Annotated in this window: 56 protein-coding genes (2 of these 56 cut by a window edge); 33 read left to right on the top strand and 23 right to left on the bottom strand. The window is 30.7% G+C overall.

Going from position 1 to position 57,671, the window contains the following annotated elements:
• The 11 genes from G4D72_RS08150 to tsaD all read right to left on the bottom strand — a co-directional run.
• On the bottom strand, nucleotides 1–140 hold the start of the coding sequence (locus tag G4D72_RS08150; protein WP_166077174.1) for a DUF3575 domain-containing protein. 430 nt of this gene lie to the left of the window's left edge; only the first 140 of its 570 coding nucleotides appear in the window; the start codon lies at nucleotides 138–140; its stop codon lies off the left edge, out of view.
• Between the two features lie 55 nt (nucleotides 141–195).
• Nucleotides 196–1,131 (bottom strand): transglutaminase, encoded by a 936-nt coding sequence (locus G4D72_RS08145; RefSeq protein ID WP_166077173.1) that lies wholly within the window; start codon nucleotides 1,129–1,131, stop codon nucleotides 196–198.
• Nucleotides 1,132–1,210: 79 nt separating this feature from the next.
• On the bottom strand, nucleotides 1,211–2,062 hold the full coding sequence (locus G4D72_RS08140) for a substrate-binding domain-containing protein (protein WP_166077172.1): 852 nt from the start codon (nucleotides 2,060–2,062) through the stop codon (nucleotides 1,211–1,213).
• Between the two features lie 49 nt (nucleotides 2,063–2,111).
• Nucleotides 2,112–2,663 (bottom strand): GNAT family N-acetyltransferase, encoded by a 552-nt coding sequence (locus G4D72_RS08135; protein ID WP_166077171.1) that lies wholly within the window; start codon nucleotides 2,661–2,663, stop codon nucleotides 2,112–2,114.
• Between the two features lie 405 nt (nucleotides 2,664–3,068).
• Complete coding sequence (locus G4D72_RS08130; RefSeq protein WP_166077170.1) at nucleotides 3,069–3,935, bottom strand: nucleoside phosphorylase; 867 nt, start codon at nucleotides 3,933–3,935, stop codon at nucleotides 3,069–3,071.
• A gap of 104 nt (nucleotides 3,936–4,039) precedes the next feature.
• A complete protein-coding gene (locus tag G4D72_RS08125; protein ID WP_166077169.1) occupies nucleotides 4,040–4,372 on the bottom strand; it encodes a translation initiation factor in 333 nt (110 codons plus the stop codon).
• A gap of 59 nt (nucleotides 4,373–4,431) precedes the next feature.
• Nucleotides 4,432–4,821, bottom strand: coding sequence for a GxxExxY protein (locus G4D72_RS08120; protein WP_166077168.1), 390 nt, complete (start codon nucleotides 4,819–4,821; stop codon nucleotides 4,432–4,434).
• A gap of 222 nt (nucleotides 4,822–5,043) precedes the next feature.
• Nucleotides 5,044–5,997: an isopenicillin N synthase family dioxygenase gene (locus tag G4D72_RS08115; RefSeq protein ID WP_166077167.1), complete on the bottom strand. Its 954-nt coding sequence runs from the start codon at nucleotides 5,995–5,997 to the stop codon at nucleotides 5,044–5,046.
• A 118-nt stretch (nucleotides 5,998–6,115) separates the two neighbouring features.
• Nucleotides 6,116–6,757, bottom strand: coding sequence for a DUF4159 domain-containing protein (locus tag G4D72_RS08110; RefSeq protein ID WP_166077166.1), 642 nt, complete (start codon nucleotides 6,755–6,757; stop codon nucleotides 6,116–6,118).
• The gene (locus G4D72_RS08105) at nucleotides 6,750–7,454 is read right to left on the bottom strand and encodes a 16S rRNA (uracil(1498)-N(3))-methyltransferase (protein WP_166077165.1); all 705 of its coding nucleotides are present in this window, start codon (nucleotides 7,452–7,454) and stop codon (nucleotides 6,750–6,752) included. Before G4D72_RS08105 ends, G4D72_RS08110 begins: the two co-directional genes overlap by 8 nt.
• A 4-nt stretch (nucleotides 7,455–7,458) precedes the next feature.
• On the bottom strand, nucleotides 7,459–8,493 hold the full coding sequence (tsaD, locus tag G4D72_RS08100; protein ID WP_166077164.1) for a tRNA (adenosine(37)-N6)-threonylcarbamoyltransferase complex transferase subunit TsaD: 1,035 nt from the start codon (nucleotides 8,491–8,493) through the stop codon (nucleotides 7,459–7,461).
• 74 nt (nucleotides 8,494–8,567) lie between these two features.
• On the opposite strand from tsaD, the gene G4D72_RS08095 reads away from it, so the two are divergent.
• From G4D72_RS08095 to G4D72_RS08065, 7 genes are all read left to right on the top strand, one after another.
• Nucleotides 8,568–13,109 carry a translocation/assembly module TamB domain-containing protein gene (locus tag G4D72_RS08095; RefSeq protein ID WP_449528519.1) on the top strand — a complete coding sequence of 1,514 codons (4,542 nt, stop codon included), beginning with the start codon at nucleotides 8,568–8,570 and terminating at the stop codon, nucleotides 13,107–13,109.
• Nucleotides 13,110–13,307: 198 nt separating this feature from the next.
• Complete coding sequence (gene pfkA, locus G4D72_RS08090) at nucleotides 13,308–14,294, top strand: 6-phosphofructokinase (protein WP_166077163.1); 987 nt, start codon at nucleotides 13,308–13,310, stop codon at nucleotides 14,292–14,294.
• Nucleotides 14,295–14,617: 323 nt separating this feature from the next.
• On the top strand, nucleotides 14,618–15,628 hold the full coding sequence (gap, locus tag G4D72_RS08085; RefSeq protein WP_166077162.1) for a type I glyceraldehyde-3-phosphate dehydrogenase: 1,011 nt from the start codon (nucleotides 14,618–14,620) through the stop codon (nucleotides 15,626–15,628).
• 73 nt (nucleotides 15,629–15,701) lie between these two features.
• Nucleotides 15,702–16,553 (top strand): BadF/BadG/BcrA/BcrD ATPase family protein, encoded by an 852-nt coding sequence (locus G4D72_RS08080; protein WP_166077161.1) that lies wholly within the window; start codon nucleotides 15,702–15,704, stop codon nucleotides 16,551–16,553.
• Between the two features lie 100 nt (nucleotides 16,554–16,653).
• The gene (locus G4D72_RS08075) at nucleotides 16,654–17,928 is read left to right on the top strand and encodes a TIGR00341 family protein (RefSeq protein ID WP_235922477.1); all 1,275 of its coding nucleotides are present in this window, start codon (nucleotides 16,654–16,656) and stop codon (nucleotides 17,926–17,928) included.
• A 486-nt stretch (nucleotides 17,929–18,414) separates the two neighbouring features.
• Nucleotides 18,415–19,566 carry a Na+/H+ antiporter NhaA gene (gene nhaA, locus G4D72_RS08070; protein ID WP_166077159.1) on the top strand — a complete coding sequence of 384 codons (1,152 nt, stop codon included), beginning with the start codon at nucleotides 18,415–18,417 and terminating at the stop codon, nucleotides 19,564–19,566.
• 258 nt (nucleotides 19,567–19,824) lie between these two features.
• Complete coding sequence (locus tag G4D72_RS08065) at nucleotides 19,825–20,196, top strand: methylglyoxal synthase (RefSeq protein WP_166077325.1); 372 nt, start codon at nucleotides 19,825–19,827, stop codon at nucleotides 20,194–20,196.
• A 110-nt stretch (nucleotides 20,197–20,306) separates the two neighbouring features.
• Here the strand turns inward: G4D72_RS08065 and G4D72_RS08060 are convergent, their stop codons facing one another.
• Together G4D72_RS08060 and G4D72_RS08055 are read right to left on the bottom strand one after the other, a co-directional pair.
• Entirely contained in the window at nucleotides 20,307–20,687 is a 381-nt protein-coding gene (locus G4D72_RS08060; protein ID WP_166077158.1) for a RidA family protein, read from the bottom strand.
• A gap of 60 nt (nucleotides 20,688–20,747) precedes the next feature.
• On the bottom strand, nucleotides 20,748–23,387 hold the full coding sequence (locus G4D72_RS08055; protein WP_207784885.1) for a putative LPS assembly protein LptD: 2,640 nt from the start codon (nucleotides 23,385–23,387) through the stop codon (nucleotides 20,748–20,750).
• A gap of 108 nt (nucleotides 23,388–23,495) precedes the next feature.
• On the opposite strand from G4D72_RS08055, the gene G4D72_RS08050 reads away from it, so the two are divergent.
• The 13 genes from G4D72_RS08050 (at nucleotide 23,496) to G4D72_RS07990 (ending at nucleotide 35,758) form a co-directional block, all read left to right on the top strand.
• Nucleotides 23,496–24,581 carry an N-acetylmuramoyl-L-alanine amidase family protein gene (locus tag G4D72_RS08050; protein WP_166077156.1) on the top strand — a complete coding sequence of 362 codons (1,086 nt, stop codon included), beginning with the start codon at nucleotides 23,496–23,498 and terminating at the stop codon, nucleotides 24,579–24,581.
• A gap of 4 nt (nucleotides 24,582–24,585) precedes the next feature.
• A complete protein-coding gene (locus tag G4D72_RS08045) occupies nucleotides 24,586–25,704 on the top strand; it encodes an N-acetylmuramoyl-L-alanine amidase family protein (RefSeq protein WP_166077155.1) in 1,119 nt (372 codons plus the stop codon).
• Between the two features lie 35 nt (nucleotides 25,705–25,739).
• Nucleotides 25,740–26,705 carry an MlaD family protein gene (locus tag G4D72_RS08040; protein ID WP_166077154.1) on the top strand — a complete coding sequence of 322 codons (966 nt, stop codon included), beginning with the start codon at nucleotides 25,740–25,742 and terminating at the stop codon, nucleotides 26,703–26,705.
• 4 nt (nucleotides 26,706–26,709) lie between these two features.
• The gene (locus G4D72_RS08035) at nucleotides 26,710–28,050 is read left to right on the top strand and encodes a (Fe-S)-binding protein (RefSeq protein WP_166077153.1); all 1,341 of its coding nucleotides are present in this window, start codon (nucleotides 26,710–26,712) and stop codon (nucleotides 28,048–28,050) included.
• A 2-nt stretch (nucleotides 28,051–28,052) separates the two neighbouring features.
• Nucleotides 28,053–28,253, top strand: coding sequence for a hypothetical protein (locus tag G4D72_RS08030; RefSeq protein WP_166077152.1), 201 nt, complete (start codon nucleotides 28,053–28,055; stop codon nucleotides 28,251–28,253).
• 1 nt (nucleotide 28,254) lies between these two features.
• Nucleotides 28,255–28,713, top strand: a complete 459-nt coding sequence (locus tag G4D72_RS08025; protein ID WP_166077151.1) for an LNS2 domain-containing protein — start codon at nucleotides 28,255–28,257, stop codon at nucleotides 28,711–28,713.
• A 33-nt stretch (nucleotides 28,714–28,746) separates the two neighbouring features.
• Nucleotides 28,747–29,538 carry a (Fe-S)-binding protein gene (locus tag G4D72_RS08020; RefSeq protein ID WP_166077150.1) on the top strand — a complete coding sequence of 264 codons (792 nt, stop codon included), beginning with the start codon at nucleotides 28,747–28,749 and terminating at the stop codon, nucleotides 29,536–29,538.
• A 1-nt stretch (nucleotide 29,539) separates the two neighbouring features.
• Nucleotides 29,540–30,253, top strand: a complete 714-nt coding sequence (locus tag G4D72_RS08015) for a hypothetical protein (RefSeq protein WP_166077149.1) — start codon at nucleotides 29,540–29,542, stop codon at nucleotides 30,251–30,253.
• A gap of 1 nt (nucleotide 30,254) precedes the next feature.
• Nucleotides 30,255–30,737: an ABC transporter ATPase gene (locus tag G4D72_RS08010; protein ID WP_166077148.1), complete on the top strand. Its 483-nt coding sequence runs from the start codon at nucleotides 30,255–30,257 to the stop codon at nucleotides 30,735–30,737.
• Nucleotides 30,738–30,807: 70 nt separating this feature from the next.
• On the top strand, nucleotides 30,808–33,696 hold the full coding sequence (locus tag G4D72_RS08005) for a glycoside hydrolase family 3 N-terminal domain-containing protein (protein WP_166077147.1): 2,889 nt from the start codon (nucleotides 30,808–30,810) through the stop codon (nucleotides 33,694–33,696).
• Between the two features lie 2 nt (nucleotides 33,697–33,698).
• Complete coding sequence (locus G4D72_RS08000) at nucleotides 33,699–34,163, top strand: DUF1801 domain-containing protein (protein ID WP_166077146.1); 465 nt, start codon at nucleotides 33,699–33,701, stop codon at nucleotides 34,161–34,163.
• Between the two features lie 3 nt (nucleotides 34,164–34,166).
• Nucleotides 34,167–35,300 (top strand): N-acetyl-alpha-D-glucosaminyl L-malate synthase BshA, encoded by a 1,134-nt coding sequence (gene bshA / locus G4D72_RS07995; protein ID WP_166077145.1) that lies wholly within the window; start codon nucleotides 34,167–34,169, stop codon nucleotides 35,298–35,300.
• A gap of 2 nt (nucleotides 35,301–35,302) precedes the next feature.
• Nucleotides 35,303–35,758: a protease complex subunit PrcB family protein gene (locus tag G4D72_RS07990; RefSeq protein WP_166077144.1), complete on the top strand. Its 456-nt coding sequence runs from the start codon at nucleotides 35,303–35,305 to the stop codon at nucleotides 35,756–35,758.
• Between the two features lie 50 nt (nucleotides 35,759–35,808).
• On the opposite strand, the gene G4D72_RS07985 is transcribed toward G4D72_RS07990, so the two are convergent.
• Nucleotides 35,809–37,116 (bottom strand): hypothetical protein, encoded by a 1,308-nt coding sequence (locus tag G4D72_RS07985; protein WP_166077143.1) that lies wholly within the window; start codon nucleotides 37,114–37,116, stop codon nucleotides 35,809–35,811.
• Nucleotides 37,117–37,236: 120 nt separating this feature from the next.
• Here G4D72_RS07985 and G4D72_RS07980 point away from each other — a divergent pair, with 120 nt between their 5' ends.
• Entirely contained in the window at nucleotides 37,237–38,259 is a 1,023-nt protein-coding gene (locus G4D72_RS07980; protein WP_166077142.1) for a WD40/YVTN/BNR-like repeat-containing protein, read from the top strand.
• A 63-nt stretch (nucleotides 38,260–38,322) separates the two neighbouring features.
• On the opposite strand, the gene G4D72_RS07975 is transcribed toward G4D72_RS07980, so the two are convergent.
• Genes G4D72_RS07975 through G4D72_RS07965 form a run of 3 tightly spaced genes read right to left on the bottom strand, consistent with a single transcriptional unit; the run spans nucleotide 38,323 to nucleotide 39,825 of the window.
• Nucleotides 38,323–38,775, bottom strand: a complete 453-nt coding sequence (locus G4D72_RS07975) for a sensor of ECF-type sigma factor (RefSeq protein WP_166077141.1) — start codon at nucleotides 38,773–38,775, stop codon at nucleotides 38,323–38,325.
• 24 nt (nucleotides 38,776–38,799) lie between these two features.
• On the bottom strand, nucleotides 38,800–39,252 hold the full coding sequence (locus G4D72_RS07970) for a hypothetical protein (protein WP_166077140.1): 453 nt from the start codon (nucleotides 39,250–39,252) through the stop codon (nucleotides 38,800–38,802).
• A 30-nt stretch (nucleotides 39,253–39,282) separates the two neighbouring features.
• Complete coding sequence (locus G4D72_RS07965; protein WP_166077139.1) at nucleotides 39,283–39,825, bottom strand: RNA polymerase sigma factor; 543 nt, start codon at nucleotides 39,823–39,825, stop codon at nucleotides 39,283–39,285.
• 86 nt (nucleotides 39,826–39,911) lie between these two features.
• On the opposite strand from G4D72_RS07965, the gene G4D72_RS07960 reads away from it, so the two are divergent.
• Nucleotides 39,912–40,562, top strand: coding sequence for an HAD family hydrolase (locus G4D72_RS07960; protein ID WP_166077137.1), 651 nt, complete (start codon nucleotides 39,912–39,914; stop codon nucleotides 40,560–40,562).
• Nucleotide 40,563: 1 nt separating this feature from the next.
• Here the strand turns inward: G4D72_RS07960 and G4D72_RS07955 are convergent, their stop codons facing one another.
• Together G4D72_RS07955 and G4D72_RS07950 are read right to left on the bottom strand one after the other, a co-directional pair.
• Nucleotides 40,564–41,853, bottom strand: coding sequence for a cryptochrome/photolyase family protein (locus tag G4D72_RS07955; protein ID WP_166077136.1), 1,290 nt, complete (start codon nucleotides 41,851–41,853; stop codon nucleotides 40,564–40,566).
• 1 nt (nucleotide 41,854) lies between these two features.
• Nucleotides 41,855–42,319: an SRPBCC family protein gene (locus tag G4D72_RS07950; RefSeq protein ID WP_166077135.1), complete on the bottom strand. Its 465-nt coding sequence runs from the start codon at nucleotides 42,317–42,319 to the stop codon at nucleotides 41,855–41,857.
• 138 nt (nucleotides 42,320–42,457) lie between these two features.
• On the opposite strand from G4D72_RS07950, the gene G4D72_RS07945 reads away from it, so the two are divergent.
• Nucleotides 42,458–43,303, top strand: a complete 846-nt coding sequence (locus tag G4D72_RS07945) for a DUF2911 domain-containing protein (RefSeq protein ID WP_166077134.1) — start codon at nucleotides 42,458–42,460, stop codon at nucleotides 43,301–43,303.
• 49 nt (nucleotides 43,304–43,352) lie between these two features.
• Here G4D72_RS07945 and G4D72_RS07940 read toward each other — a convergent pair whose 3' ends face one another.
• Together G4D72_RS07940 and G4D72_RS07935 are read right to left on the bottom strand one after the other, a co-directional pair.
• Entirely contained in the window at nucleotides 43,353–44,474 is a 1,122-nt protein-coding gene (locus G4D72_RS07940; protein WP_166077133.1) for a cysteine desulfurase family protein, read from the bottom strand.
• A 140-nt stretch (nucleotides 44,475–44,614) separates the two neighbouring features.
• Nucleotides 44,615–45,157 carry a Smr/MutS family protein gene (locus tag G4D72_RS07935; protein ID WP_207784884.1) on the bottom strand — a complete coding sequence of 181 codons (543 nt, stop codon included), beginning with the start codon at nucleotides 45,155–45,157 and terminating at the stop codon, nucleotides 44,615–44,617.
• A gap of 262 nt (nucleotides 45,158–45,419) precedes the next feature.
• On the opposite strand from G4D72_RS07935, the gene G4D72_RS07930 reads away from it, so the two are divergent.
• The 8 genes from G4D72_RS07930 (at nucleotide 45,420) to G4D72_RS07895 (ending at nucleotide 55,428) form a co-directional block, all read left to right on the top strand.
• On the top strand, nucleotides 45,420–46,817 hold the full coding sequence (locus G4D72_RS07930) for an anthranilate synthase component I family protein (RefSeq protein WP_166077132.1): 1,398 nt from the start codon (nucleotides 45,420–45,422) through the stop codon (nucleotides 46,815–46,817).
• A 36-nt stretch (nucleotides 46,818–46,853) separates the two neighbouring features.
• The gene (locus G4D72_RS07925) at nucleotides 46,854–47,417 is read left to right on the top strand and encodes an anthranilate synthase component II (RefSeq protein WP_166077131.1); all 564 of its coding nucleotides are present in this window, start codon (nucleotides 46,854–46,856) and stop codon (nucleotides 47,415–47,417) included.
• Between the two features lie 188 nt (nucleotides 47,418–47,605).
• Entirely contained in the window at nucleotides 47,606–48,601 is a 996-nt protein-coding gene (trpD, locus tag G4D72_RS07920; RefSeq protein ID WP_166077129.1) for an anthranilate phosphoribosyltransferase, read from the top strand.
• Complete coding sequence (gene trpC, locus G4D72_RS07915; RefSeq protein WP_166077128.1) at nucleotides 48,598–49,377, top strand: indole-3-glycerol phosphate synthase TrpC; 780 nt, start codon at nucleotides 48,598–48,600, stop codon at nucleotides 49,375–49,377. The genes trpD and trpC overlap by 4 nt, the downstream gene beginning before the upstream one ends.
• A gap of 173 nt (nucleotides 49,378–49,550) precedes the next feature.
• A complete protein-coding gene (locus tag G4D72_RS07910) occupies nucleotides 49,551–50,174 on the top strand; it encodes a phosphoribosylanthranilate isomerase (RefSeq protein ID WP_235922476.1) in 624 nt (207 codons plus the stop codon).
• Entirely contained in the window at nucleotides 50,161–51,345 is a 1,185-nt protein-coding gene (trpB, locus tag G4D72_RS07905; RefSeq protein ID WP_166077126.1) for a tryptophan synthase subunit beta, read from the top strand. Before G4D72_RS07910 ends, trpB begins: the two co-directional genes overlap by 14 nt.
• Before the next feature lie 109 nt (nucleotides 51,346–51,454).
• Nucleotides 51,455–52,219 carry a tryptophan synthase subunit alpha gene (gene trpA / locus G4D72_RS07900; protein ID WP_166077125.1) on the top strand — a complete coding sequence of 255 codons (765 nt, stop codon included), beginning with the start codon at nucleotides 51,455–51,457 and terminating at the stop codon, nucleotides 52,217–52,219.
• Between the two features lie 140 nt (nucleotides 52,220–52,359).
• Complete coding sequence (locus tag G4D72_RS07895) at nucleotides 52,360–55,428, top strand: choice-of-anchor I family protein (protein ID WP_235922475.1); 3,069 nt, start codon at nucleotides 52,360–52,362, stop codon at nucleotides 55,426–55,428.
• 57 nt (nucleotides 55,429–55,485) lie between these two features.
• Here the strand turns inward: G4D72_RS07895 and G4D72_RS07890 are convergent, their stop codons facing one another.
• Together G4D72_RS07890 and yaaA are read right to left on the bottom strand one after the other, a co-directional pair.
• Nucleotides 55,486–55,833, bottom strand: coding sequence for a hypothetical protein (locus G4D72_RS07890; RefSeq protein WP_166077124.1), 348 nt, complete (start codon nucleotides 55,831–55,833; stop codon nucleotides 55,486–55,488).
• Nucleotides 55,834–55,877: 44 nt separating this feature from the next.
• Nucleotides 55,878–56,636 carry a peroxide stress protein YaaA gene (gene yaaA / locus G4D72_RS07885; protein WP_166077123.1) on the bottom strand — a complete coding sequence of 253 codons (759 nt, stop codon included), beginning with the start codon at nucleotides 56,634–56,636 and terminating at the stop codon, nucleotides 55,878–55,880.
• Between the two features lie 164 nt (nucleotides 56,637–56,800).
• Here yaaA and G4D72_RS07880 point away from each other — a divergent pair, with 164 nt between their 5' ends.
• A complete protein-coding gene (locus G4D72_RS07880; RefSeq protein WP_166077122.1) occupies nucleotides 56,801–57,550 on the top strand; it encodes a Rossmann-like and DUF2520 domain-containing protein in 750 nt (249 codons plus the stop codon).
• On the top strand, nucleotides 57,534–57,671 hold the 5' end (the start) of the coding sequence (locus G4D72_RS07875) for a KdsC family phosphatase (protein WP_166077121.1). The gene runs 390 nt beyond the window's last position; only the first 138 of its 528 coding nucleotides appear in the window; it begins with the start codon at nucleotides 57,534–57,536; its stop codon lies beyond the right edge, outside the window. The genes G4D72_RS07880 and G4D72_RS07875 overlap by 17 nt, the downstream gene beginning before the upstream one ends.

Raw genomic sequence — 57,671 nt, 5'->3', positions numbered from 1 at the left:
AAAATAGTATTAGCTGATAATAAGGCGATAGGAGTAAATTTAATCTCATGTTTTTTGTTTTCGATGATGGAATCGTTTGTGGAATTTTGACTAAAAGTTTGCAATGAAAACAAAAGAATGATACATTTTATATATTTCATATGAATGGTTTTTAAGTAGATGCTAAAGTATTAAAAAAGTTGCGTTAAGAAATAATTATTTTTGTAAATCTAATATACTTAGAACTTCTTCACCTAAAAATGGACCACCAGGATAACGAGCTGTATAATCTAAATTCAGCCAAATTTTTCCATTTTCATCTCGATGAAAGTAGATGGTTTTATTTTTGGATTCTTTAATAAATAACTCACTGCTAATTAGATAGGTTGCAATTTCTAAGTCTTTTTCTTTTCCAATTAATAATTCTGGATACATGTGTTTTCCAGTGTGAATTAATCGCATACTTCCACCAATAGATTTTATTGCTGCGCACATTAAAATGGCATGATCATCGCAATCGCCTGAAAAATATAGTAAACTTTCACTTCCACTTGCGAAATATTCTTGTCCTTTCGGATCATTTACATAATTCCATCGGGCATTAATTTCTTTAAAAACAGCAAAATATTGTATAAATTTTCTATTCAATACATAATTAGGGGTTTTCGTAAAATGCTTATTTACAGCATATAAAGCAAAGTTTCTAACTTTAGAATTTAAAAAATCTACACTTTCATAAACTCTTGTTTTGTTTGGAAAAGGTTTTAATGTTTTTTGTTCCAACAGCGCCTCTTCTTGTTGCATTTGGTCACTTAAAAAAATGATTTTATAAGCATTGAAGACTTGAAAGAAATTGTAATTTCCTTGTATTGAAACCATCACGAATACTAAAACATAAAGTGAAATGCAATAAGCTAATTTTTTTCTGAATAATTTGATAACAAAAAAAAATAAAATTAACAATCCTAAGAAAATAAGTATTTTATCAATAGGCACTTTTGCATCGAAGTAAAAAATATTTTTTCTAAAATATATAAAAATAGGAATGCAAACTAAAAATGCTAAAATTAAAATACTGGCATGTTCTCTGAGCTTGTTTTTAATCAGCCAAAGCGAAAATCTATCGAAAAAAGTTTTCAGAGAAAATGTCATTTTTTATAACGGGAACTCGATTTTTAATTGAATTCAAAAGTAGTTAAAATTTTCGCTAGAACTTAATTGGAATAGTTTTTTATATTTTTTTTACGATTTGAGTAAAAGCCGCTTTTTTTGAAATAATAGCTAATTCTGAAAGTTTATTTTGTACTTTATCGAATGTTTTTTCGTCTAAATTATTCTGACTCCATTGCGTTTGTGATAACCATTGTTGAATATCTTCTAATTTTTGATGGTATCTTGTGGCTAAAGTTCTATCGATACTAGGAATTTGTTTAAATTCTTCTGTTGTGGTGTTGATGATTTCTAAAATCAGTGCTAAGGTGTTTTCATTTTCAGCTAAAAATTCATTACGAACTGCTATTACAAAACAAGGCCAAGGAGTAGGACATTCACCAACACGTTTAAATGTTCCATTATCTACCAAAGGTTTTGTGGTGAATTTTTCCCACATAAAATAATCTGATTTTCCTTCAGAAAGACTGGTTATTGCGCCATCTAAATTATTTACAATTTCGAATTGAATGTTGTTTATATTCCAATTGTTTTTCTCGGCATTTACAATACTCATCAAATGAGAACCAGAACCGAAGCGACTAATCGCAGCAATCTTATTTTCTAAATCTGAAATAGAATTGTATTTGGCTTTTCCATCTACGTGAATGCCCCAAATTAATGGCGATTTAACAAAAACTTGCACAATAGAACTGTGTGAATCTTCGGTTAAATCTTTAATGATTCCTTCAGTTAAAATTATGGCTATGTCTGTTGCTCCATCCCGAAGCATTTGACACATTTTTCCTGTACCTTCTGGAACATCTGTCCACTGTAAATCTATTCCAGCTTCATTAAATTCACCATTTTCAATACACATGTGCCAAGGCAAATTGAAATGTTCTGGAACGCCTGCTATTTTTACTGTTTTCATTTTTAGTTTTGAGTTTAGAAGTTTAAAAGGTTAAATGGTTTTGTGAAAATTACATTGATTTTCTGGTTTCATACATCTTATTTTCCAACTGCCACCATTTCCAATTGATTCCGTTTTCATCTGGATATTCTTCCATAAATTGCATGCCGTGTTTTTCTAGAATATGATTAGAAGCACCATTTTTGGCATGTGTGTAGGCGTTCATGGTTTCAATTTTCATTTCATTGAAACCATACTCTAACCAGGCTTTAGTCGCTTCAGATGCATACCCTTTATTCCAGAATTTTTCATTTAATCGATACCCATAATCATAAAAATTAGTATTCCCATTTTCTATATGATCATTTACAAATTTAATTCCTGTCCAACCAATTAATTCACCAGTCTCTTTTAAAATGGTTGAAAACCTTCCTATTCCTCTTTCTTCATATTGTTTTTGAACCATTTCGATGTAGGCGTATACTTCGTCAATATGTTTAACAGGCTTTAACCACAAGTATTTATGAACATTAGGGTTTTTGTCCATATCAAATAATTCTTCTGCATCTGATTTTTCAAATGGACGAAGGATGAGTCGTGGTGTTTCAATGGTTAAATTCATATTTTATATTTAAACACAGATTTGAGAAATTTTAAAAATTAGTATAATTTCTTTAATCCGTGTTGTTGGCAAAGCTAAATTTCATATTTTTTTTAAACACAGATTTGAGAAATTTTAAAAAATTAGTATAATTTCTTTAATCCGTGTTGTTGGCAAAGCGAAATTTCATATTTTTTTTAAACACAGATTTGAGAAATTTTAAAAATTAGTATAATTTCTTTAATCCGTGTTGTTGGCAAAGCTAAATTTCATATTTTTTTTAAACACAGATTTGAGAAACTTTAAAAATTAGTATAATTTCTTTAATCCGTGTTGTTGGCAAAGCGAAATTTCATAATTATATTTTAAACAAAGATTTGAGAAATTTTAATAATTAATATAATTTCTTTAATCTGTGTACCAATTTTATCCAACCAATTTATCAAGTGTGTAAGCAATCAATTCGTTAACTGTTTTTTCTGGATTCGAACTAAATTCACCAACTGCTCTGTTTGCAATAATTGCGTTTAAAGACAAACAGTTATGACCTAGTAATTTCCCTAAACCATAAATAGCAGATGTTTCCATTTCTAAATTTGTCATACGTGTTCCGTTGTAATTGAATGCATCCATTTTGCTATTTAATTGTGGATCTTGAATGTTTAAACGAACCACACGACCTTGAGGACCATAAAATCCACCAGCCGTTCCTGTAAAACCTTTGTGAAATTTATCTGAGAAGATTTTATTTTCTAATGCTTCTGCACATGGCACAACCGTTGGGCGTCCTTTTCTTACATCCCAATTGGTTTGAGCGATAAAAGCATCTTCTAGTTCTGCAACAGAATGTGCTTCGATTAAATAGGAGCGAAGCATGTTGTCTAAACCAATCGCATATTTGCTCATTACCCAACTATCTACTGGAATATCAGCTTGTAAAGAACCTGAAGTTCCAATACGAACAATATTTAAAGCCGTGTGATTTTCATTGATTTCTCTAGTGTTTAGATCAACATTAACTAAAGCATCTAATTCATTGAAAACGATGTCAATATTATCAGGGCCAATTCCTGTTGATTGAACCGTTAAACGTTTTCCTTTATACATTCCAGTTTCGGTTTTGAATTCTCTTTTTTGAGTCGAAAATTCAATACTGTCGAAATGTTGTGTGATTTTAGATACACGTTCCTGATCACCCACAAAAATGATATCGTGAGCGATATTTTCAGGTTTTAGATTTAAGTGATAGACACTTCCGTCTGGATTTAAGATTAATTCTGATGATTTTATCATGATTATTTTTTTAACTGCAAAGAGCGCAAAGTTTTTACGCCAAGTTCGCTATTATGTTTTATTATTTTTTATTGAACACTGAAAACAGTTCACTGAATACTCTTTTATCCTCCAACTCGTTTGGTTTTGAAACCTTTGTCTTGAAGTATTTTCATTATTTTATCTCTATAATCTCCTTGAAGAATAATAGCTCCGTCTTTAAAACTACCACCAACACTCAATTTGGTTTTGATTTCTTTGGCAAGAATTTTAAAGTCTTCGTCAGTTCCTTCATAGCCTTCTATGATAGTTGTGGCTTTTCCTTTTCTTTTTTCGTATTTGCAAATCATAGGTTCTTTTTGAACGTATAATTCGTGTGCTACTTCTTCAATTTCTTCGGGTTCGTTTGAAGGAACATGGTCGGGGAAAAGGTTTTTTAATTGGTCTTGTAAATCCATTTTTTTTAATTTTTAAACACAGATTAAAGAAATTTGAGAAATTATTAAAATTTTAAAATTTATTTTTTTTTGAAATTATTAGTGAATATTTTTCTAATAAATTGCGGATCTTTTCCAAAGTTTAGAAGAATTCCGACTTCACAACTAGTTGCTTTTAAGTAATTTAAAATTTGACTTTCGTGAACTTCCAAAAGATATTCTACTGTTTTTAATTCAATAATTACAGAATTATTTACAATAATGTCTGGAACATATGCTCCAACTAAATCATTTTTATAATAAACATTAATTTTTTTCTTGTTTTCAATCTCAAAACCATTCTTTTTTAGTTCAATAAGCATAGCATTATGATAGACTTTTTCGAGAAATCCATAACCTAATTCATTGTAAACATTATAATAAATCCCAATAATTTGTTTTGTTAATTCTTGATGAGGGAAATTTTTCATTTCGTTTATGGCGTTAAATTTTTAATAAAAACAAATCAAAGATTTCTCAAATTAATCAAATTTCTTAAATCCGAGTTTTAAATCTGTTTTAATCTGCGTTTTACGAAGTAAATCCGTTTTATCCGCTTTCTAATATGGCGTATAGTTCTAATCTTTTAAACAAAAAACCAAACCCCAACTTGACTTGGAATTTGGAATTTTATTTTGGAATTTTATAAAATGTTATTTCTTAATCAATCCTAATTCTACTAATCTTTCGTGAAGGAATTCACCCGCAGTGATGTCTTCGTATAATTTTGGATTGTTTTCATCGATACATTCTGGTAAGCAATTTAAATTCATATCACTTACTGGATGCATGAAGAATGGTATAGAAAAACGTGAAGTTCCCCATAATTCTCTAGGAGGATTTACCACTTGATGAATTGTAGATTTTAAACGGTTGTTAGTATGTCTAGATAACATATCTCCTACATTAATCATTAATTCATCTGGTTCTGCCATCGCATCAATCCATTGCCCATCATGATTTTGTACTTGTAAACCTTTACCTTGCGCACCCATTAATAGCGTAATTAGGTTGATGTCGCCATGAGCAGCTGCACGAACGGCACCATCTTTAGGTTCGTCTGTAATTGGTGGGTAGTGAATAGGTCTTAAAATACTATTTCCATCCTTAATGTATTTGTCAAAGTAAAATTCATCTAATCCGATAAATAAAGCTAATGCACGTAGTACATACACTCCTGTTTTTTCAAGCATTTGATACGCTTCTTTACCTGTACTGTTGAAAGTTGGTAATTCAGAAACAGTAACATTGTCTGGATATTCTCCAGCGTATTTTGAACCTTCTGAGACATATTGTCCGAAATGCCAAAACTCTTTTAAATCACCAGCTGAACGACCTTTTGCATGTTCTTTACCAAAAGAAACATATCCTCTTTGTCCTCCAATTCCTGGAATTTCATATTTTTCTTTAGTTTCAACTGGTAAATTGAAGAAATTTCTTACTTCACTATACAAGTTTTCAACCAAATTGTCATCTAAAAAATGACCTTTTAATGCTACGAAACCTATTTCTTCGTATGCTTTTCCGATTTCATTTACAAATTTTTGTTTACGTGCCGGATCATCCGACAGGAAATCACGTAAGTCTACACTTGGAATTTTTTGCATTATAAAAAATTATTTGTTTTCAACTCAGATATTGAGCCGAATTCTTACTAATACAAATATAAAAAAATATTTATTTTATTGAGAAATTTGTTGAAAAGATTGTGAAAATGACGTTTAATTAATTAGAAAACACATAGTTTAAGATGTTCGCACCCATTTTTAAGGCTTTTTCTCTAACAATTGCTGGATCGTTGTGTACTTCTTGGCTTTCCCAACCGTCACCTAAATCACATTCAAATGTATACAAAAGTGCCAATCTGTTTTCGATAAAAATTCCATAAGCCATGGGTTGTTTGTTATCGTGTTCATGGATTTTAGGTAATCCGTTAGGAAAAGAATACGGAGCTTGAAAAATAGGATGTGTTTTTGGAATTTCTATAAGTGGGTTATCTGGATATAATTTTTTAATTTCTTTTCTAACATATTCATCCATTCCATAATTATCATCAATGTGTAAGAATCCACCAGAATTTAAGTAATTTCTAAGATTTTGAACATCATTATTACTAAAAACAACATTTCCGTGACCTGTCATATGAATGAACGGATATAAGAACAATTCGGCGCTACCTACATCTACAGAATTAACCTTAGTATTTAATTTTGTATTGATATTCTGATTGCAAAACTTCACCAAATTAGGTAAAGAAGTCGGATTGGCATACCAGTCGCCACCGCCAGAATATTTTAAAACAGCAATTTCTTGAGAAAATCCCAAGTTCCAAATTAATACAATTCCAAAAGCTATAAATTTATTCATTTTTTAGTACGATTGTATGACAAGCTACTAATGCAGCAGTTTCCGTTCTTAATCTAGTATTTCCCAAAGTTACGGGAATAAAATTATTTTCTAAAGCTAAATTAATTTCTTTTGTTGAAAAATCGCCTTCAGGTCCAATTAATATGATTACGGGTTGGTTTTTTTCTATTTCTTTGGCGAATGACTTTTTATCAGTTTCTTCGCAATGTGCAACGAATTTTTGCCCTTCGTGATTTTTTTTGATGAATTCTGAGAAACTTATGGCTTCATTAATTTTAGGCAAATAATATTGATTCGATTGTTTAGTTGCTGATTGTATGATTTTCTCTGCTCGGTCTATTTTATATATTTTTCGTTCAGAATGGTCGCAAATGATTGGAGTAATTTCATGAATTCCAATTTCTGTAGCTTTTTCTAAAAACCATTCCATTCTGTCGTGCATTTTAGTTGGAGCCACTGCAATGTGCGTGTAAAAAGTTGACGGTTTAAAAAATTGTTCTTCAATGATTTTTACTTCACATTTTTTTTCTAATCCTAAAATTATTTCAGAAACAAATAAAAATCCTAATCCATTAGTAATATGAATCTTATGACCTTCTTTCTTGCGTAACACTTTAATAATATGTTTACTTTCTTCTTTGTCAAAAGTAAACGTTTTATCACCAGATTTTATATCAGAATTATAGAATAATTGCATAATTTTAAAATTCAATTCTTGCTTTAGAAACCACATCAGATGTGCTGAAATTTTCTTCTAAAAAGTTATAGTAACCTACAATTCCGATCATTGCAGCATTGTCTGTTGTGTACTCAAATTTTGGAATATAAGTTTTCCATCCGTATTTGGTTTCGGCTTCTTTTAAGGTTTTTCTGATGCCAGAATTAGCAGAAACCCCACCACCAATTGTGATTTGAGTAATACCAGTTTCGGCTACAGTCAACTTTAATTTATCCATTAAAATTTCTATGATAGTGTGCTGAATTGAGGCACATATATCATTGATATTTTCAGCTATGAAATTCTCATTTTCAGCAACTTTTTTCTGTATGAAATATAAAATTTGTGTTTTTAATCCACTAAAACTAAAATTTAAACCGTCCACTTTCGGTTTAGTAAACGGAAACGCTTTCGGATTACCTAATTGAGCATATTTATCAATTAATGGTCCGCCTGGATAGGGAAGTCCTAATATTTTTGCGCTTTTATCAAAGGCTTCACCAACGGCATCATCTGTAGTTTCACCAATAATTTCTAGATCGAAAAAACTGGAAACCTTTATAATTTGAGTATGTCCTCCAGAAATGGTTAAAGCAATGAATGGAAATGTTGGTTTTTCATACCCTTCTTCCTCAATAAAATGCGCCAATACATGGGCTTTCATATGATTGATAGCAAGTAGTGGAATATTTAAACCCAAACTTAAAGATTTAGCAAAACTTCCACCAACTAACAAAGAACCCATTAATCCAGGGCCTTGTGTAAAAGCAATACAATTTAAATCTGCTTTTGAAATTCCTGCTTTTTTGATAGCCATTTCAACAACAGGAACGATATTTTGCTGATGTGCACGAGAGGCCAATTCTGGAACCACACCACCATATTCTTCATGAACTTTTTGACCAGCAACTATATTTGACAACACTTTATCATTACATAAAACAGCAGCTGATGTGTCGTCACACGAGCTTTCTATGGCTAAAGTGTAAATATTTTTGTTATTTGTAATACTAGGCATGAAATTTGGTATAAAACTATTGTAAATGTCTTACAAAATTGCTTATTTTTGTTGCTATAAGCAAATAAAAATAGATTTGTTTTTCAAAATTAAATAAAAATTATATCAAGTCGGTAAAAAAAATATTTGTTCGTTCCCTAATTGGGATATTACTTTTGTTGCTTATAGTAGCCATACTATTGGCCTTACCCGTTGTTCAAACCAAACTTGGTACCTATGCTACTGATGAACTTAAGAAAGAGTATGGTGTAGACATTACCGTTGAAAAAGTAGCCGTTAATCCGTTTGGAGGTGTTAAATTGAAAGGTGTTTTGGTGAGAGACCATCATCAAGATACTTTAGCACATTTTATTAGAATCCATACTTCTATTTTAAGTTATAAAAAATTATATGAAAAGGGGCATCCTTATTTTGGAGATTTACTTGCGGATGGTTTAAACTTTAAAATCAAGCAATATAAAGGCGAAAAAGATACTAATTTAGATGTTTTTGTAGCTGCTTTTGATGATAAATCCGGAAAGCCATCATCTGGTAAATTTAGACTGAAAATCAATTCGATTTCTTTGAAAAACAGTCGTTTCAGATATATTGATGATAATTTAAAAACACCTCGAGTTCTGGATTTTACGAATCTTAATGGACAATTAGATGATTTTTTTGTAAAAGGAGCGAACGTTTCTTCCTATGTGTATAAATTGTCGTTTAAGGACCATAGAGGTTTAGTAATGAAAAATCTAACTTCGGATTTTACATACACCAAAAAGAATATTTTATTAAATGAATTAATTTTAGAAACAGAAAATTCTTCTTTTAAAGGTAAAACGGAATTGCGTTACAACAGAAAGGACTTCAAAGATTTCAATAATAAAGTAATTTTCGATTTAGATATTAAAGAAGGGAAAATATCTAGTAATGATTTAAATTACTTTTATCCAGAATTCGGGAAAGATCAGAAATTTTATATTGATTCACATATTATTGGAACTTTAAACGATTTAAAATTCGATAATTTAAAGTTTAACGATTTAAATGATAATGAAGTTGTTGGTAATCTTCAATTGAAAAACCTTTTTGGAAAAGGAGATCAGAAATTTTATTTAAAAGGAAGTTTTGACAGACTAACTACTAGTCAGGCTAGTGTAAGCAAAGTTTTACCAAATTTGTTAGGCAAAAATTTACCGAAACAATTGCAAAAATTAGGTCGAGTTGATTTGAAAGGAGATGTAGAATTAACTCAAAAATGGATTATTGCAGATGTAGATTTGTTTTCTAAATTAGGTCATGTGATAGGAGATTTTAAAATGGATAAAATCGATACTATTGAAAAAGCATCATATAAAGGAAATTTCCAATTAGATAACTTTGATTTAGGGGCTTTTTTAGATGAAAAAGATCTAGGGAGAACTTCTGTTGTTTTAGATATTGACGGAACTGGATTTTCTAAGAAATATTTGAATACAAAAGCAAGAGGAAATGTAGGTCAATTTAAATATAATGGCTACACTTACAGAAATATTGATGTAAATGGAACGTTTAAGATGCCTTATTTTAAAGGTTTATTAGACAGTAATGATCCTAATTTAAAAATGACTTTTGATGGCTTAGTGGATTTAAGTCAAAGGAAAAAAGAATACGATTTCAAAGCTAATATCGCCTACGCAAACCTAAAAAAAACCAATTTATATACGAAAGATTCTAAATCAATTTTATCTGGAACTATTCAAATGAAAGCCAAAGGAAATTCTTTGGAAGATTTAGCTGGTATTGTAAATTTAGAAAACATTTCTTATTCGAATCAAAAATCAGATTACTATTTTGACAATGCTTTTGTAACTTCTTCTTTTGATAATCAGAATGTTAGAACCATTACTTTGAATTCATCTGATATGATAGATGGCCAAGTAGTTGGAAAATATCAAACTAAACAAATCAGAAAAATTTTAGAGAATGCTGTAGGTAGTTTGTATGCGAATTACTCACCACATAAATTATCCAAAAATCAATTTTTAGATTTTGATTTTACCATTTATAATAAAATTCTGGAGGTATTTTATCCAGATGTTACCATCTCAGAAAATACAAGAGTTAAAGGTAAAATTAATGCAGATGCAGGTTTGTTTCAATTCGATTTTAAATCGCCTTTTGTAAATGCTTACGAAAATAAATTTAATGGAATAAAAATAGACATCGACAATAAAAATCCATTATACAACGCCTACATAGAACTAGACAGTTTAAATACTAAAAATTATAAAATTTCAGAATTTAGTTTAATTAATTTAACGTTAAACGATACTTTGTTTGCCAGAACTGAATTTAAAGGTGGCGCAAAAGGTGAAGATAAATTTGATTTAAACTTATTCCATACCATTGACAAAAACAAACAATCTGTGGTTGGTTTCAAAAAATCGGATATTACTTTTAAAAATTATCAATGGTATATCAATGAAAAAGAAACAAATGGAAATACTGTGGTTTTTGATAAAGGATTTAAAAATTTTACCTTCAATCAATTAAAATTATCTCATAATGATCAGTTTATTGATTTTAATGGAGTCATGAACGGCAACACATTTAAAGATTTTAATTTTACTTTCAATGATGTCGATATTTCTAAAGTTACACCAGATATTAAAAACTTAACACTCGGTGGCAAACTAAATGGAGATTTAAAATACAAACAAGACAATTTAATTTACGAGCCTTCTACTAATTTAACAGTTGATAGTTTAGTTGTGAATGATATAGATGTTGGCGATTTAAAATTAGACGTTTCTGGAGATGAAAGTTTTAAGAAATTTAATGTTGATGCTGCTATCTTACACGATAATGAAGAAACTTTTTTCACCACTGGAATTGTAGAAATTATCAATAATAAAACAATTTTAAACCTTGATGCAGGATTTGAAAATTTTAATATTAAACCAATTGGTGGATTTTTAACTGGCATTTTAGAGAATGTTAGAGGTTTTGTAAAAGGTCAAGCACATATTGTTGGCTCTTTAGATAATCCTGAAGTTGACGGTGTTTTGTATTTGTCTGATGCGGGAATGAAAGTCCCATATTTAAATGTAGATTACGATTTTGATAAAAATTCAATTATTGACTTAACGGAAGAAAAATTTATATTTAGAGATATTGAAATTCAAGATGTTAATGAAAAAACAAAAGGAATTTTAAGCGGAACCATTTCTCATGATAAATTTGCCGATTGGGAAATGGATTTAAAAATTGCTTCAGATAGGTTATTGGTTTTGGATACCAAAGATTCGGATGATGCTTATTACTACGGAACTGCATATTTTGACGGTTATGCTACCATTGAAGGAGCAATTGAAGCCTTAGTGATCAATGCTGAAGGAGAAAGTGCTAAAGGAACATCAATTAAAATACCTGTTAACGATTCTGAAAGTGTGAGTGATAATGGCGTGGTTCATTTTACAACTAGAGAAGAAAAATATGGAATTAACAATGTAAATAACAAACCCACAAAAACCTATCAAGGAATTGATTTAAATTTTAATTTCGCTATTACTCCAAATACTGAAATTGAAGTTATATTAAATAGAGATACAGGCCATTCCATGAAAGGAACTGGAAACGGTTCAATGAACATGAACATAAATACGCTTGGTAAATTTCAAATGACAGGCGATTTTATTGTGTATAAAGGCGAATACTTATTCAGATATGGAAGTATAATTGACAAGAAATTTATAGTAAAAAAAGGAGGTACTATTAGTTGGGAAGGAGATCCGCTTGGTGCTAAACTAAATTTAGAAGCTGTTACAACAAATATTACAGCTAATCCTAATGTGTTATTAGAAAATTCTAGTTTTAATAAAAAAATTCCAACAGAAGTTAGTATTTTAATCTCAGGAGAATTAAATGCGCCACAATCTGATTTTAATATCAATTTTCCTAATGTAAATTCTGTTTTAAAAAGTGATTTAGATTATAGACTCCAAGATAAAGATTTTAGACAACAACAATCTTTTGCTTTGTTAGCAACTGGAGGTTTTTTTGCTGATAAAGACACCAATTTTTTTGGTTCCTTATTTGAAAAGGCTAGTAGTATTTTTGGGGAAGTACTCTCAGATGGTGAAAACAGATTAAAATTGGGTGTCAATTACGAAATAGGTAATCCGAGACAAGAAATCTCTGACAGAGCTTTAGTTACCTTAACCACTCAAATTAATGATAGAATATCTATAAATGGAAATGTTGGTGTTCCTGTTGGTGGCATCAATCAATCGTATGTAGTTGGAAATGTAGAAGTAGAGATGCGATTAAATGCAGATGGAACATTAACCGCTCAAGTTTTTAATAAGGAAAACGACTTAAATTCGAATACAATAGGTCAAAATGTTGGTTATACACAAGGAATTGGTTTGTCTTATAGTGTAGATTTTGATGATTTTAAAGAATTACTTCATAAGTTGTTTCAATCGCAAAAAAATAAAAATAATTCGGACAATCCTATCGACGAATCAGACGATTCTGAAACCAATCCAGAATTTATTAACTTCATTGAAGAAACAAGAAAAAGACAAATCAAAGAAGAGAAAAAAGCAGATCCCAAAAATAGAGTGCCAGATATTAATGATTTAAACTAATCCTTTAGCATTCATTAAATATCTCTTTCAAATTTCAAATTGCATCAATTCACATTAAGAATACGTTTACAGATTTCCTTTATTATATAGAAATTTATTAACGAAATCGTTTGAAAGTAATATTATGGTAAAAAATAAGTCTTTTTTTAGCATAATATGTAATTTCCTTTGCTAATTTTACAAATAATATAATTGAATATGTCTACAACAATTAAAAAAATAGGAGTTTTAACTTCAGGAGGAGATTCTCCAGGAATGAATGCCGCCATCAGAGCAGTTGTTCGTGCTTGTGCCTACTATAACGTGGAATGTGTGGGTATTTATCGCGGATATCAAGGTATGATTGAAGGCGATTTTAAAGCTATGGGACCACGTGATGTAAAAAACATTATTAATAAAGGTGGAACAATATTAAAAACAGCTCGTTCTAAAGAATTTATGACGCCAGAAGGTAGAAAAATTGCTCATGACAATCTAAAAGCCAGTGGTGTAGATTCATTAGTGGTTATTGGAGGTGATGGTTCTTTTACAGGAGCAGAAATCTTTAATGAAGAATTCGGTTTTTCTGTAATAGGAATTCCAGGAACTATTGATAACGATATTTTTGGAACAAGTCACACTTTAGGTTACGATACTGCTTTAAATACAGTTGTTGAAGCTATTGATAAAATTAGAGATACTGCCAATTCTCACAACCGATTGTTCTTTGTTGAAGTAATGGGTAGAGATGCAGGTCATATCGCATTAAACGCGGGAATTGGAGCAGGAGCAGAAGAAATTTTAATTCCAGAAGAAGCATTTGGTTTAGACAGATTAGTAGATTCTTTAAAGAAAAGTAAAGAATCTGGAAAAACTTCAAGTATTGTAGTTGTTTCTGAAGGAGATAAAATCGGTAAAAATGTTTTCGAACTTAAAGATTATGTAGAAGAAAACATGCCAGAATATGATGTTCGAGTTTCGGTATTAGGTCACATGCAACGTGGTGGTGCTCCATCTTGTTTTGACAGGGTTTTAGCATCTAGATTGGGTGTTAAAGCAGTAGAAAGTTTACTGGAAGGAAAATCTAATTATATGGTCGGTTTGCAATATGATAAAATTACACTAACACCTTTAGAGCAAGCCATCAAAGGACAAAGTGAAATTGATTTAGAACTTGTAAAAGTTTCGGATATTGTTTCTTCTTAGATGAGAGCCGAGTAGAAAGAGACAAGGAAAAAGAGCAAAGGAAAAAGAGCCAAGTAAAAAGAGCCAAGTAAAAAGAGCAAAGTAAAAAGGAAAAAGAGCCAAGGAAAAAGAGCCAAGGAAAAAGTAGAAAGAGACAAGTAGAAAGAGCCAAGTAAAAAGTAGAAAGTAGAAAGTAGAAAGTAGGGAGTAGAGAGTAAAAAGAAACTTTTTTACAACTTTACAGTCATGATTCTTGAGAGATTAAATGATTATAGTAAAAATCAAATATTTATAAATAATTCAAATAACAAAACGATTCCATCGGAATCAAATATTTAAATCATATGTCAATAGTAAAATTAGGAATAAACGGATTCGGAAGAATTGGTAGAATTGTTTTCAGAGAAACTTACAACAGAGATAATGTAGAAGTTGTAGCTATAAACGATTTATTAGATGTAGAACATTTAGCGTATTTGTTAAAATATGATTCTGTTCATGGCCGTTTTGCAGGAAAAGTTGAAGTTAAAGATGGTAAATTATATGTTAACGATAAATATATTCGTGTTACTGCAGAAAAAGATCCAACCCAAATTAAATGGGATGATGCTTCAGTAGATGTAGATGTTGTAGCTGAATGTACTGGTTTTTTCACAACAAAAGAAACAGCAAGCGCGCACATAACTGGTGGTGCTAAAAAAGTTATTATTTCTGCACCTTCAGCAGATGCTCCAATGTTTGTAATGGGTGTAAATCATGAAAATGTTACTGCTGCTGATACTGTAGTTTCCAATGCATCATGTACTACAAACTGTTTAGCGCCTCTAGCAAAAGTAATTCACGATAATTTCGGAATTGTAGAAGGTTTAATGACAACGGTTCACGCTTCAACTTCCACTCAAATGGTTGCTGATGGTCCTTCAAGAAAAGATTGGAGAGGTGGTCGTGCCGCTTCAGTAAATATCATTCCATCCTCAACAGGTGCTGCAAAAGCTGTCGGACAAGTTATTCCAGAATTAAATGGAAAATTAACTGGAATGTCTATGCGTGTTCCAACTATTGATGTTTCTGTAGTTGATTTAACAGTGAAATTAGCAAAAGAAACTACTTATGATGACATCATGAAAGTTTTAAAAAATGCTTCTGAAACGTCTATGAAAGGTATCTTAGGTTATACTGAAGATTTAGTTGTTTCTCAAGATTTTGTATCTGATACAAGAACTTCTATTGTAGATGCAAATGCAGGAATTGGATTAAATTCGACATTCTTTAAAATTGTTTCTTGGTACGATAATGAATATGGGTATTCAAGTAAATTAATTGATTTAGCAGTATACATTCACGCTGTAAAATAATTTTATAATGAAGTGATTTGTTTTTATTAACGAATCACTTTTTTTATTTTTACCAATCACTAACCAAACTAAAATGAAATTACTTGTAGATAGCGGTTCCACAAAAGCCGACTGGATTGCCATTGATACCAACGGGAAAGTTTTATTTACTACCCAATCTTTAGGTTTAAACCCTGAAGTTTTAACTAAAGAAGAAATTATTGCTCGTTTAGAAGATAAATTTGATATTTCTCACAACAAAGAAAAAGCAGATTTTTTATATTTTTATGGCGCAGGCTGTGGAACTGATAGAATGAAAAACTTTTTAACTGAAGTTTTTCAAGAATACTTTTCAAATGCAAAAGTTTCAGTATATGAAGATACTTATGCCGCTGTATTTGCCACGACTCCGAAAAATGAAAAAGCAATTGTATGTATCTTAGGAACTGGCTCAAATTGTAGTTATTTTGATGGAAATGTGTTGCACCAAAAAGTGCAATCACTCGGTTATATTGCCATGGACGATTGTAGTGGAAACCGTTTTGGTCGCCATTTAATTAGAGCGTATTATTTCAATAAAATGCCTAAACATTTAGCAGAAAAATTCGAAAAAGAATTCGATTTAGATGCAGATGTAATTAAACATAATTTTTATAAACAACCCAATCCAAACGCTTATTTAGCCACATTTGCAGAGTTTTTAATTAAAAATAAAAGCGAAGCTATTTGTCAAGGATTTATTCGTGAAGAAATGGTAGCTTTTGTTGAAAATTATATCATGCAATTTGAAAATTATAAAGAAGTTCCAGTTCATTTTATTGGCTCCATTGCATTTTATTTAAAAGATGAATTAGAAGCAATTTTAAAAGAATATGAAATAAAAATCGGGAATGTGTTAAGAAGACCAATTGATGGTTTAATTGAATTTCATGTTGCCAATAACTAAAATTTGAAACCCTATTACTTTTATTAATAGGGTTTTTTCTTACCATTTATTTGAAATCTTTAGTATTTATTCGTAATTTGAAAATTATTAAATAATGAATATGGAGTTTTTAAAGAGATTTAGTTTAAAACACGAAAAAGAGGATTTCACTACAGTAATTGAAACAATAGAACAGGGTGTTGTTTTCAAAGGAACGAATTTATGGATTTTAATCTTTGCAATCTTTATTGCTTCATTAGGATTAAATGTTAATTCAACCGCTGTAATTATCGGTGCAATGTTGGTTTCTCCATTAATGGGTCCTATCATGGGAATCGGTTTAGCCATGGGTATTAATGATTTAGCATTGTTAAAAAAATCTGCCAAAAATTTTCTTTTTGCAGTTGGAGTTAGTTTGTTTACTTCAACATTCTACTTTTATCTTTCTCCTTTAAATGAAGCCCATTCAGAAATTTTAGCCAGAACCACACCAAATATTTATGATGTATTAATAGCTTTTTTTGGTGGACTTTCAGGAATTTTAGCTACTTCAAGTAAATTAAAAGGTAATGTGATTCCGGGTGTAGCCATTGCAACTGCTTTAATGCCACCATTATGTACTGCTGGATACGGATTAGCAAGTGGAAATTGGCAGTTTTTTTCAGGCGCTTTGTATTTGTTTCTAATTAATACTGTTTTTATAGCTTTATCAACCTTTGTTACTGTTCGTTTTTTAAGTTTTCCCAATAAAGAAATTATTGATTTAAAAACTAAGAAAAAGGTGCACAATTGGATTGGATTAATAGTTATTTTAACCTTATTACCAAGTATTTATTTTGGGTATGAATTTATCAAAGAAATTAAATTCAAAAGTCAAGCGAATAAATTTATTACCGAGCAACTCAACTATACTGACAACTTTCTCATTACAAAAAAAACTAATTATAAAGATCAAATAATTGAATTAGTAATTGGTGGGAAAAAAGTTGATTCATTAGAAATCAAAACATTAAAAGATAATTTAAAAGCATATAATTTAGAATCCGCCAAATTGATTATAAAAGAGGGATTTTCAGTTTCCAATGTGATAGATAAAAACACAATCAATTCGAAAAGCAGAGTTTTGGAGGAATACCAAAATAAAATCTCAGAAGAGGAAAACTTCAAAAAGAAAAATAAAATTGTGTTTCAAGAAATTAAAATCTTATTTCCAGAGATTACATCTTTTATTATGACAGCAGGAGAGCGTCATACTTCAGAAAAATTAGAACCAGTAACTCTTTGTATAATTAAATTAAAAGAGAATAATTCAAAATCATTTGATATTAAAAAATTTCAGGATTGGATAAAAATAGCCTACAATAAAAAATCAATGGCGTTTATAATTAATGAATAATACATGTTTGCTAATTTTAATATCTAGATATTGATTTTGAAAATTTCTCTGAAATGCTTAACTTTGTCATTCAAAATGGAATTCAAAAAGTTTTTTATCAAAGTCAATCTGAATATTTTTTCCATTACACTAAGAAATTTTCCATAACAAATTATTGATTTTTTCGATGCTGTTTTTTGCAACTAAAACAGTACCAGTACGAATCTGTTATTTATTGAATCAAGTTTTAATTTTGCTCTTTTTCCAATTTGAATTGAATTGTTTAAAGATATCATAGTAAAATGTTGTACCCTTGAAACTTTAAACGGAGAAACTATTCACTGATATTTGAAGATAACAATACATTTAGTTGTTTCAATCAAGATTGCATTCATTTATAAAATGATGCGTTATAGCTAAAGTATTTCAACACATTGAATGATTTTACTTGCTTATTTTCAAGTACCTTTTTAGAATATAAATACGATACATTTAAAAAAATAAAAAATGAAAATTACTAAACTATTTAAAGACTTTTTTGAAAGTGAAAAACTGGGTGGATTAGTATTAATTCTTTGCACTTTACTTTCATTAACTATTGCAAATTCTACATTAGGAGAAAGTTATCATCATTTTTGGCTAACTGAATTTTCAGGTCAAAGTATCGAATATTGGATAAATGATGGTTTGATGACCATTTTCTTTTTATTAATTGGTTTAGAATTAGAAAGAGAAATTTATCAAGGTGAATTGTCTAACGTTAAAGATGCATTGTTACCAATTTTTGCCGCTTTAGGTGGAATGTTTGTACCAGCTGCAATTTTCTTATTTTTCAATTATGGAACTGCCACGCAATCTGGTGCTGGAATTCCAATGGCAACTGATATTGCTTTTGCGTTAGGAATTTTATCGTTATTAGGCAATAAAGTTCCCACATCCTTAAAAATATTTTTAACCGCTTTAGCCGTAATTGACGATTTAGGAGCAATTTTAATTATTGCAATTTTTTATACCAAAACGTTACTTTGGACCAACTTGTTTATCGCGCTTGGCATCTTTGTCTTTTTGTATGTTTTAGGAAAATATTTTAAAGTTAAAAATTTGATTCCTTATTTAATCGGTGGAGTAATTATGTGGTATTTCATGCTGAATTCTGGTGTACACGCCACAATAACTGGAGTTTTATTAGCTTTTGCCATTCCATTTGGTAATGGAGGCGACAAATCAACTTCTTACATTTTGCAGCATTTTTTGCACAAACCTGTTGCATTTATCATACTTCCCATTTTTGCTTTGGCGAATACAGCTATAGTAATGAGTGGAAATGTTTCAGAAATTTTAACGCAAAACTATAGTCTAGGAATTGCCTTCGGATTAATTATAGGTAAACCATTAGGCATCTTTTTAATTACTTTTATTGCTGTAAAAGTTGGTTGGTGTAAATTACCAAGTGATTTAAATTGGAAATCGGTTTTAGGTGTAGGTTTTTTAGGAGGAATTGGTTTTACCATGTCTATTTTTATAACTTTACTAGCTTTTGATAATGAAACAATCATAAATAATGCTAAATTTATTATTCTACTTTCATCATTGATGGCTGGAGTTATAGGATTTGTATTTTTGAAAGCCACTTTGAAAGATTCACATATTGAAGAATGAAATTAGCCACAAATTTTCGAATTTTTCGGATTAACTTTTCGATTTTATTCGTCCCGATGATTCGGGATCATCAAAAATGAGTTAATTTTTATGTTTCTTTTTTAGATATTTGAGAATTCGTGGCAAAAGAATAAAATAACTTAATTTGATAATTACACCCAACGAGTTAAATTCAATTTTAATTTTCAAGAACCCTAGGGACGATTAAAATAAAATCAATTAATTCGTGGCAGAAAACAGAAGAAGATGGATAAAAAAATGGAAATCGCTGTAATAGCACATGATGGAAAAAAAGCTGATATGGTTCAGTTTTTAAACAAAAACCGTGACATTTTACTAAAAGAAAATATCAAAATTATTGCTACTGGAACAACTGGCGGAAAAGTAGAAGCAACGGGTATTCGAGTGAAGAAAATGCTAAGTGGCCCATTAGGTGGTGATGCACAAATTGCTGCAAGAGTTGCTGAAGGAAAAACTAAAATGGTACTGTTTTTTAAAGATCCGAATAGTAGCCATGCACACGAACCAGATATCAATATGTTAATTCGAATTTGCGATGTACATAATGTTCCCTTAGCTACAAATGAAGCTACAGCACAAATGCTATTAAACGCATTGTTGATAGAGTAGTGCCAACTAAAGTTCTTTATAACTACTATATAAATTCAAATTAAAGTTTTTTAAAATCAAAAAAAATCCTCAATACTTTTAAGATTGAGGATTTTTTATTCTTAATGATATTATTTAATGGCTATAGCAGAGATTTCTACATTTACATTTTTTGGTAAACAAGCTACCTGAACCGTTTCTCTTGCTGGAGCTGTAGCTTCGTTAAAGTAAGAACCATAAACAGCGTTAATTTTTGCAAAATTACCCATGTCACTAATAAAAATTGAAACTTTTATTACATTTTCAAAGGTCATTTCTGCTGCTTCTAAAACTGCTTTTAAGTTTTCCATTACTACTTTCGTTTCCTCTTCAATAGTATCTAAAACCAATTCGTTTGTAACGGGATTGATAGCAATTTGTCCAGATGTATATAAAGTGTTTCCTACTAACACGGCCTGATTGTAAGGACCAATAGGAGCAGGTGCTTTTTCAGTAAATATTATTTTTTTCATTTTTTTAAAATTAAAGTGTGATATATAGTTCTAAAGATACTATTTCATTTGCTTTTTTAATTATCTCAATCTTGGATCAGGTAATCTACGTTTATCCCATTTGATGTCACTCAATACAGATGATTTAATTCCGATAAAGAAATTCCAATATGAATACACTCCAATTGGTACGATACTAAAACTCATTCTCCAACTCTCTAAATCACGTTCAAAACGTAATTGTGTAAATGTGATTCCTTTTTGTGTGAAATCGTAACCAGATGAAACTCCCATTTTCCATTTCACTGCCAAATCAATATTACCTGACAACATTAATGAGTTTGTTGCCACTTGTTTTTGGTTTTCGTTATTATTAAAAGTCAATGAATACGCTATTTGTAAATCCCAAGGAAATTTGTAATTAAACAATTCTGATTGTGAATTTTTAGCACCATCTTTTTTAAATAAGCTTTCTTCTTGATTTCCAAGGTCAGTTGCAGAACCAAATAAATCGTCACTTCTTCCTCCGTTTTGAACCGTTTGGTTTGATTTTTTTTCACCACTAAAATCATTACTTGTTAAAGAATAGTTTAAAGTAATGTTAGAAGTAGTCATTCTGGCTAAACCATTACCATTATTGATACTAAATTCATTAATCCTTTGGTTATTCACATCTAAATCGTACAAATCGAATTGTGCACCAAAATTTACTGCTAGTTTATTGTCTAATAAAGTAGTTCCACCAATAAAATTAATTGGAGCCAATTTGAATTCTTCTGCAGCAAAATTATAAGCAGTTGAGAAGTTAAATTGGTTTAATAAAGATATTTTTTTTGTATCTCCTTTTTTACTGTTTTTATCTGCCACTTTTGCTTCAAGCGTATTAGCCAAACCAAAACCAATAGAATTAGAAATTCCTAAACTAGGTGCGCCAAAAAGTGTATTTTCAAATCTTGAATATTGAAAAACATTACCAAAATTATCTTGATATTGGTCATAATATCTGTCGAAACTAGGTGTATAACCATACGAAATACTTGGACGCATTAAATGGCGAATGGCTTTAATTTTACTAGTTTCTTTAAAGGTATAAGTTCCATAAATAGTTGTACCGATACTTGAAGAAAAGTTATAAGTTCTGTAAGCATCAAAACCGTTTTTCCTAATAGTTTGTGTTTCATTTGGTTTATTTGATACAAAATCATTTGTTGGGTCTACAACTTTTTCATTTGTATTAAAAACCCAATTTTCAGTAAAAGAAGTTCCAGCCGTTACGCTAAAATATTTGAAAATTTTGAAATTTGTAGATAATGGCACTACATGCGAAATTCCCGCAATGGCAGTATCAAACATTTGCGATTTAAATAGAAATTCTTCTGTAGTGGCAATTCTGTTTTCTCCTTTTAAGCTATATTGTAAATTTATGTTCTGAAAAACACCTCTTTTAATTCCCTCTTGTTTTGAAAACGGAAAAATTCTGTCCACACTTGCATTGAAAGACGGCAACGTTAAATTTACCACTTCAGTATTTGTATTTTGATTGTGAGTAACAGCAACAGCAAAATTTACTAAAGGTACAATTGGAACCGTTTTAGAATAACTAATTGAAGAACTTAATGTATTATTTAAATTAGAACCAACATTAATTAAATTTAAAGATTGTCTAAAATATTTACTACTTCCAAAATTTACAGAAGAAGAGAAACGTGAATTAGCAGATGCCTTAGCATCTTGATTATGTGACCACTGAATGTTGTATTGATTGGTTCTAGAATATCCTGGAAAACCTTTTTCACCTAAAACCTGATTTTCATATCTTATCTGAACATTTCCGTTAAACTTATATCTTTTAGCATACGAGGTTTCTGTTCTAATTGCATAACTACCATTGGTATAATAATCTCCTAAAATAGCCAAATCGTAATAATCACTTAAAGCAAAATAATACCCACCATTTTGTAAAAAATAACCCCGATCGTTATTTTGACCCGGTGTAGGAATGATAATTCCAGAAGTATTTTTATCGGTCATAGGAAAAAAAGCAAATGGCACACCAATTGGAGTTGGCACATCGGCAATGTACATGTGCGTCAGACCGGTTACAAATTTTTTCCCAGGAACTAATTTTGATTTAGAAGACCAAAAATAATATTCAGGATTTTCTATATTTGTAGATGTAGTAAAACGTGTATTCTTAAAGAATATTACAGAATCATTTTGTCTTTTAGAGACTTCAGAACGAAGAAACATTTCGCCTTGTTTACTTTTAGCATTATAAATTTTGGCTCTACCTGATTTAGTATTGAAAATAATGGAATCTGGTTCTATAATATTTTCTCCCTGCTTGAAGTAAGGGTATTGGGTATACTTTCCTGTACTGTCTTTTAATCTTCCGGCGTAAACAAGATTTTTTTCGTAATCTAAAACGATTACACCCGACTTTAATTCGAAATTTTGATAATATAATTCCGCTTTGTTATAAAGTGTTAATCGCTTTTTTCTTTGGTCTAATCTTTCGTAATCTTTAGCTTTTCGATTTACAATTCCTTCTAATAAAGGTTTTTTAGTAGTGTCTTTTTTAACTAATGCTTTTGTAGCAACTAATTCATTAACATTTACTTGGACACTATCATTTGGACGAGTGGTTTGAGAGTAAATTTCTGAATTACATGCAATTAGAAAAAAAAATAAAAAAACGATATGATTAATCTTTGTACTCAAATCTATAAATACTATTTTTGTAAAAATTGGTTCAATTTTTGATGGGTCAAACTTACGTATATTTTTTGTTAAATTTAATTATTTAGTAAAATTATAACTTATTTACAAATGAAAAAAATACTCTTATATATATTGCTCTCTTTATCAGTCTTTTCTTATGCTCAAGAAAAGAAATTTAAAGTAGTTTTAGATGCTGGTCATGGTGGAAAAGATCCTGGAGCATCAAAAAACGGATGCATTGAAAAACATATTGCACTAGATGTAGTTTTGAAAATTGGAAAAATTTTAGAAACTTATCCAGAATTTGATATTAAATATACAAGAACTACAGATGTTTTTATTCCCTTACAAGATCGAGCCAAAATTGCCAACGAATTTGAAGCCGATTTGTTTGTTTCTGTTCATTGTAACTCTTCTGTATCTCCTAAACCTTATGGAGCGATGACATTAGTAATGGGTTTGTCTAGATCTGGAATGAACTTTGAAATCGCAAAAACTGAAAATGCTGTAATTTCATTGGAAGAAAATTACAAAGAAAAGTATGAAGGTTTCGATCCCAACAATCCAAATACTCAAATTGGTTTAAAAATTATACAAGAGGAAACTTTAATGCAAAGCATCGATTTTGCTAGCACTGTACAAAATTATTTTAAAAATACTTTGCAAAGGAAAGATTTGGGCATGCACCAACAACCACTTTGGGTTTTAGACGCTACAGTTATGCCAGGTGTTTTAATTGAATTGGGTTTTTTAAGTAATTTGCAAGAATCTAAATACATGAAAACAGAAGAAGGCAAATCAAATTATTCTCAAATTATTGCGCGTTCTATTATTGATTACAAAAACAATTTAAGAGGCACGAATACAGTTCCAAATGTTTTAGATATTAAAGAACCTGTAATCATTGAACCAGAAATAGTAGTTGTAACTTCCGACTCAACAACCGTTTCAAATACTACAACCGTTGAAGCTGTTGCGGCTGGTTCTGGCTACAAAGTACAAATTAGCTTTAGTACTAAAAAACTTGAGTTGATTCCAGAAAACTTTAACGGATTGAGCAACATAACCATGACAGAAGCAAATGGTGGATACAAATATTTTTACGGGAATGGAAGTATGGAGACTTGTAAAAAATTATTAACAGAAGCCAAATTAAAAGGATATAAATCTGCTTTTATAGTGGAATCAAAATAAAAAAATGACAAAATTAAAACTCCTAGTATTTTTACTTTTATTTTCTATAACGATACAATCTCAAACCAAGAAGTTTAAGGTAGTTTTAGATGCCGGTCATGGTGGAAAAGACTATGGCGCAACTTATCATGGCAATATTGAAAAGAAAATTGCATTAAATACGGTTTTAAAAGTAGGTGAAATTTTAGCAAAAGAAACAAATGTTGAAGTGGTTTATACCAGAAAAACGGATGTTTTTGTCGAATTAGATCAGCGTGCAAATATTGCAAATAAATCTAAAGGGCATTTATTCATCTCTATGCATTGTAATGCAAACGATAATCAAACAGCATCAGGAAATGAAACTTACGTAATGGGAGTTACAAGAAATGCTGCTAACCTAGAAGTAGCAAAAAAAGAAAATGCTGTGGTTACTTTAGAAAGCGATTATAAAATAAAATACGATGGTTTCGACCCAAAATCTCCAGAATCGGTTATGGGAATTTCTATCATGCAAGAAGAAAATATTCAGCAAAGTATTGACATTGCGGGAAAAGTGCAACAGGCGTTTACTAAATTTACTTCTAGTAAAAATAGAGGGGTTAAACAAGCAGGTTTCTTGGTTTTAAGAAAAATAATTATGCCTAGAGTATTAATAGAAATGGGATTTGTTTCTAATAAAGATGAAGGTGCTTTTCTAAATTCTACCGAAGGACAAAATAAATTGGCAGAGGCCATAGCAAAAGCTATATTAGAATACAGAGATGATTTTTTTAAATTAGAAACACCTGAAACTCCAAAAAAAGTAGAACCTAAAAAGGAACTTACAAAAAAAGACGAACTTAAAAAAACGGATGTAAAATCTTCAACTGAAAATAAAATTGCAATTGAAGGTGTAACATTTAAAATTCAAATTTCTGCAAGTGGTAAAAAATTAGAAACGTTTCCAAAAAATTTTAACGGATTAAAAAACATTTCTGTGGAAAAAGAAAATGCAATTTATAAGTATTTTTATGGTTCAACAACTTCTTTAGCAACTGCCAAACAATTGTTAGAAGAAGCAAAAGTTAAAGGCTATACTTCTTCATTTATTGTGCCTATAAAAAATGGTAAAAAAATCAAATTAAGCGAGGCAATCAAATAAATATTGCTATTTTTGTTTTTTTAAATTACTAAGCTTTGAAAATTACTAGAGAAATTAAAGTTGCCGTATTAGTTATTTTATCCATAGTATTATTTTATTGGGGATTTAACTTTTTAAAAGGTAAAGATTTATTTAATAAAACGACTACTTTATATGTTATTTATGATTCAGTAGAAGGTTTAACTCCGTCGTCTGTTGTTTCCATCAAAGGTGTACCTGTTGGAAAAGTTGATTCGTATTCTTTTATTGAAAATAAAAAAGTTTTAGTAGTGTTATCAATCGCATCAGATTATCCAATTTCTAAAACTAGTGTGGCAGAACTCAGAGGTTCATCACCATTAGGTGGAAAAGAAATTGTTATTATTCCTAATGATTCAGACAAAAATTTAGTTACAAATGGTAGTTATTTGCTTTCTGCTAATACTTTAGGACTAACTGATAAATTAGCCGAACAAATCGGACCAGTGAAAGATAAAGTGGAAGTTTTACTGGAAAATGCTAATAAATTGATTAGCAATTTAAACGCCACGTTAGATGCTACTACACAACAAAAATTAAAATCTACAATTGCTTCACTAGAAGTTACTATGTCAGAATTTAGTCAAACTTCAAAAAGTATTAATGGACTTTTAGCTGAAAATAAATCTAAATTAAATACAACCTTATCTAATTTTGAAAAAACATCTGGAAGCTTGAACGCCATGTCAAATTCTTTGGAAAAAGCGGATATCGGTGCAACAGTCAAAAAACTTGAAGCAACATTGACCAGTGTAAATGCCATGATGACTAATCTTGAACAAGGAAAAGGTTCTATGGGTAAATTATTAAGCGATGATGCCATGTACACCAATTTAACTAAAACCTCAAAAGAACTAGAGTTACTTTTACAAGATTTACGACTCAATCCAACACGATATGTAAATGTGTCTGTTTTTGGAAAGAAAAACAAACCATACGTAGCACCATCAAATGAAACAAATTTAGAACAACCAAAAAATTAAAATTATGTCTTTTTTACCCAATATTATTTTTGCAATTGTCCTGATCGTAGGAGTTGGTTTTTTTGCTAAAAATGTAAAAAAAATAATTAGAAACATCAAATTAGGTCAAAAAGTTAACCGAACTGATCACTCAAGCGCCCGATGGAAAAATATGGCGTTAATTGCTTTTGGTCAGAAAAAAATGTTTACCAGACCAATTCCTGCCATTCTGCACTTCACTTTGTATGCAGCTTTCATCATTACACAAATTGAGTTATTAGAAATTATCGTAGATGGACTTTTTGGAACACATCGTTTTTTTAAAGATAGTTTAGGTGGTTTTTATACTTTTTTAATCAGTTTTATAGAGATTTTATCTTTATTGGCTTTAATTGCAACAATTGCATTTTTATCAAGAAGAAATTTATTGAAATTACCGCGTTTCAATAAAGTAGAAATGTTAGGCTGGCCAACAAAAGATGCTAACTTGATTCTTATCATGGAAGTTGTTTTGGTAGCTTGTATTTTCACCATGAATGGAACAGACGAAGTTTTGTATTCTTTAGGAAAATCTCATTATGTTGGAGATAGTGCTTCTTTTAATTTTACAATTACACAACATTTAGGTCCAGCTTTATTTGGTGGCATGAGTGAAAGTGCTTTGCATGTTTTAGAAAGAGTAGGCTGGTGGGGCCATTTTTTAATGGTAATCGCATTCTTAAATTATTTATATTTTTCTAAACATTTACATATCTTATTAGCTTTCCCAAATACATATTTTGCAGATTTAAATGCTAAAGGAAAATTCGATAATTTAGAAAGTGTAACCAATGAAGTAAAATTAATGATGGATCCAAATGCTGATCCGTTTGCTGCACCAGCAAATCCAGATGCTGTTCCTGCTAAATTTGGAGCTTCAGATGTGCAAGATTTAAATTGGGTACAATTACTAAACGCTTATACTTGTACAGAATGTGGTCGTTGTACTTCTTCTTGTCCAGCAAATACTACAGGTAAAAAATTATCACCTCGTAAAATCATGATGGATACGCGTGACCGATTAGAAGAAGTAGGTAAAAACATGGACGCTAATAATGGCGTTTTCGTTCCAGATAACAAATCGTTATTAAACGATTACATCACTCCAGAAGAACTTTGGGCATGTACTTCTTGTAATGCTTGTGTGGAAGAATGTCCAATTAATATTAGTCCATTATCTATCATTATGGATATGAGACGTTATTTAGTTATGGAACAAAGTGCTGCTCCAATGGAATTGAATGCGGTTATGACAAATATTGAAAATAATGGTGCGCCATGGCAATATAATCAACAAGATAGAGTAAACTGGAGAAACGAAGCATAACAATGATTCAATACACGGATCAAATTATTGGATTATTAGTTGGGATATTTTGTACTTTGATTGGATTTGATATTTATAATCCTTTCAAAAACAATATGGAGCAAGTAAATTGGTTCATGAGAAATAAAAAATTAATGAAAATTTTAGGAATTGGCCTTGTTGTTATAAATGTAACTTTAATTTTTGCTCAGAAATTTAAATAACATGAAAAAAGAAGAAATAGAAGGAAAGTTACAAGAGTTAACAGTAAATGGGGAACATTTAAGTCCGATATTACCTGAAGGCATTAAAAATTACCTTATTGATATTGACGGAACTATTTGCGACGATATTCCAAATGAAGAACCGGAAAGAATGGCTACAGCAAAAGTATATCCTGATGCTTTAGAAACTTTGAATAAATGGTACGATGAAGGTCATGTTATTTTCTTTTTCACTTCTCGCACCGAGGCACATAGGGAAGTTACAGAGGCTTGGTTGAAGCAACACGGTTTTAAATATCACGGAATGGTTATGGGTAAGCCACGTGGAGGAAATTATCATTGGATTGATAATCATTTAGTTAAAGCCACTAGATACAATGGAAAATTTACAGATTTGATTGAAAAAGATGTAAAAATCCAAGTTTTTGATGATGAAAATCTTGATGAATTAAACGATTAATTCTATAATTAGTAAGAACAAACATAAAATAATATGTCAGAAAATTTAGTAGTACCAACAATGGCCGAAATGATGGCGCAAGGACAAACTCCAGAAGTTTTATTTTGGGTAGGTTGTTCAGGTAGTTTTGATGATAGAGCCAAAAAAATCACAAAAGCTTTTGTGAAAATATTAAACAAAGCAAATGTGCCTTTTGCAGTTTTAGGCACAGAAGAAAGTTGTACTGGTGATCCAGCCAAAAGAGCGGGTAACGAATTTTTATTTCAAATGCAAGCAATGATGAATATTGAAGTCATGAATGCTTATGAAGTAAAAAAAATTGTAACGGCTTGTCCGCATTGTTTCAATACCATCAAAAATGAATATCCAGAATTAGGTGGTAAATACGAAGTGGTGCATCATACAGAATTTTTAAAATCTTTACTAGATTCTGGAAGATTGACTATTGAAGGCGGACAATTTAAAGGGAAACGTATTACTTTCCATGATCCATGTTATTTAGGTCGTGCAAATAATATTTACGAAGCTCCAAGAGATTTAATTACTAAATTAGATGCTGAGTTAGTAGAAATGAAACGCTCTCGTGCTAACGGATTATGTTGTGGTGCTGGTGGCGCGCAAATGTTCAAAGAACCAGAAAAAGGGGATAAAGACATCAACATTGAAAGAACAGAAGATGCTTTAGAAACAAAACCAGAAATTATTGCTGCGGGTTGTCCTTTCTGTAATACGATGTTAACGGACGGAATTAAAAATAAAGAAAAAGAGGCTTCAGTTCAGGTAATGGATATTGCAGAATTGATTGCAAATGCTCAGGATTTATAGGATGAGGAAAGTATTTTTATTTACTTTTTTTTTAATAAACACTTTCGCTTTTTGTCAAAATATTGATGATAAAAAAATACAACAATTATCCACTATAATTTCTGAAGAAACGTGCAATTGCGTACAAAAAATTAAAGAAAAGGATGAAAATTGGTTTGATTCAATTGAAAATTGTTTTTTAAAATCATTTGATAAAAATGAATTAAAAGTAAAGCAATTATTAGGAGCAAATTATCTAGACCAAGAAAATGGTAAAAATATTTTGCAAATTATTAGAAATTCTGAAGCATATTGGGTAAATGTTTGTTTAGATAAATTAAAATCTGAAGAAACTTTTGCTCTAAATTTAGTATATTATTTTAATGATAATGCAAATTTAACTTATGATTTAACATCATTTATTACATCGGATGCTGAAGAAAATACTGAAGTTGAAGAAGAAATTGTTGAAGAACAAGTTTTTGAAAATGAAGGAGTTGTATTGAAATTCTATTTTGATAAATATGAAACTCAATATGTAGTTGTTAAAATTGATACTGAAGAGGTTCATTTTATGGCTTATGATGAATTTGATAATTATAAACCTTATTTTAAAGAAAAAAAGCTGAAGATAAACGATAAAGTTTCCATAAAATATTCAGTGCTCAATTTATTTGATGACGACAAAAATCAATACGTTGATGAAAAAAGAATTCTAAATATTGAAAAAATATAAAATGTACATACCATTTGACGAATTACCAGAAGAATCTAAAATTTGGATTTACCAATCGAATAGAAAATTAGCAGACGAAGAAGTAACTGCCATTGATGCAAAATGTCAAGAATTTGTTGAAAAATGGGCTGCACATGGTACAAGTTTAGCGGCTTCATTTCTAATAAAATATAACCGTTTTATTATTTTTGCTGTGAATCAGGAAGTTCAGAATGCAACCGGTTGTTCTATTGATGCTTCGGTTCATTTTATTCAACAATTGGAACAAGAGTTTCAAATTGAATTGTTAGATAAAATGAATGTGACATATAAAATTGGAGAACATATTGCTCACAAAAACCTTATCGATTTCAAAAAAATGGCGAAAGAAAAAGCGGTAACTTCAAAAACTATCGTTTTCAATAATCTTATTAACACAAAAGGTGAATTGGAAGAATTTTGGGAAGTTCCAGCAGAAGAAAGCTGGCACAGTAGATTTTTCTAAAAAAAATAACTAACTTTGAAAATCATCAGAAAATAGAATTTTTGATGGTTTTTTTATTTATTTACAATTCATGAAACACTATATATACTTAACCTTGTTGCTTTCAACTATAGGTTTTGCTCAAAATAAAATTAACATTCAAACCCAGGAACAATGGGTAGATAGTACATATAATTCACTTTCTTTTGATGAAAAAGTGGGTCAATTATTTATGATTGCTGCGTATTCAAATAAAAAAGAAGATCACGCGCAAGATTTAGATAAATTAATAACCAAATATAAAATTGGTGGATTAATCTTTTTTCAAGGTGGACCCAATCGTCAAGCGAAATTAACCAATCGTTTTCAAGCTAAATCTAAGATTCCAATGTTAATTGGTATAGATGCAGAATGGGGTTTAAGTATGCGAATAGATTCTACACATTCGTATCCTTGGAACATGACTTTAGGAGCTATTAAAGACAATTCGCTACTTGAAAAAATGGGAATGCAAATGGCCGATCAATCAAAAAGATTAGGAATTCATTTCACTTTCGGACCAGTTGTAGATATCAATACGAATCCAAAAAATCCTATTATCGGAAATCGTTCTTTTGGGGAAACAAAAGAAAATGTTGCTGAAAAAGCTGTCGCATACATGAGAGGTTTACAATCTTATGGTGTTTTTGCTACAGCGAAACATTTTCCTGGTCACGGTGATACTTCAACTGATTCACATCACGCTTTACCAACTGTAGATTTTTCTCGAGAACGAATCGATGAAGTGGAATTGTATCCATACAGAGAACTGATTAAGAATGGATTAGCGAGTGTTATGGTTGCGCATTTAAATGTACCAAGTATCGAAACCCGTGAAAATTATCCGTCTTCTTTATCAGATAAAGTAGTGACAGATATTTTAAAAAACCAGCTAAAATTTGAAGGTTTAATCTTTACAGATGCCTTAAATATGAAAGGTGCAAGTAACTTTAAACAACCTGGTGATATTGATTTAGCAGCATTTTTAGCCGGAAATGATGTGTTGTTATTTGCTGAAAACGTACCTGTTGCTATTGAAAAATTTAAACAAGCATTTAAAGATAAAGTATTTACAGAAGAACGACTTTCTCATTCTGTTAAGAAAATTTTAAAATATAAATACAAAGCAGGATTAAACAATTATTGTCCAATTGAGTTTGAAAATTTGCATACTGATTTAAATAAGAAAGAATACAAAGCTTTAAATTTAGAGATGTATCAAAATGCTATTACAGTTTTAAATAACGTAGATGAAATTATTCCAATAAAAAATATTGAAAAGGAAAAAATTGCTTTCATTAAAATTGGTGAGGGTGACAGTTCTTTTTTTGAAGATAAATTGAAAGAATATGCGCAAATTGATATCCTTACAACTAAAAATTTAGATTCACTTTTGGTTCAAATTAAGGACTATTCTAAAGTAATTGTAGGTTATCATAAACCAGAAGGCATTTGGAAAAAAAATGAAATGACTTTTAAAGAAATCAATTGGATTGATAAAATTTCAAAAAATAGTAAAACCATTGTAGCTTTTTTCACAAAACCCTATTCACTATTAAAAATTCCAACTTTTGAAAATACTGAAGGCTTAATCGAAGCCTACCAAAATAACGAATTTTCTCAAATTGTTACTGCTGAAATTATTTTTGGAGCTACTGAAGCAAAAGGTGTTTTACCTGTTTCTCTAAAAAAAAACTTTAGCGCAAATGATGGAATTTCCACAAAAAACATTCACCGATTAAGTTATGCTTTTCCCGAGCAAGTCAATATGAATTCGGACGTTTTAGCAAAAATTGATGCTATTGCTAAATATGCCATAAAAAGTAAAGCTACACCAGGAATGCAAATTTTAGTAGCCAGAAGAGGTAAGGTGGTGTATAAAAAATCATTCGGTTATCATACTTATGATACCATTCAAAAAGTAAAAAACACCGATTTATATGATTTGGCTTCACTTACAAAAGTATTGAGCACGTTGCCAAATATCATGCAAGATTATGAAAAAGGAAAAATAAATTTTAAAACTACTTTATCTGAACTTATTCCTAGTTATAAAAATTCAAATAAAGCCGATATTAATCTTTTAGATATGTTAACACATCAAGCTAAATTACCAGCTTGGACTCCATTTTACGCTAAAACCTTAGACACCTTAAAAAAGCCAAGTACTAAATATTATAGCGCTTTACAATCTAAAGATTTTCCTTATAAGGTGTCTAATAATTTATTTTTGAGAAAAGATTATAACGATACCATTATAAATTTTATAAAAGACACGCAATTATTACCTTACAAACAATATAAGTACAGTGATTATACGTTTATTTTATTAAAAGAATATTTAGAAAAATCTCACAATCAAACCTTAGATAAATTATCTGATGACAGGTTTTACAAAAGTTTAGGTGCTTATTCTACTTCTTATAATCCCTTAGAAAAGTTCGAATTGAACCGAATTCCGCCAACTGAAATCGATAGCTACTATAGATATGATACCATTCAAGGATATGTACATGATATGGCTGCAGCTATGCAAAATGGAATTGGCGGTCATGCGGGTTTATTTTCTAATTCGTTAGATGTAGCTAAAATTATGCAAATGTTTTTACAAAAAGGAACTTATGGAGGCATCACTTATTTTACTCCTGAAACCTTTGATGCTTTTAATACGTGTTATTTTTGTAAAATTGGAAATAGAAGAGGAGCTGGGTTCGATAAACCACAGTTAGGGAATGAAGGGCCAACTTGTGGTTGTACTTCAAGAACAAGTTTCGGTCATACAGGTTTTACTGGAACAATGGTTTGGGCAGATCCAGAAAAGGAATTGGTTTACGTTTTTCTTTCTAATCGCACTTACCCTGATGCCAATATCAATAAATTATCAAAATTGAATATTAGAGAAGATATTCAAAAAATTATTTATCAATCTATAACTGATTAAAGATGACTTCAGACGCCAAAAATGCTAACGATTATTTAAATTCGTTACCAGAAGATAGAAAATTATACATTGAAAAATTTAGAAATAGTATTCAGAAAAATCTACCTAAAGGATTTGAAGAAGGCATGAGTTATGGGATGTTAAGTTACCATGTACCACATTCTATTTATCCTAATGGATATCATTGTAAACCTACAGATCCCTTACCTTTTATAGCCTTAGCTTCTCAAAAAAATAGCATTAATTTTTACCATATGGGTATTTATGCTAACAAAGAATTATATGATTGGTTTGTAAGTGAGTTTCCAAAACACTCAAATCGAAAATTAGACATGGGTAAAAGTTGTATGCGATTTAAAAATTTTGATGCTATTCCATATGATTTAATTGGCGAATTAGTTTCAAAAATTTCTGTTGAAGAATGGATTACAACTTATGAATCGGCATTTTTAAAAAATAAAAAATAATTTATGAAAATTGCAATAGTTTGTTATCCTACATTTGGTGGGAGTGGAGTAGTAGCAACAGAATTAGGATTAGAACTTGCTAAAAAAGGTCATGAAATTCACTTCATCACTTACAAACAACCAGTTCGGTTATCGTTACTAAACCCGAACATTTATTTTCATGAAGTAAACGTTCCCAATTATCCTTTATTTCACTATCAACCTTATGAATTGGCCTTATCTAGTAAATTAGTAGATATGGTAAAATTGTACAAAATTGATGTTTTACACGTACATTATGCCATTCCACATGCTTATGCAGGATATATGGCAAAACAAATGTTAGCGGAAGAAGGTATTTCATTACCTATGATTACTACACTTCACGGAACAGATATTACTTTAGTTGGAAACCATCCTTTTTATAAAAGTGCTGTTACGTTTAGCATTAATAAATCTGATTTTGTTACAAGTGTGTCTAATAGTTTAAGAGAAGATACCTATCGTTTATTTGATTTGAATAAAGAAATTCATGTTATTCCTAATTTTATTGAAATTGATGATGCTGCACATTTAGAAAAGTCTGTTTGTCAACGTTCTGTTTTAGCAAAACCTGAAGAAAAAATTATTACTCATATTTCTAATTTTAGAAAAGTAAAAAACATTCCAGATGTTGTAAAAGTATTCTACAACATTCAAAAAGAAATTCCATCTAAATTAATGATGGTTGGTGAAGGTCCAGAAAAAGCAATTGCTGAAAAACTATGTGACGATTTAGGTATTTCTGATAAAGTAATTTTCTTTGGCAATAGTAACGATATCAATCAAATCTTAAAATATTCCGATTTGTTTTTGTTGCCCTCGGAAACAGAAAGTTTTGGTTTAGCAGCTTTAGAAGCTATGGCTTTTAATGTTCCAGTAATTTCGAGCAATTCAGGTGGAATTCCAGAAGTTAACGAAGAAGGAGTTTCTGGATTTTTAAGCCATGTAGGTGATGTGGAAAATATGAGTCAGAATGCAATTACTATTTTAAAATCAGAGGAAACGCTTAATCAATTTAAAAAAGCTGCTTTTGAAGTAGCAAAAAAATTCGATATCAAAAATATTCTTCCTTTATATGAAGAATTATATAACAAAGCAATTAATTTAGAAATCTAATCATGAATACATTCAAGAAAATACTAATACTTTTTAGTTTATCTACTTTATTTATATCTTGTAAACCAAAACAAGAAATCGTGGAAGTTACTGATACTTATGAAGTGGTTTATAAAAATCAAATTGGTGGTAAAAAAGAGAAATCTCATCAAATAATTAAAAATTATGAAGATTTTAATGTTCTTATTTCTGAGTTAAATATCGATGAAGAAGAATACGAAAGATTATTAAAAATTGATTTAGAAAAACATGACTTATTAGTTTGTTATTTAGGAGAAAAGTCAACTGGTGGTTACGATATTGAGGTAGAAGATGTGAAATTCACAAAAACTGCTGCAGAAATAATTATAAAACAAATAATTCCTGAAAAAAATGCCATGGTAACGATGTCATTTACTTCACCCTATTTATTTCTATCCTTACCAAAAAACAGAACAATTTCAGTTAACAATTATTAATAAAAAAAATGTGCTTAATAATCTTTTATTAAGCACATTTAAAAAATTTGTTATCTTCTACCTCTACCAGCATTTTCAGAATTACCTCTACCTGAACTAGCACTTCTAGGCGCCTCGCTTCTTGGTTGTGAATTTCCATTTTGCGAATAGTTTCTCGGCTGTGATTCATTTCTTGAAGCACCTACTGTTCCGTTTCCTCTTGGCGAATATGTTCTTGGTTGCGATTCACTTCTCGGAGTTTCAACAGAAGCATTTCCTCTTGGTGAATATGTTCTTGGTTGCGATTCACTTCTCGGAGTTTCCACAGAAGCATTTCCTCTTGGCGAATATGTTCTTGGTTGCGATTCTCTTCTCGGAGTTTCCACAGAAGCATTTCCTCTTGGTGAATATGTTCTTGGTTGCGATTCACTTCTCGGAGTTTCCACAGCAGCATTTCCTCTTGGCGAATACGTTCTTGGTTGCGATTCACTTCTCGGAGTTTCCACAGAAGCATTTCCTCTTGGCGAATACGTTCTTGGTTGCGATTCACTTCTCGGAGTTCCAACAGAAGCATTTCCTCTTGGCGAATTTGTATTTGAGTTTAACTCTCTTGTTCCAGGAGTACGCGTTTTTATTTCTCTATTTCTATCCATTTCATATCGGTTTGAATATCCTCTGTTTCTATTTGAAAATGAACGATTTGGATGACGCATTTCATAACCATTACCTCTTCTTCCATAATAAGCATTGTATGCTGAATGACATCTTCTGTATGAAACATAATTATAGGTATGTCCGAAATTTATGTGAACTGAAATATGATTTCTATATCTAAAAATAGGAAATGGAGACCAGTGTGTATAGTAAGAAGGATAATACCCCCAATACCAAGACGAGCAATAAGGACGGTAATGATTTACCCAAAAAGTATTATAAATTACTGGTGTATGCACATAAATTGGTTCGTAAATATAATTATTTCCATACATGTATACATCACCAACTACCTGGATTTGAACCCTATTATTACTGTCTTTTTCAATTTCAACAGTCGCAACATCTTGAAAAACATCTTTTTCTAAAATAGCTTGTATTACAACAATATGCGTTCTTCCTTCCACAGACTCAACCACGCGCAAATAATCCACTTGATTGTCATTGTTCAAGTCTAAATTAGAAATTTGCGACTTAGGATCGTTCAATCTTCTTTCAAAATCTTCTAAATTTGAAGCGTCTCCAAAAATAGAAGCAACCGCTTTTAAATCTAAATTATCACTAATATCACTGCTATTTGCAGTTACTGTAGTTTTATCTTGTGCTAATGTTGGTACAGCCAGAAGTAGAGAGCCAATTACCGAAGCAAATAAATTTGTTTTCATACTATTAAGTTTTAGGTTATTATTATTTTTAATTATAAAACCAATTATTATGCCAAAAATTAGTATTGGAGAATTTGAAGTCTCAATTATTATTGTACATTAGCTATAAATATGGCGTTTATGAGAGTTTTTCTATTTCTTTTTTCCTTTGTAATTATTTCATGTAAGTCAACTTATAAAATTGTTGAACGAAAAGATATCCTGTTAGATTCTATTTCAATTCGAGCCATTTCACCAATGAATGGAGGCGTTTGGTTTGGTGGCACAAATTCAAAAGTTGGATTTGTTAATTTTGACAAACCATCAGAAACCAAAATTATTACTTTGCAAAAAAACAAAACAGATTTTAGAAGTATTGGTGTTGACGGTTCCATTTACTTTTTAAATGCTGGCTCACCTGCAAAAATCTATCAAATAAAAATGTTAAATGCAGATTATTTGCCAAGTTTAATCTATACCGAAGAAGGAGAAAAAGTGTTTTACGACAGCATGCATATCTCTGGAGATTTAGGAATTATTGTTGGCGATCCTACCGAAAATTGTTTGTCTGTTTTAATTAGAAAATCGAACAAAGAAAAGTGGCATAAAATACCATGTGATAGTTTGCCGCAAACATTTGAGGGAGAAGCTGCTTTTGCAGCTAGCGACACTAACGTTAAAATTATTGGTGATGCGATTTTTATGATATCAGGAGGAAAAAAATCGAGGTTATTTAAAAGTATAGATAAATGTACATCATGGCAAGTATATGACACACCTATTGTTCAGGGTGAAGCCATGACAGGCGCATTTTCAATGGATTTTTATAACCAGAAAAAAGGAATTATTGTGGGTGGGAATTATGAAAATCAAAAAGACAATTCGAACAATAAAGCCATCACTAAAAATGGTGGAAAAACATGGAAGTTAGTAGCCCAAAACAAAGCATTTGGATATGCGAGTTGTGTTCAATATTCGCCTGATAATAAAGGTAAAACTGTTTTTAGTTGCGGACCAAACGGTGTTTTTTACTCGAAAAATGGTGGTAGGAACTGGACTAAATTATTAAATGATTCCGATTTTTATACCCTTCGATTTGCCTCAAAAGAGCTTTTAATTTTAGCTGGAAAAAACAAAGTCACCAAAATAAAAATAAGCCATTAAAAAATGGCTTAAATTAGGTTCAAAAGTCACTAACTAATTAACTTTCTTGCATCGATTGGAGTATTATCTTCTTCTCGGAGGTGGACGATTGCCTCTTCTGTCTTTTAATTTTTCCAATAATTTTCTGTGGAATTCTTGCTCTAATCGTTCTAACTTTAAAACTTTTTCAGCTGAAATTACCGGAATTAATTCTGCTCTCATTTTCTTTTTAAGTGCCATAACTTCGGCTTCTTTTTCTTCTGCTTCTTCAATTTTCTTCAAAGCTTCTTCATCTGTACCAATACGTTTTTGAAGACGTAACTTCATTTGAGCTTCTTTTAGCACCATTATTTTCTCATCATATTTGTTGTAAATAGGCCAAAATTTTTCTGCTTCATCAGAGGTAAGAGCAAGCTTTTGAGAAAGAAACGCTATTTTTAAAGATTTGATTTGTTCTTTTCTAGCATCATTTTGTTGCCCCCAACCTAAATGAATGGAAAGTAAAAAAAGAAGGATATAAGTAATTTTATTTTTCATGAGATATTTATTTTTTGTTTTACTTTAATTGATTGCACTTAAATCATTATAAATCAATTCATTTTCTAATTCAGATAAATCTTCATTGTCTAACATCGAACCTACTTCATAGATACTTAATTCTTCTGCATGCATTTCTAGATAACTTATTTCGGCCAATTCATTATTTTTAGATTCAATTGAATTATATAATATTGGTGAAACAATTGTTAGTAATAAAACTGCTGCAATAGAAGTAACTTTATAAACAGAAGATTTTAAACGGATTACTTTTGTTGTAGTGCTGTTTTGTAAAATTTTAGTCTCATTTTTAGCAAAGTAATTTTCTGGCACTACAAAACCTGATGTTTTCGGCAAAAATTCAAGATGCAATTCTCCATCTAATTTCTCAATGAGTCTATCTGATAAAGTATCAAAATAGTCCGTTGGAGTAGAAAAACCCGTTTTAATTTTACTATTTTCTAATTCTGTTTTCATATTTATAAGACCTTATATTTTGTAAAAGGTTTAATTGTTTTTTAAATATTCTTCAATTTTTTTAACGGCATGATGGTAATTCGCTTTCAATCCACCAACTGAGGTGTCTAAAATCTCACTCATGTTTTCGTATTTCATTTCTTCAAAATACTTCATTTTAAAGACAAGTTGTTGTTTTTCAGGTAAAGTTGCAATCGCTTTTTGTAATTTTAGTTGCATTTCATTTCCTTCAAAATAAACATCTGCTTCTAAATTCATAATCGCTTTTTGCTGAACTTCTTCATTAGAAATCCCTTGTTTTTTAGCTCGTTGCTCAATAAAAGTTAACGATTCGTTCGTTGCAATTCGATACATCCAAGAATACAATTTGCTTTCACCTTTAAAATTTTTAATGTTTGAAAATACTTTAATGAACGTATTTTGTAGCACATCGTCGGCATCATCATGATTTAAAACAATGTTTCTAATATGAAAATACAAAGGTTTCTGATACTGTTGTACCAATTGCTTAAACGCGCTATTTTGCGTTTCTGGATGTATTAAAGATTCTATAAAAAGTTTTTCTTCTTGCAAAATTACAATGTATTTTATTATTTGACTAAAGTTATGTAAAAAGGTTTAATTACGACTTAAATTATTTATTTTCGCAAAAAAATATTATGTTACAAACCGTTATTTTCGATATGGATGGTGTTATTGTTGACACAGAACCTGTGCACCATTATGCCTATTTTAAGCATTTTGAAGAGTTAAACATTGAAGTTTCTGAAGAAATGTTTGCCTCTTTTACAGGTAATTCCACAAAAAATGTTTTTCAAAAAATTAAGGATCATTTCGGAATTATAACAGATACTGAAGTTTTAGTACAAAGGAAAAGAACTCTATTTAACGAAGCTTTCGATACCAAAGAAGATTTATTTTTATTAGATGGCGTAGAAGATTTAATGAAAAAACTACATCAAAAAAACATTCAAATGGTTTTAGCATCTTCAGCTTCTAAAGTGACAATAGAAAGAATTTTCAACCGATTTAATTTGCATCAATATTTTTCTCATGTAATTTCTGGTGAAGATTTTCCACAATCGAAACCCAATCCGGCTATTTTTAATGAAGCCGTAAGGTTATCAAATACGCCAAAAGAACATTGTATTATTATTGAAGATAGCACAAACGGCATAAAAGCCGCTCATGCCTCTGGTGTTTTTTGTGTAGGATATAAAAGTGTTAATTCACACAAACAAGACTATAGTTTAGCCAATATTGTAATTGACAGATTTGAGGAATTAGATATAGAGAATATTTTAAAATAATTTAACCGACAGCTTCTTTGTATACAAGTAAACATTTTTCTCGAGCCTCTTTATGCTCTACAATTGGATTTGGATAATGGAGCGTTTCTAATTCTGGAATCCATTTTTTGATATATTTTAGTTCTTTATCGAATTTTTTAATTTGTTCGGTCGGATTGAAGATTCGAAAATAAGGTGCGGCGTCTACACCAGAACCAGCTGCCCATTGCCAGTTACCCACATTACTTGCTTGTTCATAATCTAATAATTTAGAGGCAAAATAAGCTTCTCCCCAACGCCAATCTATTAATAAGTGTTTGCATAAAAAGCTTGCTACAACCATTCTTACACGATTGTGCATGTGTCCGGTTGCATTTAATTCTCTCATACCAGCATCAACCATCGGATAACCTGTTTTACCTTTACACCATTTTTGAAACAGTGTTTCATTGTTCACCCATTTTATTTCATCGTATTTTGGTTTAAAACTTTGTGATTTGGTGTGTGGAAAATGCCATAAAATTTGCATAAAAAATTCTCTCCAAATTAATTCTTTTAAATACGTTTCATTTTGAAATTTTACAGCATATTGTACCAATTTACGAATGCTTATAGTTCCAAATCGCAAATGAATTCCAATTAATGAAGTTCCATTTTTGAGCGCTGGAAAATTTCTTGTGGCTTCGTATTCTGAGACTAATTTTTCCGAAATATTGTAGACTGGCAAGGGAATGGTTGTTTTTTCAAAACCTATATCTTGCAAGTTTAAAAAAGGGTAGGAGTGAGAAATAATTTTAGACAATAACGTTTCCGATGGGTAATTTACCAATTCTATTTCTTTCAATTTAGCTTTCCACTTGTTAGAATAGGGTGTATAAACCACATAAGGAGAACCATCATCTTTAGTTATCTCAGATTTTTCAAAGATAACTTGATCTTTACAAGTTTTAAAATCGATATTGTTATTTTTGAATACTTCATACAAGGTTAAATCTCTTTTTCTTGCATAAGGCTCGTAATCGTGATTGGTATAGACTGATTTTATGGAGTTTTCCGCAATTAATTTTTCGAATATTTCAAGAGGTTGTCCATAAAAAACAGCAAGAGACGTATTGTATTTCGCTAATTCCGTATTCATAAGCTCTAATTGCTCATGAATAAAAGTTACTCTAGCATCATTTTTATCTAGATGCTCAAGAATAGATGCATCAAAAATAAATATTGGTAAAACGCTTTCGTTTTCATTTAAGGCATGAAACAAAGCGGTATTATCTTCTAAACGTAAATCTCTTCTAAACCAAAAAACTGTCATTTTATTTTAATTCTCCAAAAAGTTCAACTAATTTTTTTCTTCTGTATTCAAATATCTCATTTAATTTTGGTTTTACCAGAAAAGGATGAACCAATTGTCCTAATATTCCTAATGGCACTTTGTAATCTATAATATCTTCCATTTCTACACCACCAGGAATTTCTTTGATAAAATGTTTGTGATGCCATAAAGCATAAGGCCCGTAAAGTTGTACATCTACAAAATATTCCCCTTTTTCAACATGAGTAATTTCTGAAACCCACTTGGTTTTGATTCCTAATAAAGGTGTCACTAAATATTGTATGATTTGTCCGGCATAAATTGGTCGATCTGCACCACTCAAAATATCAAAACTCATGTGCTGCGGCGTAATGGTTTTCAAATTTTTTGGATTTGATAAAAATTCCCATGCCTGTTCTTTGGTAATTGGCAAATTGAGTTTGGCTTCTAATCTGTATATTTTCATAGCTCATTTTTTGTTGAGTCGCAAATATACGATTGTTTAATGTTTTAAATAAATAATTAAACAAAAATTTTAATTTATATTTTTATTAACTTTTAAATTTAAGAAATTAGATTAATTTAGCAAAAAAATAAATGTATTATGAAAAAAATTATTGCTTTAAGTTTACTTTTAGTTACTGGATTTTCTGGAGCACAAATTACTATGCCACAAGCCAGTCCAATTTCCAAAGTAGATCAAACAGTTGGATTAACAAAAATTGCTGTAGATTATCACAGACCAAGTGCGAAAGGTAGAACTGTGTATGGAGAATTAGTACCTTATGGGAAAAACTGGAGAACAGGTGCGAATGAGAATACTACGATTACTTTTTCACAAGATGTAATGATTGATGGCAAACCATTAGCACAAGGAACTTATGCTTTATACACTACTCCGAAAGCGGACTCTTGGGATATTATTTTTTATAAAGAAACAGGAAATTGGGGTTTACCAGAAGAATGGAATGAAGAAAAAGTTGCTTTAAAAACTTCTGCAAAGCCAGAAAGTTTAAACAGATTGGTAGAAACATTTACGATTTCCTTCAATAATGTGACTACAGAATCTGCTAATTTAGAGTTATCATGGGAAAAAACAATAGTGTCAATTAAAATTGATGTACCTACTCAGAAAATTGTATTAAAAACAATTGAAGACACTATGGATGGTCCTTCTGCAAAAGAATACTATACTTGTTCGCAATATTATTATCAATCGAATACAGATTTAAATAAAGCTTTAATCTGGATCAATCAAGGTATTGCACTATCAGGAGATAAAGTTCCGTTTTGGTATTACAGATTAAAATCTTTAATTCAGTTTAAATTAGGGGATAAAAAAGGAGCCATTGAAACGGCAAAATTATCTTTAGCTGGTGCAACTGCTGAAAAAAATGAAGAATACATCAAACAAAATAAAGAAAGTATTGAATTGTGGTCTAAAAAATAATTCAAAACTTACGTTATAAAAAAAGCCATTCGTAAAGAATGGCTTTTTTTTATATGGTTTTTAAACTTTCTATAAAAAAATCAATTTCTTCTTTCGTGTTATAATGACTAAAAGAAATTCTCAATGAAGGTTTTTTGCTATTTTCTTCTGATAGAAATTCAGCCAAAACATGTGAAGGTTTTACACTTCCGCTCTGACAAGCACTTCCTCTAGAAACTGCAATTCCTTTCATATCTAAATGGAATAATATCATAGCTGTTTTTTCTTCTGAAAAAGGCAATAAAACATTTAAAATGTTATAAAATGTATTTTCTCCATTTATAATTATTCCCTCAAAATTTGCTTGTAATTGCGCGATACAATATTTTTTTAATTCTAATATGTATTCTGTTTCTTCAACTAAATGTTCATGGGATAAGTCAAATGCTTTAGACATGCCAGCAATCTGATGAATAGCTTCAGTTCCAGCACGTAACCCTTTTTCTTGTTCACCACCAAATAACATAGGCTGCATGATTCTGTTTTTTCTGATAAATGCAAAACCAATCCCTTTTGGACCATGAAATTTATGTGCACTGGCTACTAGAAAGTCTAACGGAGTTTCTTGTAAATCAATTTTAATCTTTCCAATAGATTGTACCGTATCGCAATGAAAAATAGCTTTATATTTCTGACAAATTCCTGAAACTCTTTTTAAATCTAGTACCGTTCCAATTTCATTGTTTACATGCATTAATGTCACTAAAGTTGGAATTTCATCATTCAATTTTCTTTCAAAATCAAATATGTCTAAATTCCCATTTGACAATACATTGATATAATCCACTTCAATTCCGAATTCTTTTTGCAAGTTTAAAACGGTATACAAAGTGGCATGATGTTCAATTTTACTGGTAATTATTTTTTTAATTCCATTATTTTTAATCATTTCCCGCAAGATCCAGTTGGTTCCTTCTGTGGCATTTGCAGTAAAAATAATTTCTTGTGCCGAACAATTTAAATGTTTAGCAATCGTTTTTCGAGAAGTTTCTAAAATCGATTTGGAACTTCTACCAAAACTATGTGTCGAAGAAGCATTTCCAAAATCGTGTTGCATAACATCAACCATTGTAGCAATAACTTCTGGGCGTAGTGGCGTTGTTGCAGCGTTATCTAAATATATTTTTTTCATGTTGTAAAGACGCTAATTTTGCCAAGAAGGCTCAAATTTGCAAATTTTTTATAGTGTTTGTAATATGTTATACAAAGAGTAAAAAAATATTATTCAATATATAATTAAATTCTTTAAGCCACTTTGTCTTTAATTCTGTATTAGTTTTGTTTGATGTAAACTTCCATAGCTCCTAAACCATATTTTCCGTAACTGGCTTCTTGAATTACTATGTTTTCATAACGTTTTAGTAAATATTGTAGTTCACTTTTTAGTACGCCATCACCAACGCCATGTATAAGAATCACACGATTATATCGCTTAGAAATGGCAAAATCCATAGCGCGTTTGGCTTCTTCAAGTTGGATATTCAGTTTATCGAAGTTAGTCAAATTTTGGTTTCTTCCTGTGATTATTTTTTCTAAATGCAAATCAACTTCAAAAACCATTGGGTCTTTTTTGCTATGTTTAATTAAAACAGAACCTGGTTTTTTTGGAATTTCTTTTTCTGCTAATACCTTAGAAATACTTGCCCCAAATTCAATTTTTGGTGCGTCTGAAGCAATTTTTATTACTTCTTTTTGATAATATGTTAACTCAAAACCATCAGTAGTTTCTATAATTACTCTGTTATCCTCCTTAAAACCAATCACTTTGCCTTCTAAATTATCATCTAGCACTTGTACAACATCACCTATATTCATTATTTTCAAATTAAAATCAGCATCAAAAATAAATAATTCAAATTTAATTTGGTAATTAAATTACAACTATATAAATTTGCACTATTATGAAGAACAGAATTCAAAATACTTGGTGGTGGAATAACTTACAACTTACGTCGTGAGCAAATCCTCTATTGTATTCAAATAATATACTAAAAAGGCTTGTCATTCACGACAAGCCTTTTTTTTATTTTCAATTTCAACATTCTAAACCAAAAAAATTAAGATACATAAAGCATAAATGAAAAATTATACCTTACAAACTTATTCTAAAAAACTACTAGCGGATACTTTTACGCCAGTGAGTGTGTATTTAAAAATTAGAGATAAATTTCCGAATAGTCTTTTGTTGGAAAGTTCAGATTATCATGCCAACGACAATAGTTTTTCGTTCATTTGTTTCAATCCGATTGCCAATTTTAGTGTGAACAACAACATCATTACTAAGCAATATCCTGATAATTTTATCGAGAAAATAGAATTTAAAAATAAAAATGTTGTGGAAGAATTAGCGCTCTTTTCGCAACAATTTGAAACACAATCTGAAGCTTTTAAATTTATTAATAATGGTCTTTTTGGTTATATTTCATATGATGCGATTCAGTATTTTGAGAAGATAAACATCAAAGAAAAATCTACTGATAACGAAATACCTCTTATTCAATATGCGATTTACAAAAATATAATTGCTATCAATCATTTTAATAATGAGGCTTATATTTTCTGTCATTCTTATGATTCAGATAATAATATCGCTGAGATTGAACAATTATTACAAAATAAAAACTTTGCTTCTTTTAACTTTAAAAAAGAAAATGAAGTACACTCTAACTTAACGGATGATGAATTTAAAGCCAATGTAGCTTTAGCCAAAAAGCATTGTTTGCGTGGTGATGTTTTTCAGTTGGTTTTATCCAGACGGTTTACACAAGAATTTAAAGGCGACGAATTTAATGTGTACCGAGCATTAAGAAGTATCAATCCATCTCCTTATTTGTTTTATTTCGATTACGGAAATTATAAAATTTTCGGTTCATCACCAGAAGCGCAAATTGTAATTAAAGATAATGTCGCAGAAATCCATCCTATCGCCGGAACTTTTAAGCGTACAGGAAATGATGAAGAAGATGCTTTATTAGCTAAAAAGCTTACTGAAGACGCTAAAGAGAACAGTGAACACGTAATGTTAGTAGATTTAGCAAGAAATGATTTAAGCAGAAATTGTACAGCCGTACAGGTTGAAAAATATAAAGAAGTACAATTCTTTTCTCATGTCATTCATTTGGTTTCAAAAGTTACTGGTAAGTTGAAAGATAGTAGACAATTTATTGATTTAGTAGCCAATACTTTTCCTGCAGGAACTTTAACTGGCGCGCCAAAAGTCCGTGCTATGGAATTAATTGAACAAATTGAACAAACGAATAGAAGTTTTTATGGTGGTGCTATTGGTTTTATGGATTTTAAAGGAAATTTTAATCACGCCATTATGATTCGTTCTTTTTTGAGTAAAAATCACAAATTGTATTTTCAAGCTGGAGCTGGAATTGTAGAAAGTTCTACTGAAGAAAATGAAACACAAGAAGTATATAATAAATTAAGTGCTTTGCAAAAAGCTTTAGATTTAGCGGAAACCATTTAATTCTCAATTAGCCAATTTGCCAATAAATAAAAAAATATGAAAATAGCAGTTATAGATAATTACGATAGTTTTACTTACAATTTAGTACACTATTTAGACGATTTAGGAGCAGAAGTTACTGTTTTTAGAAACGATGAATTTGAATTAAAAGAATTAGAACCTTTTCATAAAATTTTATTGTCTCCAGGACCAGGAATTCCTGATGAAGCGGGTTTATTAAAAGATGTAATTAAAACATATGCCACAACCAAAAGTATCTTTGGGGTTTGCTTAGGTGTACAAGCTATTGGTGAAGTTTTTGGTGGATCTTTAACCAATTTAGAAAAAGTATACCACGGTATTGCTACAAAAGTTATTCAAACTGAAGAGGATTTCATTTTTAACGGATTACCAAAAGAAATAGAAGTAGGTCGTTACCATTCTTGGGTCATTGCTACAGAAAATTTCCCTCAAAATTTAATTATTACTTCTAAAGATGAAAACGGGCAAATTATGTCGGTTAAACATAGTGTTTATGATGTTAGAGGTGTACAATATCATCCTGAAAGTGTGTTGACACCACAAGGGAAAAAAATCTTGGAAAATTGGCTTAGTCATTAAAGAGGCAAGTAAAAAGAGCCAAGTAAAAAGAGGCAAGTAAAAAGAGGCAAGTAAAAAGAGGCAAGTAAAAAGAGCCAAGTAAAAAGTACAAAGTACAAAGTAAAAAGTAAAAAGAATTAAGTAAAAAATAAAAAAATGCGACTTTTTGCCATTATGGCGACAGAGTGGTATACTATTTCTTAAAACAAATGAAAAATATACTAAATAGACTAATTAATCACGAGATATTATCTAAAGAAGAAGCTAAATCTACTTTAATGGAAATCTCTACGGGTACTTGCAATTCGCATCAAATTGCAGCATTTTTAACCGTATACATGATGCGAAATATTACCATTGATGAACTTTCAGGATTTCGAGAAGCTTTGTTGGAATTATGTATTCCTGTAGATTTTTCTGCTTATGAAACGATCGATTTATGTGGAACAGGTGGCGATGGCAAAGATACGTTTAACATTTCTACTTTATCTTCTTTTATTGTTGCAGGAGCTGGTTATAAAGTTGCTAAACATGGAAATTACGGCGTTTCTTCCATTTCAGGTTCAAGTAATGTTATGGAGCAAATGGGCGTTAAATTTTCTAACGATCAAGATTTTTTATCACGTTGTATTGAAGAAGCGAATATTGCTATTTTACATGCGCCACTTTTTCATCCAGCTATGAAAAATGTTGGTCCGATTAGAAAAGAACTGGGTGTGAAAACCTTTTTCAACATGTTAGGACCAATGGTAAATCCGTCTTTTCCGAAATTTCAAATGGTAGGTGTATTTAGTTTAGAATTAGCCAGAATGTACGCATATTTGTATCAAAAAACAGATACTAAATACGCTATTCTTCACGGATTAGAAGGTTTTGACGAAGTATCTTTAACAGATTCAGTAAAAATAATTACCAATCAAACAGAAAGCATTTCATCGCCATCTGAATTTCTTTTCGATGCTATTCAATTGCAAGAAATTAAGGGTGGTACTACCATTGAGGAAGCAGCAAAAATATTTTACGATGTGTTAAGTGGAAAAGGTTCTGCAGCACAAAATAATGTGGTTTTAGTAAATGCAGCCTTAGCCATACAAACTATTTCTGGATTAAGTTATACAGAAGCTTTAGAAAAAGCAAAAGACAGTTTATTCAGCACAAAAGCATTTCAACAATTAAACAAACTTATACAACTTAGCAAGTCATGAATATTTTAGACCAAATTATAGCCGATAAAAAGCAAGAAGTGGCTTTGAAAAAAGCGCTAATTCCTGTTTCACAACTAGAAAATTCTGTTTTATTTAATTCTAGAACAAATTCTTTAAGCAAATTGATATTAAATTCTTCTTCTGGAATTATTGCGGAACACAAACGCAAATCGCCTTCAAAATCTACCATAAATTCATCTTTTACAGTGGAAGAAGTGGTAAAAGGCTATCAAAATGCTGGTGTGTGTGGAATTTCAGTTCTTACAGATATGAAATATTTTGGAGGTAGTTTAGACGATTTACTTTTAGCCCGAGCTTCAGTATCAATTCCATTACTAAGAAAGGAATTTATCATAGATGAGTATCAAATTTTAGAAGCTAAAGCACATGGCGCAGATGTAATTTTATTAATTGCGGCTGTTTTGAGTCGACAAGAAATTAAAGATTTGTCGGAATTTGCTCAATCGCTGGGATTAGAAGTTTTGTTAGAAGTACATAATGAAGAAGAACTTCACAAATCGATTATGCCAAGTTTAAACTTAATTGGTGTAAATAATAGAAATCTTAAAACTTTTGAAGTGAACTTATCGTATAGTAAAGAGTTAGCTAATTTAATTCCAAACGAATTTGTAAAAGTTTCTGAAAGCGGTATTTCTGATATTGCAAGTGTGAAAGAGTTACAAGCCTATGGTTACAAAGGATTTTTAATTGGTGAAAACTTTATGAAAACAGATAATGCAGGTTTAGCAGCGAGCGAATTTATCAAACAATTATAAGAACTCAGATAAGAGAAATAATATAAATTTTAGAAATTTCTCCAATCTGTGTTCAAAACGAAAATTTATGATTACTTTTTTGAGCGAAGCGTCTATTATTTGAATAAAATTCTTTTCTATGTGTCTCAAAAATTAAAACTAAAGCAATGAAAGTCAAACTTAAAATATGTGGTATGAAATTTCCAGAAAATATTCAGGAAATAGCCAATTTACAACCTGATTTTTTAGGGTTTATTTTCTATGAGAATTCGACTAGAAACTTTACAGATGACACTATTGTTTCTCTTCCAAGTTCTATAAAAAAAGTAGGTGTTTTTGTAAATGAAAAACAAGAAACAATACTAAAAACGATTCAAAAATATGACTTAAACATGATCCAATTACACGGTAATGAATCTGAAAGTTATTGTTTAGAATTAATAAACCAACTAAATCACAATCAATTAAATACAAATATTATAAAAGCTTTTTCCGTTGATGATTTCTTTTCTTTTGAATGGTTACATCAGTACCAAATGGTAGATTATTTTTTATTTGATACCAAAGGAAAATTACCAGGTGGAAACGGCACAAAATTCAATTGGCAAATTTTAGACAAGTATCATTTAGATAAACCCTATTTTTTGAGTGGTGGCATCGGATTAGATGATAGCGAAAATATAAAAGAATTTCTTAAATCACCAGCTTCAAAACGTTGTTATGCCTTAGATGTAAACAGTCAATTTGAAATGGAACCCGGATTAAAAAACAAAGAAACAATACAACAATTTAAAACACAACTATATGAGTCAGTTTAATGTATCAGAAAAAGGATTTTACGGAAAATTTGGTGGAGCTTTTATTCCAGAAATGCTATATCCTAATGTAGAGGAATTACGCACACAATATCTTTCTATCATTGCAGAACCAAGTTTTCAAGAAGAATACATGTATTTATTAGAGCAATATGTAGGGCGACCAACACCTTTATATTATGCCAAACGTTTATCTGAAAAATACAATACCAAAGTATATTTGAAAAGAGAAGATTTATGTCACACTGGTGCGCATAAAGTAAACAATACTATTGGACAAATTATTTTAGCTAAACGCTTAGGAAAAACTAGAATTATTGCTGAAACAGGAGCAGGGCAACATGGAGTAGCTACTGCAACGGTCTGCGCCTTAATGGGATTACAATGCATTGTTTACATGGGTGAAGTGGATATCGAAAGACAAGCACCTAATGTAGCGAGAATGAAAATGCTTGGTGCAGAAGTTCGCCCAGCTACTTCAGGTTCAAAAACATTGAAAGACGCAACCAATGAAGCCATTCGCGATTGGATTAACAATCCAACAGATACGTTTTATATTATTGGTTCAGTAGTTGGTCCGCATCCTTATCCAGACATGGTAGCTAAATTTCAAAGCATTATTTCTAAAGAAATTAAATCGCAATTGCTAACACATGAAGGTACAGAATATCCAGATTATGTGATTGCTTGTGTAGGTGGAGGAAGTAACGCTGCAGGTGCTTTTTATGAATTTTTAGATGATGAACAAGTTGGTTTAATTGCTGTTGAAGCTGCAGGACATGGAGTAGATTCGGGTGAAAGTGCTGCAACATCGGTTTTAGGTAAAATCGGAATCATTCATGGAAGTAGAACTTTATTAATGCAAACAGAAGACGGACAAATTACCGAACCATATTCTATTTCTGCAGGATTGGATTATCCAGGAGTTGGACCTTTACACGCACATTTATGTGATACGGGAAGAGCCGAATTTATTTCCATAACTGATGAAGACGCCATGAATTCTGGTTTAGAAATTTCTAAAATGGAAGGAATTATTCCAGCAATCGAGACCGCTCATGCATTTGCAGTTTTAGATAAAAAACAATTCAAACCGACTGATATTGTGGTGATTAATTTATCTGGAAGAGGCGATAAAGATTTGAATACCTATATCAATTATTTCGGATTTTAATTTATAACAGCAAGGCTCGAAATGAGAGTAGCTAAATTCACAAAAAAAATAAAAACTTTGTGTTTTTGCACCTTCGTGGCGAAACAAACCAACTTAGCACCTTAAAAAAATGAACAGAATCAATCAAAAATTACAAGAAAATAAAAAGCTATTATCCATCTATTTTACAGCAGGATATCCAAATTTAAATGATACCATTCCAACTATTGAAGCATTAGAAAAAAGTGGCGTAGACATGATCGAAATTGGTTTGCCTTTTTCAGATCCATTGGCAGACGGACCAACCATTCAGGAAAGTTCTACTCAAGCCATTGAAAACGGGATGACTACAAAATTACTTTTTGAACAATTAAAAGAGGTTCGTAATTCGGTACAAATTCCTTTAATTATAATGGGTTATTTTAATCCTATGATGCAGTTTGGAGTGGAAAATTTTTGTCAGAAATGTCAAGAAGTTGGAATAGATGGATTAATCATTCCAGATTTGCCTCTTGAAGAATATTTGTCTGAATACCAAGCTATTTTTGAAAAATATAATTTGAAAAACGTATTTCTAATTACGCCTCAAACTTCAAACGAACGTATTATGGAGATTGATGCCGTTTCAGACAGCTTCATTTATATGGTAAGTACAGCTGCCGTTACTGGTGGTCAGGCTGGATTTGGAACTGAACAAACAGCATATTTTGAACGAATTGCAAGTTTAAATTTAAAAAACCCACAGATTATAGGTTTTGGAATTAGTGATAAGGAAACTTTTACACAAGCCACTTTACATCAAAAAGGTGCAATTATTGGAAGTGCTTTTATCAAGTACATCACCCAAAATTCCATAGCTAAAATAGGGGAGTTTGTTGAAAAAATTAGAGCCTAGTAGCTTTAAGTTAATCTTAAGGAAATAAATAAGCTGGTTTTGGGGGATGATTGAACCAATTTCGTAAAGTTTTGTAAAGATAAACTGTAATTATTTTACATTTATTTGTTTTTAGTTTGATACTATTTTAATGTACGGCCATGAATTTTGTAGCAATTAAAAACTACTCAACTATGTACAAAAATTATCTAACAAAAAAACAAGTAATCTTATCATTACTCTTACTTACCAGTTTTTCATGGGGTCAAAATCTGGTTCATTATTGGAATTTTAACAACAATGCATCTGTTTCCACAATCACAACACCATCACAAACAGTTGGTGGTGCTAATTTAGTTGCTATTCCTGGTGGAATTAGTGCTATAGATTTTGCAGGTGGTACAGGTCAAAATTTTAATGTTTTGAATTTAAATGCCAGAAATAGTGATGTTTCTGGAAGTCACTTACGTTTTAATGATCCGATTGGAGGAGCTTTAGAATTTTCTTTACCTACAACCGGATTTGAAACGATTTTAGTAAAATTTGCCACTCGTAGATCGGGATCTGGAGCAGGAACACAATCTTGGTCGTATTCTTTAAATGGAACATCTTATATTCCGTTTACTACGATTTTACCCAATAATGGTGATCCTACTTTAGCAACCTTTGATTTTACAGCTATTTCTGGAGCGAATAATAACCCAAATTTCAAACTAAAAGTTGAATTTTCTCAAGGAAGTGGTGGTACTGTTGGAAATAATAGGTTTGATAATTTCACTTTGGAAGGTACAACCTTCAGTGGTGCTGATATTACGCCGCCAAGTGTAACTTTTTTACCTTCCAATTCAGCTTCAAATGTAGCCACAACGATACAACCCACTTTGAGTTTCAATGAAGCTATTCGATTGGTTGACGATAGTGCAATTACCAATTCTAATGTAGATGCATTGGTAGAATTAAGATTAAATAATGCTTCTGGTACACAAGTTCCTTTTGATGCATCAATTTCTGGGAATACAATAACTATTGTTCCAACAACTAATTTAAATAACGGACAGCAATATTATGTAGCGTTATTAGCAAATGTGGTTGAAGATTTAAACAATAATGCAATAAACAGTCTTCAAGCGTCTACTTTTACTACAGGAAATCCTACAGTGGGTTTTGCTTCTAATTTTATTACCACTAATGAAGGAGCAACACTTTCATTTTTAATCAATTTAACAAGTCCAGCCACTTCTTCTGTAGATTTAGTGGTAAAATCGACTCCGTTTAGTACCGCAAATGCAAGTGATATTGTTTTATCGACTCAGACCTTAAACTTTACTAATTCAAGTTCATTAACGCAAACTATTACTATTCCAATCGTCGATGATGCCTTAGCTGAACAACAAGCGGAATATTTTGTATTAAGTTTAGAAAATCCGGTGGGAGTTACTATTTCTGGAAATTCATTTTCAACTGTTTTTATTATTGATAACGATGATGTAGCTCCAATTCCTTCACAAGAAATTGAATTAAATTATGTAGGAAGTTTTGATCCATCTGGAGCAAGCACAAGTACTTGTGAAATTGTAGTTCATGATCCAGCATCACAACGTTTATTTACAACCAGTGCTGTGGCAGGATTTTTAGATATTATTAATTTTTCTAATCCAACAACTCCAACAGTAGTTAATTCAATTGATATGAATACATATGGTGGAGTTACTTCTGTTGCGGTTAAAAATGGTATCGTTGCAGTAGCTTCTCCAAATGCAGATGAAACTTTAAACGGTTCGGTAGTCTTCTTCGATACGAATGGTGTATTTTTAAAACAAGTTACAGTTGGTGCCTTACCAGATATGATTACGTTTTCTCCTGATGGCACAAAAGTTATTACAGCTAATGAAGGGCAACCTAATGCGAATTACTCAATCGATCCCGAAGGTTCTGTTAGTATAATTGACATTTCTGGTGGAATTCCTGCTTTAAGTCAAGCTAATGTTACCACTTTATTATTTACAGCTTACAATTCGCAAGAAGCTACATTAATCGCATCTGGAATTAGAAAATTAAAAGCAACAAGTACATTATCTCAAGATTTTGAACCTGAATACGTTACAATTAGCGAAGATTCTCAGAAAGCTTGGGTGACACTACAAGAAAATAATGCCGTTGTTGAAATTAATTTGGCCACTTCAACTTTTACTGATATTTGGGCTTTAGGCACAAAAGATGTTAGTCTTCCTGGAAATGGAATGGATATTTCAGATACTAACGGACAAGTTTTAATTGCCAATTGGCCTATTCAAGCTTTTTATATGCCTGATGCTGTGGCGAATTATTCTGTTGGTGGAACTACTTATTTAGTTACGGCTAATGAAGGTGATGAAAAAGAATATACCGGTTTTGTTGAAAGAACCACTGTTGGAGCTGCTACTTACACTTTAGATCCAGCTATTTATCCGAATACTTCAATTTTAAAACAATCTTATAATATGGGCCGTTTTAGAGTTTCGAATTTAAGTGGAAATACAGATGCTGATTCAGATTTTGAAATAATTAACGCTGTAGGTGCTCGATCTTTCTCGATTTTTAATACTACAACCAAACAGTTGGTATATGATAGTGGAGACGATTTTGAAAGATATACCGCAGCGAATTTGCCAAGTCTTTACAATGCCGATCATGAGAATAACGTGGCAAAAGGTAGAAGTCGTGCTAAAGGTCCGGAACCAGAAGGCGTAACAGTTGCACAAATTGGTACAGAAACTTTTGCTTTCATCTCTTTAGAAAGAATTGGCGGTGTAATGGTTTATAATATTACGAATCCAAATAACGTAACTTTTGTTGATTATAAAAACAGTAGAAGTACTTCTGCATATGCAGGTGATCATGGTCCAGAGGGAATTACTTACATCAAACCGGAAAATAGTCCAAATGGAAAAGCTTATGTTTTAGTGGCGAATGAAATCAGCGGAACTATTACAGTTTTTGAAGTAGATACAAATACTTTATCTGCTCCAAATTTTAACGCAGAAGTTAAAACATTTGCTATTTTTCCGAATCCATCTCAAAACGGAATTGTTTATTTTAATAGAGTAGCTGATTACGAATTATTTGATGTTTCAGGTAAGAAAATAAGTGAAGAGAAAGAAGCTTTAACTATTGATACCAGTAAACTTTCAAAAGGAATCTATTTAGTAAAAACTAGCGAAGGAATAATGAAGAAACTAGTTGTGAATTAAATTAAAAATATCTTTAAAAAAAATCCTCTAATGAAAGTTAGAGGATTTTTTTATGAATTATTGCATTCCATTTTGGTTTATTATTGCCTCATTTTTAATTTCTAAGGTTTTCCATTTGGTGTTTTTTATTCCTTCTAAAAGAATTTTATTGTTTTTTCGAGCGATTTTAAAAATGAAATCAGAATTTTCAATTTCTTCCGGTAATTTTTCATTAATCATACCACTTTCATTAATAAAAACCGATTTTTTAGTAAAAGCCATTAACGAAAAATTAAAACCGTTACTTGGTTTAAGTTCGATTTTATTTGCGTGTATTCTTACTTGAACCTCAAAAGGTTTGTAAACATTTGTAACTGTAAAAGATGAGCATACAAATATACCTAATAAAAGGAAAATTTTTTTCATAACTATTTGATTTTAAGGTTTATGTAAAAATAGCAAAAAAAAAATTATCTTGTAAAAACTAATTTATTTCCATCAGATAAATTGCCATCGAATGCATAACCTTCGTAGTTAAATCCTTTTAAATCTTCAATGGTTTCTGCGTTTGTGTCAATTATATAACGAACCATTAAACCACGAGCTTTTTTAGCAAAAAAGGAAATTATTTTTAGTTTTCCATCTTTGTAATCTTTAAATTCCGGAGTAATAACTGGAACTTTAAGTTTTTTTACATCAACAGCTGAAAAATATTCGTTACTCGCTAAATTGACAAATAATTCGTCAGTTTCTAATTCTTCATTTAAAGCATCGGTAACTGTTTTTTTCCAAAACTCATATAAATTTTTCTTGGTTCCAATGGCTATAGAAGTACCCATTTCTAATCGATACGCTTGCATCAAATCTAAGGGTTTTAGTAAGCCATATAAACCAGACAAAATTCTCAATTTATCCTGTAAAACTGCTATTTTATCAGTTTCTAGTGAATAAGCGTCTAAACCCGTATAAACATCACCGTCAAAAGTATAAACCGCTGGTCGTGCATTTTCTGTTGTAAATGGAAGTTCCCATTTTTGATTGCGTTCCCAATTTAATTCTCCTAATTTTTCAGAAATGTCCATCAATTCCATCAATTGTTTTGGTTTCTTCTTTTTTAGGGTTTTCTGAATGGTTTCAGCTTGTTTTAAAAAAGACGATTCCGTGTACAATTGAGTGGGAAGTTCTTTTTCAAGGTTTAAAGATTTAGCGGGCGAAATAACAATTTTCATTTTCAGTAGATTTTTTTCAAAAATAAGCAATAGGATTATTTATTACAACTCAGATTTGAGATATTTGACAGATTAATGTAATTTCTTAAATCTGTGTTGAGAACTTTGAACTTGTTTTTAAACTTCAACTTTGATATTGCATTTGAAATCCCTAAATTCGCCACATGATTAAAGTGATTCTTTTAGGTTCCGGAAACGTGGCAACGCATTTATTTCAGGCTTTTTCCAAAGCTACTGAAGTAGAAGTTGTGCAAGTTTTTTCTAGAACGCTTTCTGAAGATTTTCCTAAATCCATTCAAACTTCTGATTTTACTAAAATTTCTGACGCAGATATGTATATAATTTGTGTTTCAGATGATGCCATAGCAAGTGTTTCTAATCAATTAGAATTTGAAAACAGGTTAGTAGTGCATACTTCAGGAAGTACTGATTTTAATTTGCTTGACAAGAAAAACAGAAGAGGTGTTTTTTATCCTTTGCAAACTTTTTCTAAAAATAAATCTGTTTCATTCACAGAAATACCAATTTGTTTGGAATCGGAGCATGTATCAGATTATTTACTTCTTGAAAAAGTAGCGCAATCTATTTCTAATTCAGTGTATAAAATTGATGGCAATCAACGAAAAGCTTTACATGTTTCAGCTGTTTTTGTTTGTAATTTCACAAATCATTTGTATCAAATTGGAAATGAAATCTGTAATCAAAACAATATTCCTTTTTCAATTTTACAACCTTTAATTGAGGAAACTGCCTCAAAAATTAAAACATTATCTCCAAAAGAAGCTCAGACTGGACCAGCTTTAAGAAAAGATTCCAAAACAATAGCAAAACATATCGATTTTCTTAGCGATGAAAATCAGGTTGAAATATATAAATTACTGACAAAATCTATACAAAATGTCGAAAAGTTATAAAGAATTAATGAATGATATTAAAGCGTTTATCTTTGATATTGATGGCGTGTTAACAGACGGAACCGTTCATATCTCTGAAGATGGACAATTACTTCGTCAGATGAATATTAAAGATGGTTAT

It is taken from the genome of Flavobacterium difficile, assembly GCF_011392115.1.
GTDB lineage: Bacteria > Bacteroidota > Bacteroidia > Flavobacteriales > Flavobacteriaceae > Flavobacterium > Flavobacterium difficile.
This window is presented reverse-complemented; position numbering and strand designations above follow the sequence as displayed.

Bases quoted from the DNA above. Each gene is read 5' to 3' on its own strand.
- G4D72_RS08075 (WP_235922477.1), top strand. From the start codon at position 16,654: ATGGAGTTTTTAAAGAGATTTAGTTTAAAACACGAAAAAGAGGATTTC.
- trpB (WP_166077126.1), top strand. From the start codon at position 50,161: ATGAGTCAGTTTAATGTATCAGAAAAAGGATTTTACGGAAAATTTGGT.
- G4D72_RS08035 (WP_166077153.1), top strand. From the start codon at position 26,710: ATGTCTTTTTTACCCAATATTATTTTTGCAATTGTCCTGATCGTAGGA.
- gap (WP_166077162.1), top strand. From the start codon at position 14,618: ATGTCAATAGTAAAATTAGGAATAAACGGATTCGGAAGAATTGGTAGA.
- G4D72_RS08015 (WP_166077149.1), top strand. From the start codon at position 29,540: ATGAGGAAAGTATTTTTATTTACTTTTTTTTTAATAAACACTTTCGCT.
- nhaA (WP_166077159.1), top strand. From the start codon at position 18,415: ATGAAAATTACTAAACTATTTAAAGACTTTTTTGAAAGTGAAAAACTG.
- G4D72_RS08135 (WP_166077171.1), bottom strand. From the start codon at position 2,663: ATGAATTTAACCATTGAAACACCACGACTCATCCTTCGTCCATTTGAA.
- G4D72_RS08005 (WP_166077147.1), top strand. From the start codon at position 30,808: ATGAAACACTATATATACTTAACCTTGTTGCTTTCAACTATAGGTTTT.
- G4D72_RS07910 (WP_235922476.1), top strand. From the start codon at position 49,551: ATGAAATTTCCAGAAAATATTCAGGAAATAGCCAATTTACAACCTGAT.
- G4D72_RS07930 (WP_166077132.1), top strand. From the start codon at position 45,420: ATGAAAAATTATACCTTACAAACTTATTCTAAAAAACTACTAGCGGAT.
- G4D72_RS08120 (WP_166077168.1), bottom strand. From the start codon at position 4,821: ATGAAAAATTTCCCTCATCAAGAATTAACAAAACAAATTATTGGGATT.
- G4D72_RS08025 (WP_166077151.1), top strand. From the start codon at position 28,255: ATGAAAAAAGAAGAAATAGAAGGAAAGTTACAAGAGTTAACAGTAAAT.
- G4D72_RS07895 (WP_235922475.1), top strand. From the start codon at position 52,360: ATGAATTTTGTAGCAATTAAAAACTACTCAACTATGTACAAAAATTAT.
- G4D72_RS07950 (WP_166077135.1), bottom strand. From the start codon at position 42,319: ATGAAAATATACAGATTAGAAGCCAAACTCAATTTGCCAATTACCAAA.
- G4D72_RS07980 (WP_166077142.1), top strand. From the start codon at position 37,237: ATGAGAGTTTTTCTATTTCTTTTTTCCTTTGTAATTATTTCATGTAAG.
- G4D72_RS07960 (WP_166077137.1), top strand. From the start codon at position 39,912: ATGTTACAAACCGTTATTTTCGATATGGATGGTGTTATTGTTGACACA.
- G4D72_RS07925 (WP_166077131.1), top strand. From the start codon at position 46,854: ATGAAAATAGCAGTTATAGATAATTACGATAGTTTTACTTACAATTTA.
- trpA (WP_166077125.1), top strand. From the start codon at position 51,455: ATGAACAGAATCAATCAAAAATTACAAGAAAATAAAAAGCTATTATCC.
- trpD (WP_166077129.1), top strand. From the start codon at position 47,606: ATGAAAAATATACTAAATAGACTAATTAATCACGAGATATTATCTAAA.
- G4D72_RS08020 (WP_166077150.1), top strand. From the start codon at position 28,747: ATGTCAGAAAATTTAGTAGTACCAACAATGGCCGAAATGATGGCGCAA.
- tsaD (WP_166077164.1), bottom strand. From the start codon at position 8,493: ATGCCTAGTATTACAAATAACAAAAATATTTACACTTTAGCCATAGAA.
- G4D72_RS08000 (WP_166077146.1), top strand. From the start codon at position 33,699: ATGACTTCAGACGCCAAAAATGCTAACGATTATTTAAATTCGTTACCA.
- G4D72_RS08105 (WP_166077165.1), bottom strand. From the start codon at position 7,454: ATGCAATTATTCTATAATTCTGATATAAAATCTGGTGATAAAACGTTT.
- G4D72_RS08080 (WP_166077161.1), top strand. From the start codon at position 15,702: ATGAAATTACTTGTAGATAGCGGTTCCACAAAAGCCGACTGGATTGCC.
- trpC (WP_166077128.1), top strand. From the start codon at position 48,598: ATGAATATTTTAGACCAAATTATAGCCGATAAAAAGCAAGAAGTGGCT.
- G4D72_RS08125 (WP_166077169.1), bottom strand. From the start codon at position 4,372: ATGGATTTACAAGACCAATTAAAAAACCTTTTCCCCGACCATGTTCCT.
- G4D72_RS08045 (WP_166077155.1), top strand. From the start codon at position 24,586: ATGACAAAATTAAAACTCCTAGTATTTTTACTTTTATTTTCTATAACG.
- G4D72_RS07935 (WP_207784884.1), bottom strand. From the start codon at position 45,157: ATGAATATAGGTGATGTTGTACAAGTGCTAGATGATAATTTAGAAGGC.
- G4D72_RS08050 (WP_166077156.1), top strand. From the start codon at position 23,496: ATGAAAAAAATACTCTTATATATATTGCTCTCTTTATCAGTCTTTTCT.
- G4D72_RS08130 (WP_166077170.1), bottom strand. From the start codon at position 3,935: ATGATAAAATCATCAGAATTAATCTTAAATCCAGACGGAAGTGTCTAT.
- G4D72_RS08115 (WP_166077167.1), bottom strand. From the start codon at position 5,997: ATGCAAAAAATTCCAAGTGTAGACTTACGTGATTTCCTGTCGGATGAT.
- G4D72_RS07990 (WP_166077144.1), top strand. From the start codon at position 35,303: ATGAATACATTCAAGAAAATACTAATACTTTTTAGTTTATCTACTTTA.
- G4D72_RS07975 (WP_166077141.1), bottom strand. From the start codon at position 38,775: ATGAAAAATAAAATTACTTATATCCTTCTTTTTTTACTTTCCATTCAT.
- G4D72_RS07890 (WP_166077124.1), bottom strand. From the start codon at position 55,833: ATGAAAAAAATTTTCCTTTTATTAGGTATATTTGTATGCTCATCTTTT.
- G4D72_RS07940 (WP_166077133.1), bottom strand. From the start codon at position 44,474: ATGAAAAAAATATATTTAGATAACGCTGCAACAACGCCACTACGCCCA.
- G4D72_RS07880 (WP_166077122.1), top strand. From the start codon at position 56,801: ATGATTAAAGTGATTCTTTTAGGTTCCGGAAACGTGGCAACGCATTTA.
- G4D72_RS08110 (WP_166077166.1), bottom strand. From the start codon at position 6,757: ATGAATAAATTTATAGCTTTTGGAATTGTATTAATTTGGAACTTGGGA.
- G4D72_RS08065 (WP_166077325.1), top strand. From the start codon at position 19,825: ATGGAAATCGCTGTAATAGCACATGATGGAAAAAAAGCTGATATGGTT.
- G4D72_RS08140 (WP_166077172.1), bottom strand. From the start codon at position 2,062: ATGAAAACAGTAAAAATAGCAGGCGTTCCAGAACATTTCAATTTGCCT.
- G4D72_RS07970 (WP_166077140.1), bottom strand. From the start codon at position 39,252: ATGAAAACAGAATTAGAAAATAGTAAAATTAAAACGGGTTTTTCTACT.
- yaaA (WP_166077123.1), bottom strand. From the start codon at position 56,636: ATGAAAATTGTTATTTCGCCCGCTAAATCTTTAAACCTTGAAAAAGAA.
- G4D72_RS07945 (WP_166077134.1), top strand. From the start codon at position 42,458: ATGAAAAAAATTATTGCTTTAAGTTTACTTTTAGTTACTGGATTTTCT.
- G4D72_RS08060 (WP_166077158.1), bottom strand. From the start codon at position 20,687: ATGAAAAAAATAATATTTACTGAAAAAGCACCTGCTCCTATTGGTCCT.
- bshA (WP_166077145.1), top strand. From the start codon at position 34,167: ATGAAAATTGCAATAGTTTGTTATCCTACATTTGGTGGGAGTGGAGTA.
- G4D72_RS07955 (WP_166077136.1), bottom strand. From the start codon at position 41,853: ATGACAGTTTTTTGGTTTAGAAGAGATTTACGTTTAGAAGATAATACC.
- G4D72_RS07985 (WP_166077143.1), bottom strand. From the start codon at position 37,116: ATGAAAACAAATTTATTTGCTTCGGTAATTGGCTCTCTACTTCTGGCT.
- pfkA (WP_166077163.1), top strand. From the start codon at position 13,308: ATGTCTACAACAATTAAAAAAATAGGAGTTTTAACTTCAGGAGGAGAT.
- G4D72_RS08030 (WP_166077152.1), top strand. From the start codon at position 28,053: ATGATTCAATACACGGATCAAATTATTGGATTATTAGTTGGGATATTT.
- G4D72_RS08145 (WP_166077173.1), bottom strand. From the start codon at position 1,131: ATGACATTTTCTCTGAAAACTTTTTTCGATAGATTTTCGCTTTGGCTG.
- G4D72_RS08010 (WP_166077148.1), top strand. From the start codon at position 30,255: ATGTACATACCATTTGACGAATTACCAGAAGAATCTAAAATTTGGATT.